Source organism: Kitasatospora sp. NPDC002551, from assembly GCF_040296005.1.
GTDB lineage: Bacteria > Actinomycetota > Actinomycetes > Streptomycetales > Streptomycetaceae > Kitasatospora.
The window spans coordinates 57,380-104,965 of the sequence record NZ_JBEOWI010000005.1 but is presented as its reverse complement, the minus strand read 5'-3'; the positions used below and the strand labels follow the sequence as shown (position 1 = coordinate 104,965).

The following is a 47,586-nucleotide window of genomic DNA, read 5'->3' as shown; positions in this document are numbered from 1 at the left end:
TACCAGGTCAGAGCACCTGGCCCGGCCACGAGGAACCGTCGGACGGCCCGCTCTCCCGCGCGCCGCCGTCCGGCCTTGTGTAGGTGACCTCGGTGGAGAGGGTGAAGCCAAGGGCCTCCAGTCGCGATGCGGCGTCGGCGGGGCTCTTCTTCTCGAACAGCACGAAGTCGTCGAGCTCGGTCTTGGTCCCGATCCGGATCCGCTGCGGCCGGGCCTGCGCCTGCTTGAGCGGCATGCCGCCCTCCGGGACCCGGATCTCGCCGAGCACGGCCTGGAGGCCGTCGACGGTGCGCTGGAGGTTCTCCCGGAGGACCACGACGGGGATGCTGCGGACCGAGGCCTCGCCGGCCGCACCGTCGCGACGACCGAAGAGGCCCTTCTCGCCGACCGTGGACGACCGCTCGGTGTCGTCGATCGAGATCAGGAAATCGAGCGCGTGGACGCCCTCCTCTGCCGCACCGAGGGTCGCGTCCGCATCCTCGGCCTGCTCGAACACCGATGTCCCCCTCCCCATTGACTGTCAGCGAGTTGACACCTCATAGGGAAATCGCGCGACGGCTTCGGACCGGTCGCCGGGCGGAGGGAACGCTGCGGGCTCGGTGCGGCGGTGGACGGTGAGGGCGAGGGCGGCGGTGGTGAAGAGGAGGAGGTGGGCGGCTTCGAGGGTGGGGCTGGTGAGGGCGAGGGTCCCGTGGCGGTGCTCGACGAAGCCGTTGTGGAAGAGCCAGGCGGCGAGGCCGATCAGCGGGGCGGCGGGCGGGCGGGAGCGGCGGCCGACGGCGGCGGCCAGGGCGGCGTAGGCGGCGAGCGCCACCCAGGTGGGGCGGAGTTCGCCGAGGACGCCGAGGACGGGGAGCAGGGCGGCGGAGGCGGTCAGGGCGACCGCGGCCGACACGGCGGGGGTGAGGCGGGCGGTCACGCCGTCACCGTCAGGCGGGTGCGGGGGTGGCGCTCCAGGTCCTCCAGTTCGCGTTGCAGCGGCGGCTTGGGGACGGCGAGCACCGGGCAGGTGGCGTGCCGGGTGCAGTAGGCGGTGATCGACGGGTGCAGGACCCGGGCGAGGGCGCCGCGGCCGCCGGCGCCGAGCACGAGCAGGTCGTCCGGCCGGTCGGCGCAGCGGACCAGGGCCTGGCCGGTCTCGCCGCGGACGGCGATGCTGCGCAGCCGGACGCCGGCCCAGGCGCCGCCGAAGGCCTGGTCGAGGGCGTCGCGCAGCCGGGCGGCGGCCGCGTCGCGGCAGACGGACAGCAGCGGCGGGCAGGGCGAGCGGCGGTAGCCGAACTCGCCGCCGACCGGGGTCCAGCAGTGCACGGCGAGCACCTCGGCGTCCAGCCGGCGGGCTTCGGCGACGGCGCGGTGCAGGGCGGCGAGGCTGCCGAGCGAGCCGCTGACGCCGACGACGACGCGGCCCCGGCCGTCGTCCCCGGGAACCCCGGCCGTGCCGGGGAGGTCTGTCGGCTCGTCCGCCATGGTGCTGTCCGTCCTTCTGGCTGGTGACCGGTGCGGTGACCGGTGTCGTCGGTCACCAGCCAAGCCGGGCGGGCCGGGGGCGGGGGGGTCGTTGACGGAGCCCTGACGCGCGCGGGCCCGGTCCGTACGGGTTCCTGACGCGGGACGGCCAGCCCCGCCCGTTCCGCTCGTTGCCATGCCCCGGCCCCGGCGACCCTGGCGTTTATTGCCGGACGGGATCGTCGGGGCTCTGCTTGAATCCGGGGCCATGGACATCAGCGCCCAGGACGGCCCGACGACCGGCCGGCTCCGCCACATCGCGATCATGCTGTTCCCCGGCGTCGAGGAGCTGGACGCCATCGGCCCGTGGGAGGTGCTCGCCTACTGGACGCGCAATTTCCCCGAGGACGGCTGGCGGGTGTCGTGCGTCTCGCGCGACGGCGGACCGGTGGAGTGTGCCAAGGGGCTGACGGTGCAGGCGCACCACGCGTGGGCGTCGATGCCGGCCCCGGACGTGGTGGTGCACCCGGGCGGGCGGGGCACCCGGCCGCTGCTGGCGGACGAGGAGCACCTGGCGCGGGTGCGGGAGCTGGCCGCGTCGGTGCCGCTGATGACCAGCGTCTGCACCGGGGCGCTGGTGTACGCGAAGGCGGGCCTGCTGCGCGGGCGGCCGGTCACCACGCACTGGGCGTCGCTCGACCTGCTGGCCGAGCTGGAGCCGACCGCCGAGGTGCGGCGGGAGGAGCGGTTCGTCGACGACGGGGACGTGATCACCTCGGCGGGGATCTCGGCGGGGATGGACATGGCGCTGCACCTGGTGGCCCGGCTCGCCTCGGTGGAGCGGGCCCGCCGGGTGCGGCGCGGCATCCAGTACGACCCGCGGCCGCCGGTGTAGCCGCGCACGGGCGGGTGGATCTGCCGGCCCGGGGGAAGGCCTCTCCTCCGGAGCGACGGCGGTGCGGGCGCCCCTTGGACCGGCGCGCCGCTCGGCACCCACGACGCCTTCGCCCACCTGGTGACCCTCCGCTACGACGAGGCCCGCACCCGTCGGCTGTCGGCCTCCTCACACCCGCCGCCCAATCCCCCACGGCGAAGCCCCGGCGCCCTATCGTGATCTTCGTCGGTGCGGACCCGGATCGGGCGATGGGGTGGAGCAGATGAGCGTTTCCCTGACGGCGCACCAGCTGATCGGGCTGCTGGTCGACCCCGGCGGCTTCGTGAGCTGGGACGCTCCGCCGACCGCCGGGCCCGTGGCCGCCGCCTACCGGGCGAGCCTGACCCGGGCGCGCGAGCGCACCGGCGTCGACGAGGCCGTGCTCACCGGCCTCGGCCGGATCGGTGGGGAGCCGGTGGCCCTGGTCGCCTCCGAGTTCGGCTTCCTCGGCGGGTCCATCGGCGTGGCCACCGCCGAACGGATCACCCGCGCCGTCGAGCGGGCCACCGCCGAACGGCTCCCGCTGGTCGCGCTGCCGGTCTCCGGCGGGACCCGGATGCAGGAGGGCACGGCCGCGTTCCTCTGCATGCTGCGGATCACCTCCGCCGTCCAGGCCCACCGGGCGGCCGGCCTGCCGTACCTCAGCTACCTGCGCAACCCCACCATGGGCGGGGTGTTCGCCTCCTGGGGCACGCTCGGGCAGCTGGTGTTCGCCGAACCGGGCGCGCGGCTGGGCTTCCTCGGCCCGCGCGTCTACGAGGAGCTGCGGGGCGTCGAGCTTCCCCCCGAGGTGCAGCGCGCCGAGACGCTCGCCGAACGCGGGCTGGTCGACGCGGTGGTCGCGCCCGAGGAACTGCGCGAGGTCCTGCGCCGCTCCCTATCCGTCCTGACCCGCCGGGCGCTGCCCGCGACCGCACCCGTTGCCACCGAACCCGCCGCCGCCGAACCCGCCGCGCGGCCCGACGCCTGGGAGGCCGTCCGGCGCACCCGGCGCCCCGACCGCCCGGGCACCCGCGAGCTGCTGCGCCGCACCGCCGAGGAGCTGGTGCTCCTCGACGCCCCCGGCGGCCGGGACGGCGCGCTGGTGCGGGCGCTCGCCGTGCTGGACGGGCAGCCGGCCGTGGTCGTCGGCCAGCAGCGGCAGACGGGTGCCCACGAGCGCCCGTTCACCGCCGCCGACCTGCGCGCCGTCCGCCGTACCGCCCGGGTCGCCGAGCAACTCGGCCTCCCCCTCGTGACGGTCGTCGACACGGCGGGCGCCGAGCTCTCCGTCCAGGCCGAGCTGGACGGCGTGGCCGTCGAGATCGCCCACTGCCTCACCACCCTGCTCGCCCTGCGCACCCCGGTCCTGGCCGTCCTCCTCGGCCAGGGCTCCGGCGGCGGCGCGCTCGCCCTGCTCCCCGCCGACCACGTCCTCGCCGCCGCCAACGCCTGGCTCGCCCCGCTCCCACCGGAGGGCGCCTCGGCCATCGTCCACCGCGACGGCGCCCACGCCCCGGAGCTGGCCCGCGCCCAGGGCATCACCGCCCACGACCTCGCCGCCGTCGGCCTGGTCGACCGGGTGGTCGCCGAACTCCCCGACGCGGCCGACGAACCCGCCGCCTTCTGCGACCGCCTCGGCCACGCCGTCGCCACCGCCCTCGGCACCCTCACCGCCACCCCCGCCCCCGCCCGCCTCACCGCCCGCACCACCCGCCACCGCCGCCTGGGCGACCTCCTCGCCACGGACTGACGCCGGCCGGGGCCCGCTGCCGCACCGCCGCGGGTCGTCCGGATGGCCAGGTCCGGGTGCGGCGTTCCGGGCGGCGGATGACGATGCGAATGGCCGCGACACCCGCGACGCCGAAGGAGGAGGCCGTGGCAGGGCTGGCTCGCATTCCGCTGGAGGACGGCGGCTGGGTGCTGATCGAGGCTCCCGGCGGCGCGGAGGGGCCCGTGAAGGCCGGCCGGGTCGGCGAGGCCGTCCGTGATCTGCCGACGACCCTGCAGGGCGCCCTCGTACCGGTCACCGCGGCCGCCCACGCGGCGCTCACCGAGCTGCGCCGGATCGGCCCCGACGAGATCGCGGTGGAGTTCGGCGTCGACCTCTCCTTCGAGGCCGGGGCCGTGATCACGAAGAGCGCCGCCAACTGCCACCTGCTGGTGAGGGCGCTGTGGCGGCAGGGCAGCCCCGTCGCTCCGGCCGCCGCCCGGCCGGACAGGGCCGGTGGCTAGCGCGGACCGGCCGCCGGACGGCGGTCGCGCGGGCGAACTGCTCCCGGCCGTGGCCCAGGTGCTCGGGCCGGGCGGCGCGGCCGTCGGAGCGGGCTTCCTGGTCGGCGAGGACGTCCTGCTGACCTGTGCGCACGTCGTGCGCGCCGCCGGGGCCGGGCCCGGCGAACAGGTGCGGCTTGCCTTTCCCAACGTCGATGGCTCACCCCTGGTCGAGGGCCGCGTCCTGGAGGAGCCGTGGCGCGACCCCGACGGCGACGACGTGGCCGTCCTCCGCCTGGCCCGTACCGTGCCGGGGACGGCGGCGTTGCCGCTGGGCTCCCCGGAGGGCTGCCGGGGCCACCAGGTGCGGTCGTTCGGGTTCCCCGCCCAGGCCCCGCCGGGCGGACACTTCGGCTTCGGCGTGGCCGGCGACCTGCTGCCGGCCGGTGAACGCGGCGGCGCCCACCTCCAGCTGACCTCGGCCAACGACCTGACCACGGGGTTCAGCGGCGGTCCGGTGCTCGACGAGATGACCGGCCTGGTCATCGGCATGCTGACCGAGATCGCGGCGCCCGACGACTACGAGCGGGGCCAGGGCATCGCGTACGTCACCCCCGCGGAGGTCCTGCGGGAGGTCTGGCCCGACCTGGCCCTGACGGACGTCTGCCCCTACCGGGGGCTGGAGTCGTTCACCGCGGAGGAGGCCCGGTGGTTCGAGGGCCGGGAGGACGCGGTGCGCCAGGTGCTGGCCGATCTGGCCCACCAGCAGCGGCTGACGCTGCTGCTCGGCCCCTCCGGTTCGGGCAAGTCGTCCCTCGTGCAGGCCGGTCTCCTGCCCGCGCTGGCCGAGGGCCAACTGCCGGGCAGTGACCGGTGGCTGCCGGTGCTCGTCCGTCCGCGGCAGGACCTGCTGGCCGAGCTGGAACGCGCCGGGCTGCCCGGGGCACGCCGGGACGGGATCGCCGCCGCCGTCACCCGCAGGCTGGCGAAGGAACCGGACCGGGAGCGGATCCTGCTGGTCGTCGACCAGTTCGAGGAATTCCTCGCCCGGTCCACCAACGGCCGGCAGCGGGAGGTCGTGGCGGTCGCGGAGCAGCTCACCGCGCTCGCCGACTCGGCCGTCCCGGTCAGCGTGGTGCTGGTCATGCGCGACGACTTCTACCCGCAACTGGCAGCCCTGGCACCGGCGTTGCTGGAGAAGGCGATGCCGGGCCTGCTCAACCTGCCGAGCACCCTCAGCCGGAGCGAGCTGCACGACATCATCACCCGGCCCGCCCGGTCCGTCGGCGCCCACTTCGAGGCCGGCCTGCCCCAGCAGATCATCACCGACATCCTGGAGGCCGCCCCCGGCGGAGCGCCGGGCAACCGGGCGCCCGTCACCGTCCTGCCACTGCTGGAACTGACGCTCAGCCAGCTGTGGCAGCGGCGCCGGAACGGCTACCTCACCCACGACGCCTACCAGCGCATCGGCGGAGTCACCGGGGGCCTCACCACCTGGTGCGACTCCGCGCTCCGGCAACTGACCGGCGAGCAACTTCCCATCGCCCGGCGGATCCTGACCTCCCTGGTACGGCCCGCCGAGCCCGGCTACCAGATCCCGGCCATCCGGGAGCAGCTCCCGCTGCGCGAACTGCGCGAGCTGGCCGCCAGCACCGAGGCCACGCCCGAGAGCGACCGGGCCGTCGACGAGGTGGTCGCCGCGCTCACCCGCCACCGGATCATCATGACCCGCGCCCCGCGCACCGCCGCCGGCCCCCAGCCGCCGGCCGGACAGCCGGTGGCCGAGCTGATGCACGACGCGCTCATCCGCGAATGGGGCACGCTCCAGGACTGGGTGGAGCAGGACCACCGCTTCCAGGGCTGGCTGGAGAGCACGCGCAGACGACGGGCCGCGTGGGCCGAACGGAAGGACCCGGGGGACCTGCTCGGCGGGACGGCACTCGCCGAGGGCCTCGACTGGGCGGACCGGCGCCACCTGCCGGGCGACATCAGCGCGTTCCTCACCGCGAGCCGGCAGCGCCAGCAGACCGTCATGCGGCGCAGCAGGCGGCTCAACGCGATCCTGGCCGGCCTGCTCGTCGTCGCCCTGGTCGCCGCCGCGGGAGCCCTCTGGCAGTGGCGGACGGTGACCACGGAACGGGAGGACTCCCTGTCACGGCAGTTCGCCGCCCAGTCCGACACGCTCAGGGCCACCAACCCCGACGCCGCGGCGCTGCTGGCCATCGCGGCGTACAACACCAGCCACACGCCCCAGTCCGTCGAGAGCCTGGGGAACGCGGCGCTCCTGCCGTTGAAGCGGCGCCTGGCGGGCCACACGGAGGCGGTGGACACGGTGGCGTTCAGCCCCGACGGGAAGATCCTCGCCACCGCGGGCGACGACAAGTCCGTACGGCTGTGGGACGTCGACACCGGGAAGACACTCGACACGCTCACCGGACACACCAACAGTGTCTTCTCCGTGGCCTTCAGCCCCGACGGGAAGACCCTCGCCACCGCGAGCTTCGACGGTACCGCCCAGCTGTGGGACGTCGACACCGGGTCCTCCCGCACCACCCTGGAGAGCCACAACGGCATCGTGACCGCGGTGGCGTTCAGCCCCGACGGAAGGACCCTCGCCACCGGTGACGGCTCGGACCTGAACCTGATCGACGTCACCACCGGTACCACCCGCGTCCTCAAAGGTCACACCGACAGCGTGTACTCCGTGGCCTTCAGCCGCGACGGGAAGACCCTCGCCACCGCGAGCCTTGACGGCACCGCCCGGTTGTGGGACGTGGGTACCGGATCCACCCGCACCCCTCTCGAAGGCCACAGCGCGTCCGTGACATGGGTGGCGTTCAGCCCGGACGGAAAGACCGTCGCCACCGCCAGCGAGGACCAGACCGCGAAGCTGTGGGAGGTCGACACCGGATCGACCCTCGCCACCCTCACCGGCCACACGGGCGGGGTGGAGTCGGTCGCGTTCAGTGCCGACGGAAAGACCGTCGCCACCGGCAGCGCCGACAAGAGCGCGCGGTTGTGGGACATCGAGACCGGTTTCACGCGCACCGCGCTCAAGGGCCACGTCGACAGCGTGTTCTCCGTCGCGTTCAGCCCCGACGGGAAGACGCTCGCCACCGGCAGTGTCGACACCACCGCCCGGCTGTGGGACCTCTCGACCGGTACCGACCTGCGCGGCCACACGTCGGGGGTGAACACGGTCGCGTTCAGCCCCGACGGAAAGACCCTCACCGTCGGCAGCGACGACGCCGCGGTCCGGGTGTGGGACGTCGCGAACCGCACCTACCGCAGTTCCCTGAACGGCCGGTCCGACATCGCGGGCGCACTGGCGGTCAGCCCGGACGGGAAGACCCTCGCCATCGGCGAAGCCGACTTCACGGTCTCGCTCTGGGAAGTGGCCACCGGCAAGAAGCTCACCGACCTCAGGGGCCATACCGACGTCGTGTCGACCATGGCGTTCAGCCCGGACGGGAGGATCCTCGCCACGAACAGCACCGACACCACCAAGGTGTGGGACGTCCCCGCCGGTACCGCCCGTACCTCGCTCCACACCTCCGACGTGCAGGTCATGGCGTTCAGCCCGGACGGGAGGACCCTCGCCACCGGCGACGTCTACCGGAACGCGCAGTTGTGGGACATCGCCGAGAAGTCCGCCCGCGCCACCCTCAAGGGGCACACCGGTACCGTTCTCTCGGTAGCGTTCAGCCCGGACGGGAAGACGCTCGCCACCGGCAGTGCCGACTCCACCGTGCGGCTGTGGGACGTGGACACCGGCAAGAGCCGCGCCGCCCTCACCGGCCACACCGACGCCGTGTGGGCCGTGGCGGTCAGCCCGGACGGGAAGACCCTCGCCACCGGCAGTGCCGACTCCACCGTGCAGCTGTGGAACCTGGCCAGCGGCAAGAGCCGCGCCGCCCTCACCGGCCACACCGACGCGGTCTTCACGGTCGCGTTCAGCCCCGACGGCCGCACCCTGGCCACCGGCGGCAACGACCTCACGGCCATCCTGTGGAACGTCGCTCCGCCCCAGCCCTCCGATGCGATCCGGAAGATCTGCCAGTCCGTCGACCGCGACCTCACCTCCGACGAACGGGTGTACCTGTCCGGCCACTCGACCGACCCGGTATGCCACAAGGGCTGACGCGCCCCCTGTCCGAACTACTCGACGGCGTCGGCACGCTCAGCGAGGCGCAGCAGCTCGCCCGGTGCACTCCTTCCGGCGATGAGCACGAGTTCGCGGATCGTGGCCCGGGCGGCGACGTGGGTCCGCACGGTCTCGGGCGCCAGCTCCTCAGCGCTGAGCAGCGCATCCACGGCCTCCCCGAGCTGCCGCCGCTGCGCGTGCGCCCTGCCCAGGTCGATCAGGAGCCGGGATCTGCGCTCCGCCGACAGCCCGCTCGGATCGATCTGCCGGCCGAGGTCCAGCGCCTCGCCCGCGTCCCCGAGTTCGACGGCAGTCGAGACGGCCTGGATCTCCACATTTGTGGGCCCGAACTCAAGGTTGAAGTCGTTCCGGTCCGCTCCGAGGCGCGCCGCGACCGCGCGCGCCTCGGCCATCTCCTTCCGCGCCCGCTCACGCCGACCTCCCCGGGCGGCGGCGAGCGCGAGGACGAGGTGCAGCGAGCCGAGGACGGAGAGCGTCTCCGGATCCTCGCCACCGCTCCGCGCCCGCAGAGCCGCCAGCGCGGCGGACGCCGTGTGCTCGGCCTGGTCGAGCCTGCGCAGCCGGATGAACGCGTGCGCCAGACGGTAGATCCCGGCGCACACCTGGAGCGGCTCGCCGGACTGCTCGGCCGCCCGGATGGCCCGGTCGGCGGCGACCCAGGCCGCATCGTCCTCGTCCTGCCGGACGAACGCGGCGGCGAGCGCCTGATAGGTACGGCTGAGGAGGAGGTGGATCCCGGGGCGGTCCTCCGGTGCCACCGTCCTCGCCGCCCGTTCCAGGACCGGCAGGGTCCGGCCGACAGCGGCACCGAGTTCGGCGAACCGCGCCGCGTGGGTCAGGTCCCAGATCTCGTCGACGTCGGCGGCGAGGCCGGTGGGATCCCGTGCCTCCACCGACCGGTCCACGCCGAGCAGCACGTCCAGCGCGGGGTGTCCCGACAGCAGAAGCCTCACCCGGTCGAGATCGTTGGGCGCTTCCTTTCCCAGCACCGGAGCGGCGGCCGGCGCCGACGGGGCGTCCGGCCGCAGGGTCTGGACCGAGACGCCGAGCCCATCGGCCAGGAGTCGGAGGACGTCGAGGCGCACCACGGGCTGGACGCCTCGTTCCACCTGCGACACCCAACTCGCCGTCCGGTTGATGGCAGCGGCCAGTTGCTCCTGGTTCATGCCGCGCTGCTTGCGCAGCTGCGCGACACGGGCCCCGAACGCTCGGCGGTCGTCCGCCGTCACTGCTCGGCCGCCGGAGTGGGGACGCCCTTCCCGGCGGCCGCGTCCAGGAAGGTGACCTCGAAGGACGCGAGGAAATGGGGCGTACCCCTGTCGGCGGAGGCGCTCGGGGAAGTGGAGCTGTGCGCGGGCGAGCTGATCACCAACGCGATCGAGCACGCCGGCGAGCGCTGCACAGTCACCGTCCGGTGGGCCTGCGGGCTGCTGCGGATCGAAGTCGCTGACCGCTGCCCGTCGTTGCGCCTACGCGAAACGGACCCCGACGCGACCGGCGGCCGCGGCCTGCTGCTGGTGGAGGCGTTGGCCTTCGGTTGGGGGTGGGAGCGGTCCGGCCCCGGCAAGATCGTCTGGCTCACCTATGCCCCGGATCTTCAGCTCCCGGTCCACGGATGGGGCAGCGCACCGGACCTCCACCGCATCGGACGAGTGGCTTGATGAGCCGCTTCCTCGTCGGCGGGGCACTCGCGGCTCTCCTCGCCATCGTGCTCGCTACGGTGATCATCAGTGTCATCACCAGCCTGCGCATGCGCGACGCCCTGTCCCCGCCACCCATCACCCGCCACGGACGCCGGGAGCTCCGAGCACTCCCCGACGGCACCACCGAATACACCTGGATCGCCCGCCAGCCCTACCCCCACGGCGGCCACCGCATACCCCGATGACCGCTCCCGGAGTGGGAAGTCGGCCGGGCCGACTTCCCACTCCTCAGGCAGCGCGGTCCCGGAGTTCACGGGGCCAGGATCTCGGGCCGGATCCTCGGCAGGGCCCAGGGGTGCACCGCGCCGCTGACCAGGTCGGCGAGGAACTGGACGGCGCCGCCGGTGTAGTGCCACCAGGCGGAGCTGCGTGACGCGACGGTGACCGTCCACTCGTCGGGGCCGGCCGGGCTGGTCGTCCAGAGGAAGAGGTCTCCCTGGTTCGACCCGGCCCAGGGCAGCAGGCCGCCCGGGTGGGGATAGGGGTGGAGCGGCACGGCGAGGTCGGCTTCCTCGCACAGCTCCGCGACGTCTTCCAGGCCCTCGATCCTCCCGAGCGCCCAGCGGCGCTCGTGGCCGGGATCCGGGCCGCCGAAACCGAGGAAGTCGCCGAGCACGAACGGCGGGTAGCGATCGCGAAGCAGCTTGTAGTCGCCCGGCAGCGCCACCCCCAGTTCGGTCTCGATCACCTGCCAGTCGACGGCCCTGCGCTCCGGCAGGCGCAACGCGGCCAAGCCCGGTACCGCGCGCTCCAGTTCTCCGACCGCCTCGGCGGGGTCGGTCAGGCGGCGGGCCGGTGCCTGGGTGCCGACAAGATCGTCCATGGGCTCAGCCTGCCAGCACGGCACCCTCCCGCCCGACGGGGAGGTCGGCTGCCGATAGGTTTCGCCGGTATGAGCGTGTCGAGGGGCCGGGGGCCGAAGAACCGGTGGGTGAAGCCGGATCCGGACAGCGGGGTGGAGGACGTCACGCTGCTGATCCTGGAATGGCTCGGCGAGCAGGGTGTGAACGCCATGATCCGGGTCGATGCGGAGCGGGTTCGGGACGGACGGCCGCCGTGGACCTTCACCGCCGGCGGCGGACCGCTGGCGGAGCCCTTCCGGGCCGACGGCGCCTCCGCCGGGGAGTGCATGGGGTACGCGTTGATCCGGCTGCGGGAGGCCGGGATCGTCGTTCCGTTCTGACCGTCGGTGCCCCGTCTGTGGCGGCGGTCTCAGATCATCCGCGACGGGGCGTGGTGGCGGTGGTGGCGGTGGGTGACGGCGGGGGCCGCCGGGCGGTGAGTGCGCTCACAGGGATTCCGTCGGCACGACGGGCGGTAGTGCCCGGGCCGATACCCGGGCGGGGGTGGCGGCGTCGCAGGTCAGGGGGCCCGGCGGGGGACCTTCGAATCGACGGCGCACGAGATCGCTACGACGGCGCGTCGTAGCGGAGGGGTCTTGGCAGCGCCTAAACCCGTCTGGCAACAATTGGTCTCGTCGCCAGCCGCACCCGGTACCTGTCCCACCGGAGCGCGGCGCTTCACAACGACTGTCCGGTGCACGCCCCGCGACCGTTTCGGCCCCTGTCCGGCCACGGTCCGGGCGGGGCGAGCACCGGCCCAACCTGATTGAGGTCTTGTTCTTCATGCCCGCTTTCAAGCTTCGTATGCGTACCTCCGCCGCCGTTCTCGCCGGTGCCGCCGCCGTGACCGCCCTGGGCGCCGGCCTGGTTCCCGCCACCGCCTCCGCCGCGAGCGCCTCGCCGCAGACCATCGCCGCGCAGATCGTGCCGGCCAACCAGCTCGCCTCGTTCAAGCAGATCATCGCCCACGAGTCCAGCTGGAACGTGACCGCGGTCAACCCGTCCTCGGGCGCGTACGGCCTGGCGCAGGCGCTGCCGGGTTCCAAGATGGCGACGCACGGCGCCGACTGGAAGACCAACCCGACCACCCAGATCCGCTGGGCGCTGGACTACATGAACGAGCGCTACGGCAGCCCGAACAACGCCTGGGCGTTCTGGCAGACCCACCACTGGTACTAAGCCGACCAGTAGGCACATCCGCTTCCGGACCATCTGTCCCCCCTCACCCCGGGGTCGGACAGGGACCACCGGGGTGACCCACGGCCCGGCCGCGCGCGATCCGCGCGGCCGGGCCTTCGGGCGTTCCCGGACCGGTCGCGGCACGAGACACCCGAGTCGGCTCGGGGCGCTCGGATATATTCGGGCCGAGACGAAGTCCCGCCCACCGTTCGGGCCCCGCCCGGCGCCGACCGAGGAGCATCCGGTGCCCCAGTCCCCCCGCACCCCGGCGACCGCCACCACGCAGACCGTGGCGCAGGTCAACCAGACCGTGCTGCTGGAGGTGCTGCGCCGGCACGGCTCGCTGTCCCGGCAGCGGCTGGCGGCCGAGAGCGGGTTGTCGACGGCGACCGTGCACCGGCTGGTCGAGGTGCTGCGGACGGCGGGGCTGGTGGTGGTGGAGTCCGAGCGGGCGCCGTCCAGCGGCGGGCGGCCGCCGCAGCTGATCCGCTACAACGCCGGGGCCCAGACGGTGCTCGCGGTGGCGATGCGCCCGCGCCGGATCGTCGGGGTGGTCGCCGACCTGCACGGCGCCGTGCTGCACGAGGCCGAGCACCACTGGGCGCCGGAACTCGGGCCGGACCGGACCCGCGAGCCCTCCGCCGAGGACCTCACCGGGCCGCTGCTGACGCTGGTGGACGGGCTGCGGACGTGGGCCGCACGGCACGCGGGGGCGCCGCGCGCGCTGGTGGTCGGGGTGCCGGGGGTGGTCCGGGACCGGACCGGGCTGGTGGAGTTCGCCCCGGCGCTGGACTGGCCCGGGCTGCGGCTGCGCACGCTGCTCCAGGAGCGGCTGGGCATCCCGGTGGCGGTCGAGAGCAATGTGGACCTGGTCGCCCTCGCCGTCCAGCACGGCGAGGCGGGCGCCGGGGTGGGCGACCTCGCCGCGGTGGTGGTCGGGATCGAGGTCGGCGCCGGCATCGTGCTGGGCGGCCGGCTGCACCGGGGCCGGCTGGGGTCGGCGGGGGCGCTGGGCTACCTGATGGGCGACCGCCGGGCGCTGGACCGCCCGCTGGGGCGCACCGGGGACACCCAGGCGCGGATCGGCGACCACGCCGTCGACCGGCGGATCGCGGAGGCCGGGCTGACCGTCTCGGGGACGTCGGCCGAGCGGGTCGCCGAACTGTTCCGGCTGGCCCGGGAGGGCGTGCCGGCGGCGGTCCGGCTGGTGGACGAGTTCACCGACGACCTGGCCCTGCTGGTGGCCAATCTGACCAGTGTGCTCGGCCCCGAACTCATCGCGCTGGGCGGGCGGTTGCTCTGGGAGAGCGGCGGCGAGCTGCTGCCCGCGATCGAGTCCCGGCTGCAGGGCCGGGTGCCGGTGCTGCCGCGGCTGATGGTGGTGCACTCGACCACCACCGAGCTGGTGGGCGCCGCCGCGGCCGCCGTCCGGCTCGCCGACGGGGCCACCTTCATCACGCGCTGAGGCTCCCCCGCACGAAGGGGCCCACTATTTCTCAATGTGATAGAAACTCCTCGTGGCCACTCGACCAAAGGAGTCCCGGATGTTCGCGGCCGCCTTCGCCATGGACCCGGCCCGGTTCCCCGACGTCTACGGCCCCGAGGCCCTCGCCCGGGTGTCGGCGCGCGCGGAACTCGTCGCGGACCCGGCCGCGCCCGGCGGTGTCTGGGGCCCCGAGCGGCTCACCGCCGCGCCGGACGCGCTGCGCGACGTCGAGGTGCTGTTCACCGGCTGGGGCGGGCCCGTCCTGGACGCCGCGGCGCTGGAGCGGATGCCCCGGCTGGCCCTGGTGCTGTACGCGGCCGGGTCGGTGCGCCGGATCGCCACCGAGGAGTTCTGGGCCACCGGCGTCCCGATCGTCACCGCCGCCCACGCCAACGCCGTGCCGGTCGCCGAGTTCACCGTCGCGCAGATCGTCTACGCGCTCAAGGACGGCTGGCGGCACGTGCTCGCCGCCCGCGCCGCCCGCGCGCCCGTCCGGGTGGGCCGGGCCCCCGGCGCGTACGGCGCCACCGTCGGCGTGCTGTCGCTCGGCGAGACCGGGCGGCTGGTCTGCGAGCGGCTGCGCGGCTACGACCTGCACGTCATCGCCCACGACCCGTACGCCGCGCCGCCGCCCGGAGTGCGGGCGGTCGGGCTGGACGAACTCTTCGCCACCGCCGACGTGGTGAGCGTCCACACCCCGCTCGTCCCGGAGACCCGGGGCCTGGTCGGGCGGCGGCTGCTCGCCTCCATGAAGCCCGGCGCCACCCTGGTCAACACCGCGCGCGGCGCCGTCCTGGACGAGCCGGCCCTGCTCGACGTCCTCGCCGAACGGCCCGACCTGTTCGCCGTGCTGGACGTCACCGACCCTGAACCGCCGCTGCCCGGCTCGCCGCTGTTCACCCTGCCGAACGTCGTGGTCACCCCGCACCTGGCCGGCAGCCAGGCGCTGGAGCGGCGACGCCTCGGCGACCTGGTGGTGGGCGAGTTCGAGCGGTGGACGCTCGGTGAGCCGCTCCGCCGGGCGCTCGACCGCCGCACCTACGAACGGATGGCCTGACGTGACCGACCGACGACCCGACGTCCTCGTCGTCCTGACGGACCAGCAGACCTCCGACGCGATGAGCGCCGCCGGGAACCCGCACCTCGACACCCCGCACCTGGACGCGCTGGCCGCCGCCGGCACCCGCTACCGGCAGGCGTACTGCGCCCAGCCGCTCTGCGCGCCGTCCCGGGCCAGCCTGCTCACCGGGCAACTGCCCAGCGCGCTCGGCGTCACCGGCAACGAGGCCCTCGGCCCGGACGGAACCACCCCCGAGCCCCTGCTGGGCCGGGTGTTCGCCGAGGCCGGGTACGACTGCGCCTACGGCGGCAAGTGGCACCTGCCCGAACTCGACCTGCCCGAGGGCCGCGGCTTCCGCCGCATCCACCCCGCCGGGGACGACGCCGGACTCGCCCGCGCCGCCGCCGCGTTCCTCCACCGCCCGCGCCCGCGCCCGTTCCTCCTCGTGCTCTCCTTCCTGGAGCCGCACGGCATCTGCGAGTGGGCACGCGGCCAGGACCCGAGGACCGGCCCGCTGCCCGCCCCGCCGCCGGCCGCCGAGTGCCCGCCGCTGCCCGCCAACTTCCCGCCCGCGCCGTACGAGGCGCGCCTCCCCCGGCTCGCCCAGCGGGCCTGGGCGCACACCCACCCCACCGCCGAGTGGCGCGAGGACGACTGGCGGCGCTACCGGCACGCGTACTACGCGCTGGTCGAACGGGTCGACGCGAACCTCGGCACCGTGCTGGACGGGCTGCGCGAGCACCGGCGCCGGACCGGACGGGAGACCGTCGTGGTGTTCACCTCCGACCACGGCGACGGCGCCGGCGCGCACGGCTGGAGCCAGAAGTGGGCCCTGTTCGAGGAGTCGGTGCGGGTGCCGTTCCTGGTCAGCGGGCCCGGCAGCGCGGCGGGCGAGGTCAGCGACCGGCTGGTGTCGACCGGCCCCGACCTCCTGCCCACCCTCTGCGACCTCGCCGGCGTCCCCGCGCCGCCCGGCCTGCCGGGGCGCAGCGTGCGCGCCCCGGAACCGCGCGAGACGGTGGTGGCGGAGACCCGCTGGGAGCTGCCCGGGTTCAACAACGCCCTCGGCCGGATGATCCGGGACGATCGGCACAAGTACGTCTGCTACGCCTGGGGCGACCACCGTGAGCAGCTGTTCGATCTCGCCGGGGATCCGGGCGAGATGGTCAACCTCGCGGTGGACGCCCGGCATTCGGCCCTGCTCGACCGGTTCCGCGCACTGCTCGCCGGGCACTGCGCCCGTTCCGGCGACCCGTTCGCCCGCTTCGTTCCGGCCGCCGCGTCGAATTGACCGGGTGTCAGGCGGAGTCCGGGTCCAGGCCGAGCAGTTCGCGGGTCCGGCGGTACTTGGCGGCGAGCCGCTCGGCGGTGGCCGGGTCGAGGCTCGCCAGCCGGGCCGGGTCGGCGTTGTGCGCGAGGTCGGCCTGCTTGACGACCAGCGCCCCGGGGGTGGCCAGGATGCGCGCGGTGTACTCCTCCAGCGGCTCGCCGGGCCGCTTGGTGAGCGCGTCCACGATGGCCTTGGTGGCGGCGCCGAGGGCGGCGCCGGCCAGCCACTCCCGGGTCAGCGCGTCGTCCTCGATGGCGTCGTGCAGCCAGCCGGCCGCGATCTGCTCCTCGCTGCCGCCGCGCGCGGCCACACCGTGGGCGACCGCCGCCAGGTGCTCGGTGTAGGGGTGGCCGTTCTTGTCGGTCTGCCCCGCGTGGGCGTCCCGGGCGATCCGCTCGACCTCGGCCAGGCTCAGGTACTCCATCCGGCCATCGTAGGTGCCGGGCCGTGCGGGGGCCTGCCCACCGCGGCCGTTCGTACGCCTGATTGACTTCCGGCGTCCCGTCCGAGCCCGGCACCGCGAACCCCGCACCGAGGAGCCATGCCCAGCCCGCACCCGCTGCTGTCCGGTTTCGCCCCGATCTGGGCGCTGACCGGCGTCGGCTACCTGCTCGGCCGCGGCGGCCTGCTCGGCGAGCACGCCGAGCAGGTGCTGAACCGGTTCGTCTTCCACGCGGCCATGCCGGCGGCCCTGTTCCTGATGATCGCCCGCACCCCGCTGGACCGGTTCGCCAACCCGTCGATGGTGGCGTTCACGGCGAGCACGCTGGTCGCGGGCGGGCTCGGGCTGCTCGCCTCCCACCGGCTGTTCGGGCGCGGGGTGCCGGAGCGGGCGCTCGGCGCGATGGCGGCCGGGTACGTCAACTCGGCCAACCTGGGGATCCCGGTGGCCACCCAGGTCCTCGGCGACGCGTCCTTCGTCGGCCCGGTGGTGCTGTTCCAGATCCTGCTGGTCACCCCGGCGGTGCTGACCGTGCTCGACTCCGGGCGTGCGGGGCTGCGGGCCGCGCTCACCCTGCCGCTGCGCAACCCGATCCTGCTGGCCGTCGCCCTGGGCACCGTGCTGTCGGCGACGGGCTGGCGGCCGCCCGCCGAGCTGAATCGTTCCTGCGAACTGCTCGGCGGCGCCGCCGTGCCCACCGCGCTGGTGGCCCTCGGCCTCTCGCTCCGCCACCCGCCCGCCGTCACCGGCGCCTCCCGCTACCTGGAGGTCGGCACCGCGGTCACGCTCAAGACCCTCGTCCAGCCGCTGACGGCCTGGGCGGTCGGCGCACTGGTGCTCGACCTGCCGCCGCACCAGTTGCTCACCGTGGTGCTGTTCTCGGCGCTGCCGACCGCGCAGAACGCGTTCACCTACGCGCGCGAGTACGGGCACGGCGCCGCGTTCGCCCGGGACACGGTGCTCGCCTCGACGCTGGTCTCGATGGCCACCCTCTCCCTGATCGCCTGGGCCCTCGGTTAGCGCCGGTCGGCCCGCCACCGGGAGGCGGCGGGCCGAGCGGGGACGGGCCTCAGCCCTCGTAGCGCAGGCCGTGGCCGAAGCGGAACAGCGGGTCGGCGGTGTCGAACGGCACGTCCGGCCGGCTCGCCTCGACGGCCGCCATCGAGGACGGCAGGTCGAACGGCAGCGAGCCCTGCGGCCGCTCCTCGCCGAACAGCACCTTCGCGAAGGCCTGCTCCTGCGCACCGAAGTTGACGATCAGCGACGCGGCGTGCCCGGCCAGACCGGTCAGGATCGCCGGCCGGTCCAGGTACACGTCGACCACGGTCGGCACGGTGGCGCAGATCCGCCGCACGCGCTCGGTCTCCTCCTCCGGGAAGTCGAGCGATCCCGCGTGGAAGAAGGACTCCAGGGAGCCCTCCTCGCCGCGCGGCTCGAACGGCGCCGCCAGCCGCAGCACCGCCACGTCCGCCTCCTGCGGCGTGGCGACGAGCTGCGCCCGGCCACCGAGCGCCTCGGCGGACAGCCCCTCCGCGTAGACCTTCAGGCCGCCCGGGGCGAGCGGCAGCCGGGCCGGCCCCTCGGCGGCGTTGACCAGCAGGACGGACGCGGCCGCCTGCGCCGCCAGGCCCTCGGCGCGCGCCCCGGCGGCGCCCACGGTCGCTTCGGCGGTGGCCTCGTCCACGTACGGCCGGTCGAACAGGCCGAGCCGGAACTTCTCGCGCAGCAGCCGGCGCGCCGAGACGTCGACGCGCTGCTCGGTCACCCTCCCGGTCCTGACCAGGTCCACCAGCGCCTGCGGGCGGAACTCGCCGCCGAACTGGTCCACCCCGGCGTCCAGCGACTTGAGCATGCGCTCCTCGTACGTGAGCTCCTCCACGCCCCAGAACTTGTCGGCGAGGATGGCCCAGTCGGTGCAGACGATGCCGTCGTAGCCGAGCCGCTCGCGCAGCAGGCCGGTGATGATCCCCTTGTTGAAGCCGAAGCCGACCTCCTCGTGCTCGGTGCCGACCGGCATGCCGTAGTAGGGCATCATCTGCGCGACGCCGGCCCCGATGACGGCCTCGAACGGCTTGAGGTGGTAGTCGAACCGGTCGCCCGGGTAGACCTGCTCGCGGCCGTACGGGAAGTGCGGGTCCTCACCGTTCAGCTGCGGGCCGCCGCCCGGGAAGTGCTTGGCCATCGCCGAGACCGACTCCGCCCCGACCTCCTCGCCCTGGAGCCCGCGCACGTAGGCGACGGCCAGCTCGGAGGTGAGGTCGGCGTCCTCGCCGAAGGTGGCGCTGATGCGCGCCCAGCGCGGCTCGGTGGCGAGGTCGATCTGCGGGTGCAGCGCGACCCGGATGCCGACGGCCAGGTACTCGCGGCGCACGGTGTCCGCCCAGCGGCGCACCAGCTCGGGCGAGCCGACGGCGGCGAAGCCGAGCGGTTCGGGCCACTGCGAGAACGGGCCGGCCAGCAGCGCGGTGGCCGGGTTGTCGGTGAAGGAGTGGCGCGGGTCGCTGGAGATGGTGACCGGGATGCCCAGCGGGCGCTCCAGGACGCTGCGCTGGAGGTTGTTGTGCCAGGCGGCGAGGTCACCCGCGCTGCTCGCCCAGAGGATGTTGAAGTGGTTGATGCGCCGCTCCAGGAAGGTGGCCATCGACGGCATGCCGAAGAGGCCGGGCTCCGAGAGCGCGCCGATGTTGCCCAGCGGGTGGAACATCAGGCCGGCCTTGTCCTCGAGCGGCAGGCGGCTCAGCAGGTCCTCGACGCGCTGGTCGACGCTCAGCGTCGGGTCCTGGTAGGGGAAGCGGGCGTCGGTGCTCATGACGGGGCCTTTCTCGGTGGTGCGGGGGGAAACACGGGGGCGGGGGCGGATGCGGTCAGGCGGCGCTTCTGATCCTGGTCACAAGAAGCGCTCCGACCAGGCAGAACACGGCGGCGAGACCGAACCAGAGGGAGTAGCCGGCCCCGCCGAGCAGGGCGTTGCCGACGGGGATGACGACCACGCCCGCCAGGAACGGCGACAGCGAGCTCGGCAGCGCGTTGGCGATGTTGAGCACGCCGAGGTCCTTGGCCGTGTCGTCCCGGCTGGGCAGCAGGCTGATCGCGAGCGCGTTGTCGACGGCGAAGAACAGGCCGGCGCCGATGCCGAGGACGGCTTCGAGGACCAGCAGGGTCCCCAGGCCGGCGTCGCCCAGGTACGGGGTGACGGTCACCGCGGCGAGCACGGCCGCCATCACCAGGCCGCCGCCCATCACGAAGGGCTTGCGGCGGCCGACCCGGTCGGACAGCACGCCGCCGATGATGCTGGAGACGACCAGGGTGGCCACGCTCAGGCCGTTGGCCAGGGCGTTGAAGCGCAGTTGCTCGTCGGTGTCGTCCATGCCGAACTCCGCGGCCAGGAACAGGGTCAGATAGCCGGCCAGGGCGCCGTAGCCGAGCATGATGAGGAACTTGCTCAGCCAGGCCCAGCCGAAGTCCGGGTGCTTGCGCGGGTCGAAGACGAAGGAGAGCAGGAGGCTGCGCGGGTTCAGCGGCTCGCCCGGCGGTTCGGTGCGGACCCGGTCGGGCAGCCGGACGGCGAACCAGAAGCCGAGGACGACGGCGATGGCGGCCGGCACGACGAACCGCAGGAGGTCGCTGGGCAGCACGGAGAGCAGGATCGAGCCGATCATGATGCCGATCGGGGTGACCGCGCCGACGATGCCGGACACGCTGCCGCGCCTGGCCTCGGGCACGTGGTCGGCCACGGTCGCGCCGGCGGCGGCGAAGGCGACGTTGGCGGCGCCCTGGGCGACGCACCAGGCGATCAGCAGCACCGGGACGGTGGGGGCGAGGGCGCAGGCCACCAGGGCCACCGCCATCACGGCGACGCCGCCGACCAGGAACGGCCGGCGCATGCCGTAGCGGGAGGTGCAGCGGTCGGAGAGGCGGCCGGCGAGGGGCTGGCCGACCAGCGCGAACAGGGCGCCGGTACCCGTCACCAGCCCGAGCTGGGCGGGGGCGGCGTCCAGGCCCACCAGGTCCTGGATCTTGACCGACAGACCGCCCATCACGGGGGCGAGCACGGCCAGGTACATACCGAACTGGCCGAGCGCCAGTCTTCGCACGAAGCCGGGGGGTGCCTGCGGCGCGGGGGCCGCCGCGGGCAGGGGTGGGGGTTCGAGCACGGGGGAGCTCCTTGGAGACCGGCCACGACGGCGTGGCGGACCAGAGCCGCGGCAGCGGGGGGGGGCGCGGCGTGGAGCCAATTGCTACACATGTGTAGCTTTCTGTCAAGCAACCCTGATAGCGTTCCCCCATGACCACCTCAGGAGCCGGGGCGGCGGTGTCCGGCGGCTACGCCAAGGGCCGCGCCCGCCGGGCCGCGATCATCCAGACCGCCGCCGAGCACTTCGCCCAGCGCGGGTTCCGGGCCGTCACGATCCTTGACCTCGCCGCCGCGTGCGACATCTCCCGGGCCGGTCTGCTGCGCTACTTCCCCGACAAGGACGCGCTGCTCCAGGCCGTCCTGGAGGACCGCGACCGCCTGGACCGGGAACGCTTCCGGCCCTACACCCGGCTCGGCGGCGGCCTCGGCGTGCTGCGCGGGATGGTCGACCTGGCCGGGCACAACGAGCTGGTCCCCGGGCTCATCGAGCTGTTCGTCCGACTCTCCGGCGAGGCCTCCGACCCGGAGCACCCGGCCCACGCCTACTTCGCCGACCGCTACGCGCGCATCCGCGGCGGCACCGCCGACGCCCTGCGCCGGCTCGGCGAGGACGGACACCTGCGCGCGGGCGTGGACCCGGAGGAGGCCGCCGTGCGGCTCACCGCGCTGATGGACGGGCTCCAGGCCCAGTGGCTCTTCGACCGCTCCGTCGACATGGCCCGCCATGTGCGGGCGGCGGTCCTCGCGCTCCTCACCGAGCCGGGCGCGGCCGCCTTCGAGGCGCTCACGCCGGCCGGCTGACGGCGCACGGTCTGCCGGGGCGAGGTCTGCCGGGGCGCACGGTCTGCCGGCGCGACGTCTGCCGGGGCGCGGTCTTCCGGCGCGCGCGGTCAGACGCCCCAGAGCGCCACCCAGCCGGCCGAGCGGCCGTCGGGCGCGTGATCGCGGTCGTGCTCGGCGAGGACCGGCGCCGCGCCCGGGGCCGGGATCGCGTGCACGCCGCCCTCGGCGGCCCGCCGTCATCACCGCGGCGAACACCTCGTCCGCCTCCTGGAGGACCACGACCACGTCACCGGCGCCGGGGGCGACGAGCGCGGCCGCCTCGGCGAGCCGCACCACCCGGTCGGGGCTGCCGGGCACACCGCCGCGCACCGCCACCACCGCGTCGTCGACGCCCCCGAGGCCGACCGGCCGCAGCTCCGCGCCGACGTGCTCCGCCCACCAGGCGCGCAGCCCCTCGGCCGCCCGCCGCTCGGCGAGCCGCCGGCGGAGCGCGGCGCGCTTCTCCGCCGCGCGCAGGCGGTCGTCCATGCGGATCCCCCGGCTGCCGCTGCGGAGGGTGCCGCCCGGCACCCGCTTCCGTCAGGCGTCCTCCCCCGGCGCGGGATCCGGCCCGCCACCGGGGTCCGCCACCACCGGGCCCGGTGCTCCGCGGTTCCGGGGGGACCGGGGGCGGCCCCACCCCCCGGAACCGGTCCGGGTCAGCGGTCCCGGACGGCGATCAGCTCGCGGCCGCGCAGGGTGTACAGCACGCCGGCGTCGTCGGCCGCGATCCGGGCGCCGCTGTACCACTCGGCGTCGACCTGGACGAGGACGGTGGCGGCCAGCGTCGCCGGGTCCAGCCGGAACAGCGTCTTCTCGCTGATCCCGTACACCCGGCCGCGGGCCACCAGCAGCCGGGGGTTGGCCGAGGTGACCGCGCGCAGGTCCGCCCGGACGCCGATCACCGGGGGCCGGCCCGGCCGGGCGGTGCGCAGGTCGGCGGCGAAGGCCTGCCCGTTCACCGTGATGCCGAACAGCCGGTGCCCGTGCACCACCAGGCTGCTGACGCCCGAGCCGAAGTCGGTTGCGGTGCGCCACAGTTCACGCCCGGCCACCGGGTCCCAGGCCGCCAGGTCGCCGCGCGGGCCGGTGGTCTTGGCGTTGTCGCCGCCGAGGAACGCCTGGCCGTGCCCGGCCGCGACCGCCCGGACCAGCTGCTCCGGCCCCAGCGGGTCGACGTGCACGGTGGGCCGGCCGCTGCCCGGCCGGTAGGTGACGAACGAGCCGCCGCCGGTGGTGTCGGCCTGCACGCCGAGCAGCAGCAGGCGGTGCTCCTCGTCCCAGCGGACGGCCTGCGGGCGGTTCTGCTCCTGCGGCAGCTCCGCCTCCTGGACCGGCACCTCGTCGGCCCACGGCCGGTACCGCCAGATCCCCTGCGAGGAGTAGACGCCCAGGTAGAGGGTGCCGTCGTCGAGGACCACGGTGTCCTTGGCCTCGCCGGGGACGGGGAGCTTGCGCACCGTGCCGGCGTTGAGGTCGTGCAGCGCGATCGAGCCGTTGCCGCCGACGTACACCCGCCCGTACCGGGCCGCCACCGACATGCCGAGCTGCGCCTCGGCGGGCGCGCCGGCCGCCACCAGGTCGGTGGTGGTGACGGCGGCGGTGGCGGTGGCAAGGGTCCAGGCGGTACCGCCCTCGGTGACGCCGACCAGGGTGTCGCCGATCCGGCCCAGGCCCCAGGAGTTGCCGTCGGGGACGGGCACGGCGAAGGCCTCCGGGCCGTCCGTGCCGAGCCGGTGGCGCCAGACGGTGCCGTGCTCGGTGGAGGTGAACCAGACGGTGTCGCCGATGCGTTGGAAGTTGGTGACGCTCTTGGTGCCGGGCACCGGGAAGGACCGCAGTACGGTGTGGGTCGCCCGGTCCAGCAGCGCGACGTGGGCGGGCTTGCCCTCGGTGGAGACGGCGAGCAGGTCGTCGCCGAGGGCGGTGATCTGGCGGATGATGGTGTCGGCCGCGAGCTCGGGCGGGGTGATGTCGGTGACCCGCCCGGTGGCCCGCTCGACCGCGAACAGCGAGGCCAGGGTGGCCCCGCCGCCGCCCGCGAGGTTGCTGCCGACGCCGAGGTAGGCGTGGGTGGCGGTGGCCTCGACGGCCCGCCCCTGGGTGGCGTTCGGCACGGGCGAGGCGACCTCGGTCAGCGCCCCGGTCGCCGGGTCGTAGGCGTACAGGCCGGGGCCGGCCGCCCGGCCCTTCTGCCGGCCGGTGGCGAACACCACGCCGTCGGGGGCGACCGCGACGTCCCGGACGTCCGCGCCGGGCACCGAGGCGAGGCCGCGCACGCTGCCGTCGGCCGGGTCGAAGCGGTAGAGGTTGACGGCCTTCGGCGCGTCCGTCACCCCGAGGTGGAGCACGCCGCCGTGGGCGGCCGAGCCCTGCACGAAGTTGCCGGTCGGCAGCACGGCGGATCCGGTGACCCGCCCGCTCGGCACGTGGTAGCCGACCACCCTGGCCGGGGCCAGGTTGCGCGAGCCGATCCAGAGCGTCTCGCCGATCAGGGTGGCGCTCATCAGCGGGAAGTCGGCGTTGCCCGGGCCGAGTCCGGTCACCTCGGGGGCACCGGACGGGCGGCCCGGTGCGGCCGAGGCCGGCCCGGCGCCGAGCGCCGCCAGGGTGGTCAGGGCGGTCACGGAGCCCGCGCCGCGCAGCAGTTGGCGGCGGGAGGGTCGGGCGGGCGGCGTCATGGTTCTCCTCGGGCGGGGTCGGTGGAGCGGGGTCTCAGTGCTGCCCGGCGGCGGCCAGCAGCTGACGGGTGTACGGGTGCTCGGGCGCGCTGAACAGCCGCTCGGCGGTGGCCCGTTCGACCACCCGGCCGTGCCGCATCACCAGTACCTCGTCACAGAGGTGACGGACCAGCGCGAGGTCATGCGAGATGAACACCAGGCCGACGCCGGTGCGCCGGCGCAGGTCGATCAGCAGGTTGAGGATCTGCGCCTGCACCGAGACGTCCAGCGCGGAGGTGGGCTCGTCGGCCACCAGTACCTCGGGGCCGACGGCGAGCGCCCGGGCGATCGCCACCCGCTGGCGCTGGCCGCCGGACAGCCGGTGCGGCAGGGCGTCCAGCAACTCCTCCGGCAGGCCGACGAGTTCGAGAAGCTCCTCGATCCGTCCGAGCGGCAGCCCGTGGGCGAGCAGCGGCTCGGCGAGCGCCTCGCGGACGGTCATCCGGGGGCTGAGCGAGGCGTACGGGTCCTGGAAGACGAACTGGACCCGGCGGCGCAGCGCGCGCTCCTCAGCCGGGGTGGCCGCGTCCCAGGACCGGCCGCCGACCCGGACGGTGCCGGAGCGCGGGCGCAGCAGTCCGAGCAGGGCGCGGGCCAGCGTCGACTTGCCGGAGCCGGACTCGCCGATCACCCCGACGGCCCGTCCCGGCCCGGCGCTCAGGCCGACGCCGTCGAGCGCGGGCGCGCCGCGCCGTCCGTAGCGGACGGTCAGGTCCTCGGCGACCAGTACCGGCTCAGGGGCGCCGTTCGGTGCCGACGCCCCGTGCTCCGCCGGGGCGTCCGGGACCGCCGGTTCCTCCCCCGCCGCCACCGGGACGTGGCAGGCGAACCCGCGCTCCCCCGCCGGCTCGCGCCGCTCCACCCACCCGGGTGCCTCGGTCGCGCACCGTTCCACGGCCGCGGCGCAGCGCGGTGCGAACGCGCAGCCCGGCAGCGGCTCCCCGGCGGCGGGCGGGCGGCCGCCGATCACGGCGAGCGGTCGGCCGCGGGGGCCGTCCAGCCGGGGCACGGCGGCCAGCAGCCCGGCCGTGTAGCGGTGCCGCGGCTCGGCCAGCAGCCGCTTCACCGGGGCGCGTTCGACGATCCGTCCGGCGTACATCACCTGGACGGTGTCGCAGGTGCGGGCGACCACGCCGAGGTCGTGGGTGATCAGCAGGACGGCGGTGCCGGTCTCGTCGCGCAGCCGGACGAGCAGGTCCAGGATGTCGGCCTGGGTGGTGGGGTCGAGGGCGGTGGTCGGCTCGTCGGCGATCAGCAGATCGGGCCGGTTGGCCATCGCCATGGCGATCAGCACCCGCTGGCGCATGCCGCCGGAGAACTCGTGCGGGCGGTCGCGGTAGCGGCGGGCGGGCTCGGGGATGCCGACCAGGTCGAGGAGTTCGAGCGCGCGGGCCCGGGCGTCGGTGCGGCTCGCGCCGTGCACCAGGGCGGCCTCGGCCAGTTGGCGGCCGATCGGCATCCGGGGGTTGAGGTAGGCCAGCGGGTCCTGGAAGACCATGCCGATCCGCCGGCCCCGCACGGCCCGTACGGCGGGCTCGGGCAGGGCGAGCAGGTCGGTGCCGTCCAGGCGGACGGTCCCGGCGGTGGTCCGGCAGCCGGGCGGGAGCATCCGGTTCACGGCGAGCGCGCTGAGCGTCTTGCCGGATCCGGACTCGCCGACCAGGCCGAGGATCTCGCCGGGGCTCAGGGTGAAGTCGACGCCGTGCACCACCTCGTGGGCCCCGGCGGTGACGCGCAGCCCGGCCACCTCCAGCAGGGGCGGGGTGGCGGGCGCGCCGGACAGGGCGGCGCGGGCGGTCTCGGTCGGCGCGGTCACCGCAGCTTCTCCCGGTTGAACGAGTCGGCGAGCAGGGTCAGTCCGAACACCAGCAGGCCCAGCAGCAGCACCGGCGCGAGGGCGTAACCGGGGTGCAGGAAGAGGTACTTGCTGCCGGTGTTGATCATCGTGCCGAGCGAGGGGGTGGGCGGCTGGATGCCGAAGCCGAGCACGCTCAGGCCGCCCTCGATCTTGGCGGCGTGCGCCATCGCCACGGCCAGCAGCGCGGTGGCGGCGTCGGTGACGTTGGGCAGCACGTACCGGCGCAGGGTGCGGGCGCGCGGCACGCCGAGCACCCGGGCGGCCACCACGTGGTCGCGGGCGAGCTGGGCGAGCAGGGCGGCGCGGGCCTGCCGGCCGAAGGCGGGCAGCGCGCTGAGCACCACGGTGACGACGACGCTGCCGAGGCCGGGGTGGACGATCAGCGCGATGGTCAGGCCCAGCAGCAGTCCGTGGAAGCCGAGCAGCAGGTCGAACAGACGCTGAACGGCCTCGCCGAGCAGCCGGTTCAGCCCGCCGAGCAGCCCGAGCAGGGTGCCGAGCACGGCGGCGGCGGGGACGGCCAGCAGGCAGACCAGCAGTTCGATCCGGACCCCGTGGAGCGCGCGGGCCAGCAGGTCGCGGCCGACCTCGTCGGTGCCGAGCGGGTGGTCCCAGGACGGCCCGGCCAGTGCCTCGCGGCTCTGCTGGTAGGGGTCGGCGGAGAGCAGCAGCGGGCCGAGCAGCCCGAGCAGCACCACCAGGGCGACCAGCAGCGCCCCGGTCCGGCCGCGCCGGCCGCGCAGCGCGGCGGGCAGGGCGGGCCACCGGCGGCGTCCGGCCCCTGGGCTGTTGGCGGCGGTGGTGCTCATCGGGCCTCCCCGGTGCCGGCGCGGGCGATCCGCGGGTCCAGCCGGGCGACCAGCAGCTCGGAGCCGAGCTGCACGGTGACGGCCACCGCGACCGCGAGCATGATCAGGGTCTGTGCGACGGGGTAGTCCCGCTGGTTGATCGCGTCGAGCAGCAGCTGTCCCAGGCCGTGCCGGGCGAACAGCTGCTCGGCGACGACGGCGCCGCCGAGCAGCTCGCCCAGGTTGAGCCCGAACTCGACGCAGAACGGGGCGAGGCTGTTGGGCAGCACGTGCCGCAGCAGGATCCGCCGGGGCGGGGCGCCCTTGGCGATCGCGGTGAGCACGAACTCCTCCTGCCGGGTGCGCCGGAGCTCGGTGGCGAGCAGCCGGGCGAGCACCACCGAGCCGGGCAGGGCGAGCGCGACGGCGGGCAGCACCAGGTACTGCACGGCCAGGTCCGGCGCCGCGAACAGGTCCTTCTCGCCGCCGGCCGGCAGCACGCGCAGCAGCACGGCGAAGACGAAGACGAAGAGCACGGCCGTGACGTACACCGGCAGGGCGAGGACGGCGGTCGTGAGCGGGTCGAGCGCCCGGGCCAGCCGCCCGCGCCGCTCGGCGGCCAGCGCGGCGCCCAGCAGCAGCCCGAGCACGAGCATCAGCAGGCCTGCGGAGAAGGCGAGTTGGAGGGTGGAGCCGAGGCTCTGGCCGATCATCCGGGTGACCGGTTCGCGGTAGTGGAAGGAGAGCCCGGGGTCGCCGCCGAGCAGGCCGCCCAGCCAGCCGAGGTACTGGGCGGGCAGCGGGCGGTCCACGCCGAGCTGGCGGCCGAGGTGGTCGCGCTGCTCCTGGTCGGCCTCGGCGCCGAGCGCGGCGGAGACCGGGTCGCCGGGGGCCAGGCGGAGCAGCAGGAAGACGGCCACCGAGGCGAGCCAGAGGGTGGCCAGGGCTCCGGCGGCCTTTCTGGTCCAGTACGGCACGGGGGTTCTCCGGGGGGTGGGCGGGGCGGCGTGCGGAGGTCGCCGTCCCCGGGCGGTGGGGGGCGTCCGGGGACGGCGGTCGGCGGAGGGCGGTGGCCCGGGGGTGGCTCAGGCGTCCCGGCGGGTGTCGGTCAGCTTGAGGTAGCCCAGCGCGCTGGTGGACACGTCCCGCACCGTGGAGGCGAAGGCGTACGTCTCCCAGGCGTGCGCGAGGGTGATGTGGAAGGACTGCGCGAGCAGGTACTCGGACAGCTCGTGGTTGACGTCGGCCCGGGCCTGCTCGTCGGCGGCCGCGAAGGCGCGCGCCTGGAGTTCGGCGTAGGCCGGGTCGGTGACGTGCGAGGTGTTCTTGCCGACCTGCAGCGGCCCGGAGACGGTGATCCCGCTGAGCGGGGAGACGCTGACCATGCCGTGGTTGGCCACGAACAGGCCCTCCAGGGTGCCCTGCTGGATCTTCGGCTGGATGGCGGCGTTGTCCAGCAGCTGCACGTCGACGCCGAAGCCGGCCTGCTCCAGGTCGTACTTGACCAGCTCCACGAGCGAGCTGAAGACCGGCGAGTTGGCGGCGGTCAGCGGCACCCGGGCGCCCTCCGCGCCGGCCTCGCGCAGCAGCCCGCGCGCCTTCTCCGGGTCGTGCCGGTAGCGGGTGACCTGGTCGGGAGTCACGCCGGGGGTGTTGGACGGCCAGGGCAGGCTGCTCGCCTCGGCGTGGCCGCCGTACACCTGGTCGACGATCCGCTCGCGGTCCACCGCGTACTGCAGCGCCTGGCGGACCCGCAGGTCGTCGAAGGGCTTGGACGCGACGTTCACGCCCAGGAACGCCTGCTGGTAGGAGGCCTTGGCGGACTGCACGGTGAAGCCGGGGTTGCCCGCCAGCACCTTGAGGTCGCGCCCGGGGACGGCGCCGATCAGGTGGCCCTGCCCGGACTGCAGGGCGGACAGCGCGGCCTGGCTGCTGGTCACCGAGCGGACAGTGATCCGCTCGAAGCGCGGGCGCCCGCTCTGCCAGTAGCGCCCGTTGCGGACGAGGTCGAGCTGGTTGCCGCCCTTGAAGGACTGCCAGCTGAACGGTCCGGTGCCGTTGACGGTCTCGCCGGCCCGCCCCTCGACGTACGTCCGCGCGTCCACGACCGGGTTGAAGGCGAGCGCGTCGAACAGGTTGCTGGTGGGCTTGGCGAGGGTGAGGGTGACCTCGCCCCGGGCGGTGGCCCGGATGTCGGCGAGCCGTTCCAGCAGCGGCTTGACCTGCGAGGTCTTGGTGGCGCCGACCAGCGAGAAGACGACGTCGTCGGCCTCCAGCGCGCGCCCGTCGTGGAAGGTGACGTCCTCGCGCAGCTTGAGCACCAGCTTCAGCCGATCGGCGCTCCACTCCCAGGAGGTGGCCAGCCAGGGCACCGGCTGGAGGGTCACCGGGTCGAGGTCGACCAGCCGGTCCAGGACGAGGTTGACGAACGCCGGGGTGTCCGGGCCCCGGTGCAGCAGCTGGGTGGGGTCGGGCGCGCTGCCGTGGACGATCTGCAGGTCGGGCGCGGACGGCGCGGCGGTGCCGCCGGGGGCGGCGCCCGCGTCCGGGTCGGTGGCCGAGCGGCAGCCCGCCGCCAGCAGGGCCGCTCCGGCGGTCAGGCCGAGAAAGCCTCTTCGGGGCAGGCCGGGGTGACGGGCCGCTTCGCTCATGGTGCTGCTACCTCTTGGTGGTTGGGGGGTTCGGTAGGGCCGGGGCGGCCGGCTCAGTACTGGGTGACGACCACGCTGTCGCTCCAGAGCACCACGTCGGGCCCGCCGGTCGGGTACGGGATGCCCTTGGCGGGGTTCCAGTTGGCGCGGTAGATCCCGGTCTTGAAGTACGGGGCCTGGTTCTGGTGGTAGTTGTTGAGGCCGCTGTGCGCGCCGACCTGGACGCCGTCGCGGTACACCGTGATCGAGCCGGGCGTGGTGGCGGTGGACCAGGTGATGTCGAACGCCCACTGGTTCCAGTGGCCGAACTGCACGGCGCCGAGCGGGATCACCGCCTCGGCGACGGTGGACGGGTCGGTCAGCCAGTGCACCTTGAGGCGCCAGTTGCCGTCCTTGACGGTGAGCGCGATCGGCGGCTTGGTGTCGCTGCCGTCGGCGAGCGGGTAGCCGTGCCACTGGGCGACGATGGTCTCCGTCGAGGTCTGCACCCAGTCGGCGGGCAGGTAGTCGGCGAGGGCGAAGCGGTAGCTGCCCCAGCCGAGGGCGTTGACGGCGACCTCGGAGCGGTAGGAGGCGCCGTCGTTGGGGACGCCGAACCGGGCGGCGAGGCCGGAGCCGCCGGCGGGCGCGCCGGTGACGGTGATGGAGCCGTTGCCGTCGATGCGCTGGCGGGTCCAGCGGGAGACGGTGCCGGACTCGAAGTCGTCGGCGAACACGGTGGTGGCGGCGGTGGCGCTCACGGCGGCGGCCGGGGCGGCGACGGTGCTGGCGGCCGGGGCGGCGGCGGCGCTCGCGACGGCCGCCGGGGCGGCGAGGGTGCCGGTCAGCAGGGCGGCGGCCAGCGCGGTGCCGGCGGTGCGGCGCGCGGGGATACGGGCGGACATGGTGGTACTCCTCGGTACGGGTCCGGTGGAACGGTGGGCGGTGACCGGGGCGGCCGGCCGACGACGGTTGGCAGGCGTCAGCCGGCCCGTCGACAGGAGGCCGCCGGTCCGCCGGCACCCGCCCGGCCCACCCAGGTCGGGCTGGACCAGGCCCACTGGTCGTTCAGCTGCCGCACCCGCACGTGGTAGAAGTCGCCGTCCCCGCCCGGCCGTTCGTCGACCAGGTCGAGCTCGGCGGTGAGCTCCCGGGCGGGCACCGCCCGGTCGAAACGGTAGGCGCCGGAGACGAAGCCGCCGATGAAGCCGGTCCGCGGCCCCTCTCGCAACTCGCCGACGCTGTACGAGGTTTCGACGCCGTTGACGACCGCCGTCAGCCTGGTCCGGTCGTCGCCGGTGACCGCCAGCGAGAAGCCCTGGGTGGCGTCGGTCACGGTGTTCGGGTTGCCCTCGGTCACGGTGCGCAGCCGCAGCTCGCCCGGCCCGGTGCGCCACCAGTCGGACGGCCGGTGGCCCGCGGGCTCGGACTCGGCCGGTGCCACCGTCTCGGAGCCGCGCAACCGGGGCTGTACGTCGGCCAGTTCGCCGCCCTCGACGCGCAGGGTGACGTCCCAGCGCACGGCCGCCTCGCGCCGCCCCCAGCCGACCGCGAAGCCGAGGGTGCCGTCGAAGCCGGCCCCTCCCCCGGCGGCGGCGAGGAGTTCGTGGCGGGAGACGCGGTGCAGCGGCACGCCGTTGCGGACCAGCTCGACGTGGTCGAGGGCGTCCCGGCCGCGCACGGTGACCTGGATCCGGCGCCGGTCGGCGGACGGCGCCTCGCCGCCCATCGGTACGCCGTTGACCGAGGCCGCGAGCAGGATGCGGTCGCCGGTGAGCGCGTAGGTGCGGCGCGCCTGGACCGCGTCCCAGACCGACGGGCGGGTCAGCTCGGGCGCCCAGACGGCGAGTCGGCCGTGCCCGTGGCTGCCGGGGAAGGCGCTGTGGTGGTCGGTGGAGCCGATCAGCCCGAACCGGTGGCCGAGCCGCAGCCCGTGCACGGCGGTGCCGGCGGTGTCGCGCGGCCCCATGGTGTGCAGGTAGCCGCGCGGCGCCTCGTCGGACTCGGCGCAGCCGTGCATCGACATCATCTCCACCACCGGGGCGAACTCCTCGGTGTACGCGTCCCAGTTGATGCCGCGCCGCCCGGTGCCGTAGCCGATGTGGTGCGGGATCGCCCAGGTGCGCACGCCCTCCGCGGCGAGTGCGCGCAGCCGGACGCGCAGGGCCTCCAGGTCGGCGGCGCGGATGATCTCGCCGCGCGGGCCGTCGAAGTACACGCAGTGGTCGCCGTACGCGAGGCTGTGCCACTCGAAGGACTGGAAGGTGACGAAGCGGCCGTCCTCGTGGGCGGCGGCGGTGACCTCCTGGACGTGCTCCCAGCGGTCGGCGAGCCGGGCGAAGCCCTCGGTGTGGTAGTCGACCAGGCCGGCCAGCTCGGGGGTGCGCTCGGGCAGGTCGTGCCACCAGCCGTGGCCGGTGACACTGGCGAAGTCGAGCTGGAGGCGGGCGTTGGCGTAGGCGTCCTCGATCGGGCCGTGGCCGTAGCTGATCCCGCAGTGGTTGTGGAGGTCGCCGACGTAGAGGCCGAGACCGCCGTAGCCGGGTGCGTCGGTGGTGGGGGCTGTCATCGGGATCGGGCTTCCTCTGTTTCTTTCTCTGTTTGATCGACTCTGAGAAGAAGTCTTTCCCGATCTTGAGAGAAGGGTCAAGGCCACGCCGGGCGCCGTCGTCCGATCGCCACAGGAGGAAACATGCGATTCACAGAATCACTCCATGTGACGTGCCGCTTGCGTCCAGAGGTGCGAGAAGCCGCACCCCACCAAGGGACCCCCTCACTTTCTATCGATCTGATAGAAAGTGGCGAGATTCCGCCCCGACCCCCGCGAGGAAGACCCGCCACCGATGCCGATCACCACCCCGCCCGCCGCGCCCGACCTCTCCGGCTCCGCCCTGGTCCGCGCCCCCGAACGCCCCGAGCCCGGCTACTGGGCCGGCTGCCCCGGCGTGCGCTACGAGCCCGAGCACGACCGCTTCCTGCTCACCTACCGCGAACGCCGCCCGCGCGGCGCCGGCGGCCAGGACCGGGGCTGGCGCTGCGCGGTCGCCGAGAGCCGCGACGGCGTGGAGTTCCGCGACCTCTGGTCGGTGGAGCGCGCCGACCTCGACTCGCCCTCCATGGAGCGCTTCGCCCTGCTCCGCCGCGACGGCGGGTACCTGCTCCACCTCAGCTACGTCGACCCGGCCGACGGGCGCTGGCGGATCGACGCCCTGCGCGCCGACACCCCCGAGGCCTTCGACCTCGCCACCCGCACCCCGGTCCTCACCGCCGCAGGCACCGGAACCGAGGGCATCAAGGACCCGTACCTGCTCGAACACGACGGCGGCGTGCGGATGTTCGCCACCGTCTCGCGGTCCCGCGGCTTCACCGCCGAGGAACGCGACCGCGCCCACGCCACCGCCGACATCCACACCACCGGGCTGACCGTCCAGCCCACCGCGCTCGCCGACTCCACCGACGGCCTGCGGTTCACCGCACCGCCCGGCCGCGCCGCCGAGGTGCTGGACGTCGGCCCGGACACCGCCTGGGACGGCTACGAGTCACGGATCACCGCCGTCCTGCCCGACGGCTCCGGCGGCTGGCTCGCGCTCTACGACGGCTCGGCCGACGCCTCCGGCAACTACGAGGAGCGCTGCGGGCTCGCCGCCTCCACCGACCTGCGCCACTGGCACCGCCTGACGCCGGACGGCCCGTGGCTGGACGTCCGCTACGCCGACGTGGTCGCGGCCCGGGGCCGCTGGTACCTCTACTACGAGCAGACCCGCCCGGACGGCGCCCACGAACTGCGGGTCGCCGTCCTCGACGAGTTCGCGGGCCTGCGCCCGTAACCCCTCCCCCGCCCGGGCGGAGCGCCTCACTCCGCCCGGGCCGCGGCCACCACCCCGGTCATCGCCTCCAGGAACCGCCGCGCGACCGCGAGTTCCTCGTCCCCGAACGCGCCCATCGCGGCCACCAGATCGGCGATCAGCCCGCCGAAGAAGCCCTCGCCGAGCTCGATCGCGCGGTGCTCCACCAGCAGCCGCACCTTGCGGCGGTCCCCCGGATCACGCTCGCGCCGGATCAGCCCGAGCCGCTCCAGCCGGTCGACCAGGCCGGTCGTCCCCGCCGAGTTCAGCCCCAGCGCCTCGCCCAGCCGCCCCGGCGTGACCACCGTCCCGGCCCGCGCGGCGTCCAGCAGGTGGATCAGCGCCCGCAGATCGGTCGGGTGCAGGCCGTTGCGCGCGGCGAACTCGGCGCCGAACAGGTCGAGTTCGACGGTCAGCCCGCGCAGCAGATGGACCAGCCGCATCGGCGTCCGCTCCGGCTCCACCGCATTCTCCTTCCCTCGAAGGTCCCCTGGACGTATTCTCTCGCTGAGCGAGATACATGCTCGCCGAGCGAGTACGTCAAACCCTGGGGGAAGACTATGTCCGCACACCCCGCCGCCCCCGCACGGGAGGCCTTCCTCGCCGCCTACGACGAGGCCCTCTCCCGCTGGCCCCTCCCCGTCGAGGCGCTCACCGTCCCCACCCCGTACGGCGCCACCCGGGTCAACGCCTGCGGTCCGCGCGGCGGCCGCCCGCTCGTCCTGCTGCACGGCGGCGGCGCCACCGCCACCTGCTGGTCCGCCACCGCCGCCGGCCTCGCCGGAGCCGGCCACCGACTGCTCGCCGTCGACCTCGTCGGCGATCCGGGCCGCAGCACCCTCGACCGCCCCCGCCTCGCCGGCCTGCCCGACCTGCTCGGCTGGCTGGACGCCGTCCTCGACGGACTGGACGTGCCCGCCGCCGACCTGGCCGGCCACTCCTACGGCGGGTGGATCGCGCTGCGCTACGCCCTGCGCGCCCCCGCCCGGGTCCGGCGGCTCGCGCTGCTCGACCCGACCCGGTGCTTCGCCGGCTACCGCGCCCGCTACCTGCTGCGCGCCCTGCCGCTGCTGCTCCCGCCGCGCCGCGCCGCCAAGGCCCGCGGCTACCTCGACTGGGAGTCCGGCGGCACCGGCCTCGACCCGGCCTGGCGCGAGCTCTACGCCCTCGGCTACGCCGGCTTCCCCGCCGCCCGCCCCGTCACCGGCCCCCGCCCGGGTGCGACGGAGCTGCGCGCGCTGACCGCCCCCACCCTCGTCCTGCTCGCCGAACGGAGCCGCACCCACGACGCCCGCGCCGTCGCCGCCCGCGCCCGCCGGGCCCTGCCCGACGCCTCGGTCGCCGTCCTGCCCGACGCCTCCCACCACACCCTGCTGACGGCCCACCCGGACGAGGTGACCCGCCGCCTCACCGCCTTTCTGGCACCCGGCCACCCCTGACGCGGGACCGGAGGAAAACCGGGTTGCCGTTCCCGGGCGGCCGGCCGGAGGATCTCCTCCTGTGACGACTGCCGAGAAGACGTTCGACACCGCGAGGCCGGTCGCGCTGGTGACCGGCGTGGGCCGGTCCGTCGGCATCGGCGCGGGAATCGCCCGCCGGCTGGCCGAGGCGGGCTGGAACATCGCCTTCACCTACTGGACGCCGTACGACGCGCGCATGGCCTGGGGCGTCGAGGCGGACGCCGCGGCGACCATCGCCGGGGCCCTGGAGGGACGGGGTGCCGACACCGTCGCGGTCGAGGCGGACCTGGCCGACCCCGAGGCGCCGGGGCGGGTCTTCGACCGGGCCCAGGGCAGGCTCGGCCCGGTCACCGCGTTGGTGATGTGCCACTGCGAGTCGGTGGACTCAGGCCTGCTCGACACCACCGTGGAGAGCTTCGACCGCCACTTCGCCGTCAACGCGCGTGCCACCTGGCTGCTGATCCGGGAGTTCGGCCGTCGCTTCGCCGGCGCTCCGGGAAGCGGACGGGTGATCGCCCTCACCAGCGACCACACCGTCGGCAACCTGCCCTACGGGGCCAGCAAGGGCGCGCTCGACCGGATCACCCTGGCCGCCGCCCACGAACTCGCCCACCTCGGGATCACCGCCAACGTGATCAACCCGGGCCCGGTCGACACCGGCTGGATGTCCGACGACATCCGCGACCACGTCCTGAGCCGGACGCCCCTGGGGCGCCTGGGCAGCCCTCAGGACACCGCCGACCTGGTGGACTTCCTCTGCTCACCGCGGGGCCGGTGGATCAACGGCCAGTTGCTGAAGAGCAACGGCGGTCTCGCCGGCTGAGCCGCCGGCCTGCGCCGACCACGCGGCCGGATCAGTAGATCAGGTACCCCGGCCGGTGCCCCTCGTCCTCGATCTCCCCGTCGGCCTGGGCCCGCAGCTTGCGGGACAGCGCCTCCAGCGCGCGCGAGGCCGCGACCTCCTCGCCGATCCTGGCGAGCGGGCGGTCGTCCACGCTCCTGGTCGACTCCCCGTGCGCGGTGAGGCCCGGGGCCCGGGCTCCGGTCAGCCTCGCCTGGCATCCGGTGTGGACGCCGTCCTCCTCGAAGCTCAGCTCCACATCCCACTGGTTGTGCATGGCCGCACCTCCTGGCGCCGCCCCCGTCGCGCCTGATCGGGCCGGTACGGGCGGTGCTCCGCGGCGTCCGCCCACACCAGCGTGCGCCTCCCCGCACGGCGGGGGCAAACCGGGCACCGGGCCCCGCGCGGGCCGCCCGTGCGACGCGGTCACCGCACCGCCCCGACCGCCCGCGACCCGCCGGGCGGGGCCGCTCCACGGGTCGGCGCCCCACCCCGGCGGTAGGCTGACCCCAACGCGCCGATGCCGCGGGACACCCCGCTCCGGACCACCGGGCCGCGCGGCCGGAGCCGCCCGGGGCGCCGTCCCCGGAGCCCGGCGGCGGTGCGGTGCGGTGCGGTGCGGTCAACAACCCTCGGGTGGTTCCTCCGTGGCGGTCTTCATCCTGGCGCTGAGCGCCGCCTGCTTCCTGGGTCTGGGATTCGTCCTCCAGCAGCACGCGGCGCAGCAGGCCCCGCGTGCCGACCTGCTGCACTGGCGCCTGCTGCTGGACCTGCTGCGGATGCCGCAGTGGCTGCTCGGCACCGGTTTCATGATCACCGGGCTGATCCTGTCCGCGCTCGCCCTCAACCACGGCGAGGTCTCGCTCGTCGAACCGCTGCTCGCCACCAACCTCATCTTCGCGATGGCGCTCGCGCGGGTGCTCACCCGCCAGACGCTCGGCCGCTCCGGCTGGGCCGGGGTGCTGTTGCTGGCGCTCGGGGTGACGGCGTTCATCGTGGCGGGCCGTCCTAGCGGCGGCGGCCCGCCGGCCGGCGAACTGCGGCACTGGCTGGTCGTCGGCACGGTGGTCGGGCTGACGCTGCTGCTGATCTCCACGGCCCGCCGGCTGCCGCTGTTCGAGGAGGCGACGGTGCTCGCCCTGGCCGCCGGTCTGCTCTACGGGCTCCAGGACGCGCTCACCCGCACCACCACCCAGCGGCTCGACCACGAGGGGCTGCAGGCCGTGCTGCGCAGCTGGCAGCCGTACGCGGTGGTGGCGGCGGGGGTGGTCGGGCTGCTGCTGGTCCAGAGCGCCTTCGAGGCCGCGCCGCTGCGGATGTCGCTGCCCGCGCTGACGGCCGCCCAGCCGATCACCGGGATCGCCTGCGCGGTGGGGTTCCTCGGTGACCGCCTCCGGGTCACCCCCGGCGCCCTGGCCTGGCAGGCGGCCGGGCTGGTGGCGATCGTGGTCGGCGTGGTGGTGATCGGCCGCCACCCGGCCCTGCCCGGCACCGTCGGCGACGTCCTGGAGTCCACCGGCGAAGTCCCGGAGAACGCCGCCGAGGACTCTGCCGAGGACTCCGACGACGACGCGGACGACGCGGACGCCGACGCGGCTGCCGAGGGCCCGCCCGGCGAACGGACCCACGACCGGCCCCGCGACCGACCCGCCGACCCCGACTGACCGGCCGCAGGAGCCCCCATGTGCTGGAGTGCCCGGGCGGACCTCGTCGTCGGCGGCGCGGTGACGGCCGTCGGCGTCCTCTGCCTGGTCCGCACCCACCGGGCGGGCCGGCCGGAACGCCTGCCGCTCGCCGCGCTCCCGCTCGTCCTCGGCGTGCACCAGCTGATCGAGGCCGCGGTCTGGCTCGGCGCCGACGGCGACCTGCCCGCCGGCCCGGCCACTTGGGCCCGCACGGCCTGGGCGGTGATCGCCCTGCCCCTGCTCCCCCTCCTGGTCCCGGTCGGCGTGCGCCGCGCGGCCCTCGACGCGGGCCGCGCCCGGCGGCGGCTGCTCACCGCGCTGGTCCTCCTCGGCATCCTGGTGGCCGTGCCGCTGGCCCACGCCGTCGCCACCCACCCGGTCGCCGCCACCGCCCACGCCCACACCCTCGACTACCGCATCGGCGTCCCCCACCCCGCCCTGCTCCTGGCGGGCTACCTCCTGGCCACCGTCGGCGCCCTCCTGCTCAGCGGCGACCGCGTCCTGCGCCGCCTCGGCGTGCTCACCGCAGGCGCCGCCCTCCTCTGCGCCCTGCTCTGGCGGCTGGCCTACATCTCCACCTGGTGCGCCCTCGCCGCCCTGGCCTCCGCCCTGCTCCTGCACTGGACCTCCGCCCCCGAGCGTCAGCGCCGCGAGGGCGACTGACGCACAGGAATCCGGTCGCGGCACGGATCACCGGCCGAGGCCGAGGGGGAAGGGTCCATGAGAACGCTGCCCGCCGTGACCGGCCTCGACGACTTCGACGCCCTGGTCGTGCGGACCGACCACCGGGACGAAGCGAGCGGGCAGGCGGTGGCGGCGGAGCTGGCCAGGCCCTGGGGCGACCGGCACTACGCTCCGACGAGAACCTGGCGGTCGTCTTCCTCGCCGACCGCACGACGATGCTGGGGGGCGGCCCGGGATCGCCCCGACGGGTCACGGCGGAGATGGTGAGCCCACCCGCCGACCGGGACAGCGGCGGACACTCGGTCCGGCCGTCGGCCGGCCCTCCGACGAAGGTCACCAGGACGGTGATCGAGTTCGGGAGCGGGGTAGCGGGCGTCTCCACCACCGCCTTGTCGCTCGGGGCCGCCGCGTGCCCCAGGCTGCCGCGGCCCGCGAAGGCGGCGGCGTTGCGCGCACACCGGTCCGCGCACGTCCCCGGGCCGCGTCCGAGCGGTCGCCGCACCGTGTCGGTCCGTGCCCCGACGGTGTCGGCGCGCATCAGCCCGAACCCCTCCATGACCGCGTCGGCCGGCGCGTGGAGGGCTCCCCCGGGGCGGCGGGACCGGACGGCCGCCGCCCGCTGATCGACGTCAGCGACGGCTCAGATAGGTGAGGACGGCGAGGACGCGGCGGTGACCGCTGTCGGCCGGCGAGAGGCCGAGCTTGGCGAAGATGTTGCCGATGTGCTTGTGGACGGCGTTGTCGGTGATCACCAGCCGGGCCGCGATCGTGGCGTTGTCCTTGCCCTCGGCCATCAGGGCGAGGACCTCGCGTTCGCGCGGGGTGAGGACGGCGGTCGGGTCGTGCGCGGGGCGGGTCAGGAGCTGCCCGATCACCTCGGGGTCCATGACGGTGCCGCCGGCGGCGACCCGCCGCAGCGCGTCGACGAACTCGCCCACCCGGCTCACCCGGTCCTTGAGGAGGTAGCCGACGCCGCCGCGCCCGTCGGAGACCAGCTCGCCGGCGTACTGCTGCTCGACGTACTGGGAAAGGACGAGCACGGGCAGGCCGGGGTGCTCGCGGCGGGCGCGGATCGCGGCGTGGATGCCCTCGTCGCGGAAGCCCGGCGGCAGCCGGACGTCGACGATGGCGACGTCCGGCCGGTGTTCGGTGACGGCGGCGACGAAGCCGGGGGCGTCCCGGGTGATCGCGGCGACCTCGAAGCCCTTGGCCGTCAAAAGGAGTTCCAGCCCGCTGGACAACAGGACGTTGTCCTCGGCGATCACGACCCGCACGGCAGGCTCACCTTCATCGTGGTCGGGCCGCCGCCGGGGCTGTGGAGGTGGACGGTGCCGTCGAGAGCCCGGGCCCGGTGGCGGATTCCGGCGATGCCGCTGCCCTGCGACTCGTCGGCGCCGCCGACCCCGTCGTCGGTGACCTCGACCGACAGCCGGTCGTCCTCACGGGCCACGCGCACGGTGGTCCGGGTGGCCCGGCTGTGCTTGGCGGCGTTGGTGAGCGCCTCGGCGATCGCGAAGTAGGCCACCGCCTCGACCGCGGCGGGGACCGTGCCGAGGGCGCCGACGTCGAGGGTGGTGTCGATCGCCGAGCGGGACCCCAGCGCGGAGAGCGCCCCGGCGAGGCCCCGGTCCGCGAGGATCGGCGGGTAGATCGTCCGGATCACCGCACGGAGCTCCGCCATCGCCTCCTCGGTGTTCTCCTGCGCCTCCGCCAGGAGGCCGGCCACCGTCGCGGGGTCCTCGTCCAGCAGCTCGCGGGCCACGCCCAGCCGCATCGCGATGGCCACCAGCCGGGCCTGGGTGCCGTCGTGCAGGTCGCGTTCGATCCGGCGGAGTTCCGCGCCGTGCGCCTTCAGCGCGCCGGCCCGCGTCTCGGTCAGCGTCTCCACCCGCCGCGCCAGCCGCTCGGCGGCCGACGGGGACAGCAGCGCGACACAGGTCCGGGCGTGCAGGCGGGCCAGCCGCGGCGCGAGCCAGCGGGTCAGGGCGGCGAGCAGGACCGCCTGGGCGGTCCCCAGGGTCAGCGCCGTCCCCCACCCCGACAGCGGGACACCGGCGCCGAAACCGCCCGCGCGGGTGCCGTCGGGCAACGCCCACCACAGGGGCACCGTGACGGCCGTGCTCACCGCGTTGCCCGCACAGAGCACCATGACGATGCCGAACGCCAGACTGCCCACGGTGCAGGCGGCCAGCCATCCGAGCACCCGCCGCGCACCGACCCGGACGGGGCCGGAGGCCGGGGCGAGCAGCAGCCGGTCGGCGCGCCGGCGGTGCCAGGACGCCCAGGCGCGGGCCGGCCCCGGCACGAGGAGTACGGGTAACGCGACCAGGGCGACCACGGCGGCGCACAGGCTTCCCAGGAGATACCCCAGAGCACGCCACATCGCCGAAAGCCCGCCCGCCCCGTGATCGTTCACCCGCACAAGTCTGGGCCATCGGGACCGGGCCCGGCACTACAGCCCACTACCCCTTTTTCCCACCCGTGGGCGGTACCGCCCACCCGCCCCGACCGGACCTAGCGTCAGGACCCATGACGAGTTCACCGATTCCTCCCGCCCGGCGGACCGGCCGGTGGAGCCTGGCGCTGGCCGCCGTCGCGGCCGGCGCCCTCTCCACCGGTGCTCCCGGCGCGACGGCCGCCCCGCAGCACGACGACCGCGCCCAGCTCCGCCTCCGGCTCCAGCGCGACGCCGACGCGCTCACCGCGCTCGGCGTGACGGGAGTCCAGGCCCGCCTGGCCATCGCCGACGGCCGGACCGTGACCGCCACCAGCGGCGTCGCCGATCCGACGACCCGACGGCCGGTCCCCGGGGACGGCCACTTCCGGATCGCCAGCGTCACCAAGGCGTTCGTGGCGACCGTCGTCCTGCAACTCACCGGCGAGCACCGGCTCTCCCTGGACGACCCGGTCGAACAGTGGCTGCCCGGTGCGGTCTCCGGCAACGGCAACGACGGCCGCGCGATCACCGTTCGCCATCTGCTCCAGCACACCGGCGGCCTCCACGACGACTATCCGGACTACACCTCGGCGGAGGACTTCGCCCGGCACCGGTACGACACCTCCACACCCGAGCAGACCGTCGCCCGGGCGATGCGGCACCGCCCGGACTTCCTGCCCGACGACAAGACCTGGGGCTACTCCAACACCGGCTACGTCCTGCTCGGCATGATCATCGAGCGGGCCACCGGGCACCCCTGGCACGAGGAGGTGCGGGACCGGATCGTCCGGCCCCTCGGCCTCGCCCACACCTTCCGGCCGGGCAGCTCGCCCGCCCTGCCCCGGCCGCACGCCCGGACCTACCAGCGGTTCGCGGCCGGCGAGCCGCCGGTGGACGTCACCGAGCAGGTCGGCCCGGGCATCAACGGCGAGGCCGGACTCGTCTCCACCACCGCCGATCTCAACCGGTTCTTCCGCGCCCTGCTCGGCGGCCGGCTCCTGGCCCCGGCGCAGTTGGAGCTGATGACCCGGACGGTGGAGATCAGCGAGCAGTACGAGCGGTTCATGCCGGGCGCCCGGGACGGGCTGGGGATCTTCTCGCGCCCACTGACCTGCGGCGGGGTGTACTGGGGCCACGAGGGCGGCGACGCCGGCTGGATCACCGCCACCGGCGTCACCGGCGACGGCCGGCGCAGCGTCACGGTCTCCCTGTCGGGCGTCATCGCCGATTCCGAGGACGCCGTCCTGCGCGTGGCCGAGGCCGAGAACCGGCTGGTCGACGACGCCCTCTGCGCGGGCACGACGGCGACGACCGAGGACCGGCGGCACTGAAGCGCCGTCAGGCCGACCACCGGATCGTGGCCGCCCCGGCGCCCCCGCGCCGTCACTCCGCCGGCTCTCCGGCCGCCGCGCGCACCGGCGCGGGCGGCGGCGATGCAGACGGCGCCGGCAAGGCGGGCGACGCGGGCGGGGCGGGCGACGCCCCGGCGTGACCGCGCTCGCGGTCCATCTCCCGCCACTCCGGTCGCAGCCCGGACAGGGTCGTGGTGGCGAAGTACAGCGCGCCGGCCCCGAGCAGCACCGGTATCAGCCCCGTCATCGTCACCAGCGCACCGGCCAGCAGGCCGCCCAGCGGGATCCCGGCCCAGGCGAGCGAGTCCCCCAGGGCGTTGACCCGCCCGAGCAGGTGGCGCGGCACCCGCTCGAACAGGACGGCGCCGAGGATCGGGTTGATGAACCCGGAACCGAAGCCGCCCACCACGAACACCACCAGCACCACGCTGATCGGCACGTCCAGGGCCAGCACGACGAACCTCGGGGCCCCCGTGAGCAGGAAGCCGACGAAGTACACCGTGCGCCGTGGCAGCCGGTGGGCGACCGCCGCCGCGATCAGGCTGCCGGCCACCGCCGCGACCCCCCAGACCGTCCCGGTCAGGCCGATCGCGCCCGGGCCGCCACCGGTCTCCTGGGCCCAGACGGGGACCAGTACGGCCACGAACGCCACGTCCAGGAGGTTGGTCACCGAGATCATCACGATGATCGTCATCAGCAGCGGGTCGCGCCGCAGGAAGGCGAAGCCCTCCCGGAACAGCTGCCAGTAGCCGGCCGGCCGCTCCTCCTCGCCGGCGCCGGCCGGGGGCGGTACGGCGGCGCGGCCCGCCCCGGCCGGCAGGGCGACGGCGATGACCAGCGAGCCGAGCGCGAAGGCGATCGCATTGGCCGTCAGACCGGCCATCGGACCGAGCAGGGCGACCAGCCCGCCGCCGACCGCCGGGCCGGCCGTGGTGGCCAGCCGCTCGGTCACCCCGGACAGGCCGGTGGCCCGCTCCAGCGGGATCCGGCCCAGCTCGGCAGCCTCGGGAACCATGACCTCCTTGGCGAGGTCCCCCGGGCCGCGGGCGGCGCCGATCACCGCGACCATCACCAGCAGCAGCCAGAACGGCAGCAGCCCCAGGGCGTGCAGCAGCGGCACGAGGCCGGCCGCGACGGCGCTCACCGCGTCCGTGGTCCAGGAGACCGTCCGCGGCCCGAGGCGGTCGACCACCGGGCCGGTGAGCGCCTTGACCAGCACGTAGGGCGCCATTTCGACGAACGCGACCACACCGGTCATCGTGGCGCTGCCGGTGGTGGCGAGCACGAACCACGGCAGGGCGATCGCCGACACCCTCGTCCCGGTCAGCGAGACGGCCATCGCCGTGAGCACGCCGGCCAGCGGCCGCAGGCTGCGCGGCGCGGGCACGCCCTCCGCGGCCGGTGAGGGGACGGAGACCCGGGCGGTCATGACCGCCCCGCCGGCTCGTCACCGGCCGCGCCGCGCTGCGGCTCGGGCAGCACCTGGACGACCACGGCCACCCGGTCCGTGCCCTCCGGCCCGGGCGCCGCCGGATCGACCCGGCGGTAGCGGGCGATCACCGCCGACAGCTCCCCGGCCAGGGACCGGGCCTCCGCCGGGGTGAGCTGGAGCACCATGTCGCTGAGGTCCAGCGCGTGGCGCCACTCCACCGGCATGGTCTCGTACGCGTTGAGCGCCGTCTGGGTGGTCAGGGTGTGCGCCGCCGCGATCGAGCGCAGATAGCCGGCCGCCGCCTCCGGCTCCTGCTCCGCGAGGTCGGTGTCCGTCCACCACGTCACCTGGTGGACCGCCTTCCACCAGCGGTCGCGGGCGTTGCCGCGCTCGGTGTCCTCGGCGACGAAGCCGGAGGCCGCCAGCTGGCGGAGGTGGTAGCTGGTCGCGCCGGAGTTCAGCCCCAGCTGCTCGGCCAGCCTGGTGGCGGTGGACGGGCCGTTCTTGCGCAGCAGCCCGATCAGCCGCACGCGCACGGGGTGGGCCAGGGCCCGCAGCCCCTTGGCGTCGATCACGACGTCGGTCTGCGGATCCGGACTGTGCGGCCACCTTCGGTCATCGGTCATGGCAGCACGATAGAACCGCAAAGGATCCTTCGCAAAGGGTTTTTGCGAAGAACTCTTTGCGGATTCGAACTCAGTCCCGCGCCACGCTCAGCACCACGACCACCGTGAGCCCGCCGCCGGGCGTCTGCTCGACCATCAGCCGGCCCCCGGCCGCCCGGACCAGGCCCGCCATCGACGCCCCCATCCGCTCGGCCCCGCCGCCGTACCCCCCGGCGCCGTCCGCCCCGCCGAACAGCCAGCGCCGCGCCTCCGGCGGCTGGGACGCGCCCCGGTCCACCACCCGCAGCTCGACCCGGGCCGGCTCCACCCCCCACGGATCCGACCCGCCGAAGAACGCAGCGAACCCGGCCCCCGACGACCCCGCCCCCGACGACCCGGCCCCGGCCGTCCCGTCCCCGCCGCCCGACCCGCGCCGCCCGCCGGACCGGCCGTCCGGCCCCGGCAAAGGATCGGCCCGCACCAGGACCCGGGCCCCCGGCGGATTGCGGCGGATCGCGTGGTCCACCAGCCCGGCCAGCGCCGCCTCCAGCCGTACGGAGTCCGCGACCACCACCGGCAGCCCCACCGGGACCCGCGCGGTCACCGTCGCCGCCCGCCCGCCGCCCCGCAGCACCCGCCCCACCAGCTCGGCCGGCTGCACGTGCCGCGCGTCCGGCACGCAGCCGCCGGCCCGGTCCGTCCAGCGCAACCGTTCCAGCTCCGGACGGGTCAACAGCTGCGGCCCCGCCATGCCGCCGGGCCCGGGACGCCCCGGCCCGCCCGCGCCCGGCCTCCCGGCCACACCGCCGACCACCCCCGCGCGCCCGTCCGCTTCCGGCCGCCCGCCCCCGCCGACGCCCTTGAGCAGCCGCGCGCCCGCCAGCGCCCCGGACCGCCCGAGCGGGCCGAGCCCACCCAGCGCCCGGGCGCCCGACGCGACGTAGCCCCAGAGCCTTCCGCCTGCCATCGCCATTGCCCCTCGTCCCGCACGGACCGGACGCGCCGCCACCGCGGCGGCCCGGTGCGGGCCGCTTCCCCGGCCCTGCGCCAAGCCTGCGCTTCCGCCGCCCGGGTGACAATCCGGCCCCGGGGCCCCGGGAGCCACTGCCACCCCTCCGACCAGCGGGGCCGTCACCCCCCGACCGGCGGGAGCACCGCACCGGCGCGCGCCCTCCGCCGTGCGCCCCCGAACCCGTCCGCCGGCCCACCGACGCACCGGGCCAACGGCCCTCGACCGCCCGGCCTGTTCAGCCCGGCCCGTTCAGCCCGGCGAACCTAGACTGACCCCATGGCCCGGCTCAACGACAAGGTCAGGGAACTGCTCCAGGAGTACGCCGACCTGATCTCGATCACCGGTGGCGACGCCTTCCGCGCCCGCGCCTACGAGAAGGCCGCCCGGGCGGTCGGCGGCCATCCCGAGGACATCGACGGCCTCGACGTCAAAGGGCTCCAGCAGATCCCGGGCGTCGGCAGGTCCACCGCCGAGAAGATCGCCGAGTACCTCGCCGACGGGCGGATCGGGGCGCTGGAGGAGCTCCGGGCCAGGATCCCGGCCGGGGTCCGCGCGATGATGTCCGTCCCCGGCGTCGGCCCGAAACGCGCCCTCGCCCTCTACCGCGACCTCGGCATCGCCTCCGTCGAGGAACTCGCCGAGGCGATCCGCGAAGACCGGCTGAGCGAGGTGCCCGGCCTCGGCGAGCGCAGCGGCGAGAAGATCCTGCACGGCATCGAGCTGATGCGGCAGTCCGGCGGCCGGACCCTGCTGGACGCCGCCACCGCGCTGGCCGACCAGCTCGTCACGGCGCTGCGGGCCGTCCCGGGGTGCACCCGCTGCGCGTACGCGGGCTCGCTGCGCCGGATGCGCGAGACGGTCGGCGACATCGACGTGCTGGCCACCGCCGAGGACTCGGCGCCGCTGATGACCGCGCTCGCCGGGCTCCCCTTCGTGGCCGAGGTGATCGGCACCGGGCCGACCAAGACCTCGGTGCGCACCACGGACGGCGTCCAGGTGGACCTGCGGGTGGTCCCCGAGGAGGACTGGGGCGCGGCGCTGGTGTACTTCACCGGCTCGAAGGCGCACAACATCAAGCTGCGGACGATGGCGGTCCGGGCCGGGCTGAAGCTCTCCGAGTACGGGCTGTTCCGGGTGGAGGGCGGCGAGAAGGTCGTCTCGGAGAGCGAGGAGGAGGTGTACGCGGCGCTCGGCCTGCCCTGGATCGCGCCGCCGCTGCGCGAGGACCGCGGGGAGATCGAGGCCGCGCTGCGCGGTGAGCTGCCGGAGCTGGTGACCGAGCAGGACCTCCGCGGCGACCTGCACACCCACACCGACCTGACCGACGGGCTGGCCACGCTGGAGGAGATGATCGACACCGCGGCCGCCCGCGGCTACGCGTACTTCGCGGTCACCGACCACGCGCCCGACCTGGTGATGCAGCGGATGACCGACGAGAAGATGCTCGCCCAGCGGGAGCGGCTGCGCGAACTGGCCGGACGCCACCGGCGGATGCGGCTGCTGCACGGCACCGAGCTGAACATCGGACCGGACGGCACGGTGGACTGGCCGGCCGGGTTCCTCGCCGGGTTCGACGTCTGCGTGGCCTCCGTCCACTCCCACTTCGGCGCCGACCGCGACGCCCAGACCCGCCGGCTGATCCGGGCCTGCGAGAACCCGCACGTCCACGTCATCGGCCACCTCACCACCCGGCGGATCGGCCGGCGCGGGCCGATCGACGTCGACCTCGACGCCGTCTTCGCGGCCGCCGCCCGGACCGGCACCGCGATCGAGATCAACAGCTCGCCCCAGCGCCTCGACCTGCGGGACGAGGACGTGCTGCGGGCCAAGCGCCACGGCGTGAAGTTCGCGATCGACAGCGACGCGCACGCCACCCCGCACCTCGCCTACCCCCGGTACGGGATCGGCACGGCGCAGCGCGCCTGGCTGACCACCGAGGACGTGATCAACACCTGGACGTGGCAGCGTCTGAAGCGGTTCCTGCGCAAGGACGCGCTGCGCGGCTGACCCCCCCCGGGCACCCGGTGTCCGATCGAAGGGGATTTTTCGCATTCGTGGGGAATTCTTCCCGGAGCCCCCTGGTGCATCCGCCGTCACCGGCGCATGATGGGAAGTGGACCTGCGGGGTCAGAGGAAGTTCGACCGCAGGAGGCAGTGGCGACAGATCCAGAAGGATCAGGGTCTGCCGCTGGTACCTCGGTCGACGATCGAACCTACACGGCCGGAGGAGCGATCCGGAGGCCGATCTCGACCCCGCAGGTTCCGTCCGCCCCGATCGCGCCGCCCCGATCACGCCTCACGGCGCGGAGGGCACCGCGTACCCCATCTCCCAGGCGTGCACGGCGATGCCGACCCGGTTCTGCACCCCGAGCTTGCGCTGGATGCTCGCCACATGCGTCTTGACCGTGCCCGGGGAGATGAACAGCTCGGCGGCGATGTCCGCGTTGGTCCGCCCGGCCGCGACCTGGCCGGCGATCTCCACCTCGCGTTCGGTCAG

Annotated in this window: 43 protein-coding genes (1 of these 43 running past the window's edge); 20 read left to right on the top strand and 23 right to left on the bottom strand. The window is 75.0% G+C overall.

Annotation, left to right across the window (positions count from 1 at the left end; genetic code table 11):
* Nucleotides 1-7 precede the first annotated feature (7 nt).
* Genes ABT093_RS07270 through ABT093_RS07260 form a run of 3 tightly spaced genes read right to left on the bottom strand, consistent with a single transcriptional unit; the run spans nt 8 to nt 1,470 of the window.
* A complete protein-coding gene (locus ABT093_RS07270; protein WP_350561350.1) occupies nt 8-496 on the bottom strand; it encodes a hypothetical protein in 489 nt (162 codons plus the stop codon).
* Nucleotides 497-520: 24 nt separating this feature from the next.
* Nucleotides 521-919 (bottom strand): hypothetical protein, encoded by a 399-nt coding sequence (locus ABT093_RS07265; RefSeq protein WP_350561348.1) that lies wholly within the window; start codon nt 917-919, stop codon nt 521-523.
* The gene (locus ABT093_RS07260) at nt 916-1,470 is read right to left on the bottom strand and encodes a universal stress protein (RefSeq protein ID WP_350561346.1); all 555 of its coding nucleotides are present in this window, start codon (nt 1,468-1,470) and stop codon (nt 916-918) included. The genes ABT093_RS07265 and ABT093_RS07260 overlap by 4 nt, the downstream gene beginning before the upstream one ends.
* A 247-nt stretch (nt 1,471-1,717) precedes the next feature.
* Between ABT093_RS07260 and ABT093_RS07255 the strand changes: the two genes are divergently transcribed.
* From ABT093_RS07255 to ABT093_RS07240, 4 genes are all read left to right on the top strand, one after another.
* Entirely contained in the window at nt 1,718-2,344 is a 627-nt protein-coding gene (locus ABT093_RS07255; RefSeq protein ID WP_350561344.1) for a DJ-1/PfpI family protein, read from the top strand.
* A 262-nt stretch (nt 2,345-2,606) separates the two neighbouring features.
* The gene (locus ABT093_RS07250; RefSeq protein WP_350561342.1) at nt 2,607-4,115 is read left to right on the top strand and encodes a carboxyl transferase domain-containing protein; all 1,509 of its coding nucleotides are present in this window, start codon (nt 2,607-2,609) and stop codon (nt 4,113-4,115) included.
* Between the two features lie 125 nt (nt 4,116-4,240).
* The gene (locus tag ABT093_RS07245) at nt 4,241-4,597 is read left to right on the top strand and encodes a CU044_2847 family protein (protein ID WP_350561340.1); all 357 of its coding nucleotides are present in this window, start codon (nt 4,241-4,243) and stop codon (nt 4,595-4,597) included.
* Entirely contained in the window at nt 4,590-8,717 is a 4,128-nt protein-coding gene (locus ABT093_RS07240) for an nSTAND1 domain-containing NTPase (protein WP_350561338.1), read from the top strand. The genes ABT093_RS07245 and ABT093_RS07240 overlap by 8 nt, the downstream gene beginning before the upstream one ends.
* Before the next feature lie 17 nt (nt 8,718-8,734).
* Here the strand turns inward: ABT093_RS07240 and ABT093_RS07235 are convergent, their stop codons facing one another.
* A complete protein-coding gene (locus ABT093_RS07235; RefSeq protein WP_350561336.1) occupies nt 8,735-9,970 on the bottom strand; it encodes a helix-turn-helix domain-containing protein in 1,236 nt (411 codons plus the stop codon).
* 51 nt (nt 9,971-10,021) lie between these two features.
* Between ABT093_RS07235 and ABT093_RS07230 the strand changes: the two genes are divergently transcribed.
* Nucleotides 10,022-10,402, top strand: a complete 381-nt coding sequence (locus ABT093_RS07230) for an ATP-binding protein (protein ID WP_350561334.1) — start codon at nt 10,022-10,024, stop codon at nt 10,400-10,402.
* A complete protein-coding gene (locus ABT093_RS07225) occupies nt 10,402-10,629 on the top strand; it encodes a hypothetical protein (protein WP_350561332.1) in 228 nt (75 codons plus the stop codon). Before ABT093_RS07230 ends, ABT093_RS07225 begins: the two co-directional genes overlap by 1 nt.
* A 65-nt stretch (nt 10,630-10,694) precedes the next feature.
* Here the strand turns inward: ABT093_RS07225 and ABT093_RS07220 are convergent, their stop codons facing one another.
* On the bottom strand, nt 10,695-11,267 hold the full coding sequence (locus ABT093_RS07220; protein ID WP_350561330.1) for an SMI1/KNR4 family protein: 573 nt from the start codon (nt 11,265-11,267) through the stop codon (nt 10,695-10,697).
* Between the two features lie 69 nt (nt 11,268-11,336).
* Between ABT093_RS07220 and ABT093_RS07215 the strand changes: the two genes are divergently transcribed.
* The 5 genes from ABT093_RS07215 to ABT093_RS07195 all read left to right on the top strand — a co-directional run bounded on the left by ABT093_RS07215 (nt 11,337) and on the right by ABT093_RS07195 (nt 16,302).
* Entirely contained in the window at nt 11,337-11,627 is a 291-nt protein-coding gene (locus tag ABT093_RS07215) for a hypothetical protein (RefSeq protein ID WP_350561328.1), read from the top strand.
* A gap of 463 nt (nt 11,628-12,090) precedes the next feature.
* Nucleotides 12,091-12,465: an aggregation-promoting factor C-terminal-like domain-containing protein gene (locus ABT093_RS07210; protein ID WP_350561326.1), complete on the top strand. Its 375-nt coding sequence runs from the start codon at nt 12,091-12,093 to the stop codon at nt 12,463-12,465.
* A 244-nt stretch (nt 12,466-12,709) separates the two neighbouring features.
* On the top strand, nt 12,710-13,930 hold the full coding sequence (locus tag ABT093_RS07205) for an ROK family transcriptional regulator (RefSeq protein ID WP_350561324.1): 1,221 nt from the start codon (nt 12,710-12,712) through the stop codon (nt 13,928-13,930).
* A gap of 52 nt (nt 13,931-13,982) precedes the next feature.
* Complete coding sequence (locus ABT093_RS07200; RefSeq protein ID WP_350561322.1) at nt 13,983-15,008, top strand: hydroxyacid dehydrogenase; 1,026 nt, start codon at nt 13,983-13,985, stop codon at nt 15,006-15,008.
* Nucleotide 15,009: 1 nt separating this feature from the next.
* Nucleotides 15,010-16,302: a sulfatase family protein gene (locus ABT093_RS07195; RefSeq protein WP_350561320.1), complete on the top strand. Its 1,293-nt coding sequence runs from the start codon at nt 15,010-15,012 to the stop codon at nt 16,300-16,302.
* 7 nt (nt 16,303-16,309) lie between these two features.
* Here the strand turns inward: ABT093_RS07195 and ABT093_RS07190 are convergent, their stop codons facing one another.
* Nucleotides 16,310-16,765, bottom strand: coding sequence for an HD domain-containing protein (locus tag ABT093_RS07190; protein ID WP_350561318.1), 456 nt, complete (start codon nt 16,763-16,765; stop codon nt 16,310-16,312).
* A 117-nt stretch (nt 16,766-16,882) separates the two neighbouring features.
* On the opposite strand from ABT093_RS07190, the gene ABT093_RS07185 reads away from it, so the two are divergent.
* Nucleotides 16,883-17,803, top strand: a complete 921-nt coding sequence (locus ABT093_RS07185) for an AEC family transporter (protein ID WP_350561316.1) — start codon at nt 16,883-16,885, stop codon at nt 17,801-17,803.
* Between the two features lie 49 nt (nt 17,804-17,852).
* Here the strand turns inward: ABT093_RS07185 and ABT093_RS07180 are convergent, their stop codons facing one another.
* Together ABT093_RS07180 and ABT093_RS07175 are read right to left on the bottom strand one after the other, a co-directional pair.
* Entirely contained in the window at nt 17,853-19,592 is a 1,740-nt protein-coding gene (locus tag ABT093_RS07180; RefSeq protein ID WP_350561314.1) for a glycoside hydrolase family 3 protein, read from the bottom strand.
* Between the two features lie 55 nt (nt 19,593-19,647).
* A complete protein-coding gene (locus ABT093_RS07175) occupies nt 19,648-20,937 on the bottom strand; it encodes an MFS transporter (RefSeq protein ID WP_350561312.1) in 1,290 nt (429 codons plus the stop codon).
* A 131-nt stretch (nt 20,938-21,068) separates the two neighbouring features.
* On the opposite strand from ABT093_RS07175, the gene ABT093_RS07170 reads away from it, so the two are divergent.
* Entirely contained in the window at nt 21,069-21,719 is a 651-nt protein-coding gene (locus tag ABT093_RS07170; protein WP_350561310.1) for a TetR/AcrR family transcriptional regulator, read from the top strand.
* A gap of 680 nt (nt 21,720-22,399) precedes the next feature.
* Here ABT093_RS07170 and ABT093_RS07165 read toward each other — a convergent pair.
* From ABT093_RS07165 to ABT093_RS07135, 7 genes are all read right to left on the bottom strand, one after another.
* A complete protein-coding gene (locus ABT093_RS07165; protein ID WP_350561308.1) occupies nt 22,400-24,421 on the bottom strand; it encodes an outer membrane protein assembly factor BamB family protein in 2,022 nt (673 codons plus the stop codon).
* Nucleotides 24,422-24,455: 34 nt separating this feature from the next.
* On the bottom strand, nt 24,456-26,276 hold the full coding sequence (locus ABT093_RS07160; RefSeq protein WP_350561306.1) for a dipeptide ABC transporter ATP-binding protein: 1,821 nt from the start codon (nt 26,274-26,276) through the stop codon (nt 24,456-24,458).
* Nucleotides 26,273-27,127, bottom strand: a complete 855-nt coding sequence (locus ABT093_RS07155) for an ABC transporter permease (protein ID WP_350561304.1) — start codon at nt 27,125-27,127, stop codon at nt 26,273-26,275. The genes ABT093_RS07160 and ABT093_RS07155 overlap by 4 nt, the downstream gene beginning before the upstream one ends.
* Complete coding sequence (locus ABT093_RS07150; RefSeq protein ID WP_350561302.1) at nt 27,124-28,083, bottom strand: ABC transporter permease; 960 nt, start codon at nt 28,081-28,083, stop codon at nt 27,124-27,126. The genes ABT093_RS07155 and ABT093_RS07150 overlap by 4 nt, the downstream gene beginning before the upstream one ends.
* 108 nt (nt 28,084-28,191) lie before the next feature.
* The gene (locus ABT093_RS07145; protein ID WP_350561300.1) at nt 28,192-29,757 is read right to left on the bottom strand and encodes an ABC transporter substrate-binding protein; all 1,566 of its coding nucleotides are present in this window, start codon (nt 29,755-29,757) and stop codon (nt 28,192-28,194) included.
* Between the two features lie 53 nt (nt 29,758-29,810).
* Nucleotides 29,811-30,641: a polysaccharide lyase family 20 protein gene (locus tag ABT093_RS07140; protein ID WP_350561298.1), complete on the bottom strand. Its 831-nt coding sequence runs from the start codon at nt 30,639-30,641 to the stop codon at nt 29,811-29,813.
* Nucleotides 30,642-30,718: 77 nt separating this feature from the next.
* Entirely contained in the window at nt 30,719-32,305 is a 1,587-nt protein-coding gene (locus tag ABT093_RS07135) for a DUF3604 domain-containing protein (RefSeq protein ID WP_350561296.1), read from the bottom strand.
* 274 nt (nt 32,306-32,579) lie between these two features.
* Here ABT093_RS07135 and ABT093_RS07130 point away from each other — a divergent pair, with 274 nt between their 5' ends.
* Nucleotides 32,580-33,563: a hypothetical protein gene (locus tag ABT093_RS07130; RefSeq protein WP_350561294.1), complete on the top strand. Its 984-nt coding sequence runs from the start codon at nt 32,580-32,582 to the stop codon at nt 33,561-33,563.
* A gap of 26 nt (nt 33,564-33,589) precedes the next feature.
* Here the strand turns inward: ABT093_RS07130 and ABT093_RS07125 are convergent, their stop codons facing one another.
* Entirely contained in the window at nt 33,590-34,024 is a 435-nt protein-coding gene (locus ABT093_RS07125; protein ID WP_350561570.1) for a MarR family winged helix-turn-helix transcriptional regulator, read from the bottom strand.
* A 117-nt stretch (nt 34,025-34,141) separates the two neighbouring features.
* On the opposite strand from ABT093_RS07125, the gene ABT093_RS07120 reads away from it, so the two are divergent.
* Nucleotides 34,142-35,020, top strand: a complete 879-nt coding sequence (locus tag ABT093_RS07120; protein ID WP_350561292.1) for an alpha/beta fold hydrolase — start codon at nt 34,142-34,144, stop codon at nt 35,018-35,020.
* A 61-nt stretch (nt 35,021-35,081) separates the two neighbouring features.
* On the top strand, nt 35,082-35,864 hold the full coding sequence (locus ABT093_RS07115) for an SDR family oxidoreductase (protein WP_350561290.1): 783 nt from the start codon (nt 35,082-35,084) through the stop codon (nt 35,862-35,864).
* Nucleotides 35,865-35,895: 31 nt separating this feature from the next.
* On the opposite strand, the gene ABT093_RS07110 is transcribed toward ABT093_RS07115, so the two are convergent.
* Nucleotides 35,896-36,159 carry a dsRBD fold-containing protein gene (locus tag ABT093_RS07110; RefSeq protein WP_350561288.1) on the bottom strand — a complete coding sequence of 88 codons (264 nt, stop codon included), beginning with the start codon at nt 36,157-36,159 and terminating at the stop codon, nt 35,896-35,898.
* Nucleotides 36,160-36,529: 370 nt separating this feature from the next.
* On the opposite strand from ABT093_RS07110, the gene ABT093_RS07105 reads away from it, so the two are divergent.
* Both ABT093_RS07105 and ABT093_RS07100 read left to right on the top strand, forming a co-directional pair.
* Nucleotides 36,530-37,546 carry a DMT family transporter gene (locus tag ABT093_RS07105; protein ID WP_350561286.1) on the top strand — a complete coding sequence of 339 codons (1,017 nt, stop codon included), beginning with the start codon at nt 36,530-36,532 and terminating at the stop codon, nt 37,544-37,546.
* An 18-nt stretch (nt 37,547-37,564) separates the two neighbouring features.
* The gene (locus ABT093_RS07100; protein WP_350561284.1) at nt 37,565-38,230 is read left to right on the top strand and encodes a DUF6629 family protein; all 666 of its coding nucleotides are present in this window, start codon (nt 37,565-37,567) and stop codon (nt 38,228-38,230) included.
* A gap of 650 nt (nt 38,231-38,880) precedes the next feature.
* Here the strand turns inward: ABT093_RS07100 and ABT093_RS07095 are convergent.
* Nucleotides 38,881-39,525 carry a LuxR C-terminal-related transcriptional regulator gene (locus tag ABT093_RS07095; protein ID WP_350561281.1) on the bottom strand — a complete coding sequence of 215 codons (645 nt, stop codon included), beginning with the start codon at nt 39,523-39,525 and terminating at the stop codon, nt 38,881-38,883.
* A complete protein-coding gene (locus ABT093_RS07090) occupies nt 39,513-40,667 on the bottom strand; it encodes a sensor histidine kinase (protein WP_350561279.1) in 1,155 nt (384 codons plus the stop codon). The genes ABT093_RS07095 and ABT093_RS07090 overlap by 13 nt, the downstream gene beginning before the upstream one ends.
* A gap of 113 nt (nt 40,668-40,780) precedes the next feature.
* Between ABT093_RS07090 and ABT093_RS07085 the strand changes: the two genes are divergently transcribed.
* A complete protein-coding gene (locus tag ABT093_RS07085) occupies nt 40,781-42,019 on the top strand; it encodes a serine hydrolase domain-containing protein (RefSeq protein ID WP_350561277.1) in 1,239 nt (412 codons plus the stop codon).
* A 52-nt stretch (nt 42,020-42,071) separates the two neighbouring features.
* Here ABT093_RS07085 and ABT093_RS07080 read toward each other — a convergent pair whose 3' ends face one another.
* The 3 genes from ABT093_RS07080 to ABT093_RS07070 form a co-directional block, all read right to left on the bottom strand.
* Nucleotides 42,072-43,469, bottom strand: coding sequence for an MFS transporter (locus ABT093_RS07080; RefSeq protein ID WP_350561275.1), 1,398 nt, complete (start codon nt 43,467-43,469; stop codon nt 42,072-42,074).
* Nucleotides 43,466-44,098, bottom strand: a complete 633-nt coding sequence (locus ABT093_RS07075) for an ArsR/SmtB family transcription factor (protein WP_350561273.1) — start codon at nt 44,096-44,098, stop codon at nt 43,466-43,468. The genes ABT093_RS07080 and ABT093_RS07075 overlap by 4 nt, the downstream gene beginning before the upstream one ends.
* A 70-nt stretch (nt 44,099-44,168) precedes the next feature.
* Nucleotides 44,169-45,044 carry a histidine kinase gene (locus tag ABT093_RS07070; protein ID WP_350561271.1) on the bottom strand — a complete coding sequence of 292 codons (876 nt, stop codon included), beginning with the start codon at nt 45,042-45,044 and terminating at the stop codon, nt 44,169-44,171.
* 321 nt (nt 45,045-45,365) lie between these two features.
* On the opposite strand from ABT093_RS07070, the gene polX reads away from it, so the two are divergent.
* Nucleotides 45,366-47,096 (top strand): DNA polymerase/3'-5' exonuclease PolX, encoded by a 1,731-nt coding sequence (gene polX, locus ABT093_RS07065; protein WP_350561269.1) that lies wholly within the window; start codon nt 45,366-45,368, stop codon nt 47,094-47,096.
* 289 nt (nt 47,097-47,385) lie between these two features.
* Here polX and ABT093_RS07060 read toward each other — a convergent pair whose 3' ends face one another.
* Nucleotides 47,386-47,586: the end of a response regulator gene (locus tag ABT093_RS07060; RefSeq protein ID WP_350561267.1), read on the bottom strand. 483 nt of this gene lie beyond the right edge of the window; 201 of the gene's 684 nt are visible here — the last part of the coding sequence; the start codon falls outside the window, past its right edge; it ends in the stop codon at nt 47,386-47,388.

Bases quoted from the DNA above. Each gene is read 5' to 3' on its own strand.
- ABT093_RS07225 (WP_350561332.1), top strand. From the start codon at position 10,402: ATGAGCCGCTTCCTCGTCGGCGGGGCACTCGCGGCTCTCCTCGCCATC.
- ABT093_RS07140 (WP_350561298.1), bottom strand. From the start codon at position 30,641: ATGTCCGCCCGTATCCCCGCGCGCCGCACCGCCGGCACCGCGCTGGCC.
- ABT093_RS07155 (WP_350561304.1), bottom strand. From the start codon at position 27,127: ATGAGCACCACCGCCGCCAACAGCCCAGGGGCCGGACGCCGCCGGTGG.
- ABT093_RS07210 (WP_350561326.1), top strand. From the start codon at position 12,091: ATGCGTACCTCCGCCGCCGTTCTCGCCGGTGCCGCCGCCGTGACCGCC.
- ABT093_RS07170 (WP_350561310.1), top strand. From the start codon at position 21,069: ATGACCACCTCAGGAGCCGGGGCGGCGGTGTCCGGCGGCTACGCCAAG.
- ABT093_RS07070 (WP_350561271.1), bottom strand. From the start codon at position 45,044: ATGGCAGGCGGAAGGCTCTGGGGCTACGTCGCGTCGGGCGCCCGGGCG.
- ABT093_RS07125 (WP_350561570.1), bottom strand. From the start codon at position 34,024: ATGCGGCTGGTCCATCTGCTGCGCGGGCTGACCGTCGAACTCGACCTG.
- ABT093_RS07130 (WP_350561294.1), top strand. From the start codon at position 32,580: ATGCCGATCACCACCCCGCCCGCCGCGCCCGACCTCTCCGGCTCCGCC.
- ABT093_RS07185 (WP_350561316.1), top strand. From the start codon at position 16,883: ATGCCCAGCCCGCACCCGCTGCTGTCCGGTTTCGCCCCGATCTGGGCG.
- ABT093_RS07190 (WP_350561318.1), bottom strand. From the start codon at position 16,765: ATGGAGTACCTGAGCCTGGCCGAGGTCGAGCGGATCGCCCGGGACGCC.
- ABT093_RS07220 (WP_350561330.1), bottom strand. From the start codon at position 11,267: ATGGACGATCTTGTCGGCACCCAGGCACCGGCCCGCCGCCTGACCGAC.
- ABT093_RS07120 (WP_350561292.1), top strand. From the start codon at position 34,142: ATGTCCGCACACCCCGCCGCCCCCGCACGGGAGGCCTTCCTCGCCGCC.
- ABT093_RS07255 (WP_350561344.1), top strand. From the start codon at position 1,718: ATGGACATCAGCGCCCAGGACGGCCCGACGACCGGCCGGCTCCGCCAC.
- polX (WP_350561269.1), top strand. From the start codon at position 45,366: ATGGCCCGGCTCAACGACAAGGTCAGGGAACTGCTCCAGGAGTACGCC.
- ABT093_RS07110 (WP_350561288.1), bottom strand. From the start codon at position 36,159: ATGCACAACCAGTGGGATGTGGAGCTGAGCTTCGAGGAGGACGGCGTC.
- ABT093_RS07135 (WP_350561296.1), bottom strand. From the start codon at position 32,305: ATGACAGCCCCCACCACCGACGCACCCGGCTACGGCGGTCTCGGCCTC.
- ABT093_RS07145 (WP_350561300.1), bottom strand. From the start codon at position 29,757: ATGAGCGAAGCGGCCCGTCACCCCGGCCTGCCCCGAAGAGGCTTTCTC.
- ABT093_RS07100 (WP_350561284.1), top strand. From the start codon at position 37,565: ATGTGCTGGAGTGCCCGGGCGGACCTCGTCGTCGGCGGCGCGGTGACG.
- ABT093_RS07250 (WP_350561342.1), top strand. From the start codon at position 2,607: ATGAGCGTTTCCCTGACGGCGCACCAGCTGATCGGGCTGCTGGTCGAC.
- ABT093_RS07085 (WP_350561277.1), top strand. From the start codon at position 40,781: ATGACGAGTTCACCGATTCCTCCCGCCCGGCGGACCGGCCGGTGGAGC.
- ABT093_RS07080 (WP_350561275.1), bottom strand. From the start codon at position 43,469: ATGACCGCCCGGGTCTCCGTCCCCTCACCGGCCGCGGAGGGCGTGCCC.
- ABT093_RS07260 (WP_350561346.1), bottom strand. From the start codon at position 1,470: ATGGCGGACGAGCCGACAGACCTCCCCGGCACGGCCGGGGTTCCCGGG.
- ABT093_RS07075 (WP_350561273.1), bottom strand. From the start codon at position 44,098: ATGACCGATGACCGAAGGTGGCCGCACAGTCCGGATCCGCAGACCGAC.
- ABT093_RS07180 (WP_350561314.1), bottom strand. From the start codon at position 19,592: ATGAGCACCGACGCCCGCTTCCCCTACCAGGACCCGACGCTGAGCGTC.
- ABT093_RS07165 (WP_350561308.1), bottom strand. From the start codon at position 24,421: ATGACGCCGCCCGCCCGACCCTCCCGCCGCCAACTGCTGCGCGGCGCG.
- ABT093_RS07215 (WP_350561328.1), top strand. From the start codon at position 11,337: ATGAGCGTGTCGAGGGGCCGGGGGCCGAAGAACCGGTGGGTGAAGCCG.